Raw genomic sequence first — 43959 nt, 5'->3', positions numbered from 1 at the left:
AACCATCTAAACTAAAACCAAAACTAAACCTTCAATAAATCAAATGAAAAAATACTACCAGCAGCAGATGTACTTAGTACCTCTATTTTTGAATTATGAAGTTCGACTATTTTTTTTACTATAGCTAATCCCAATCCTGCTCCATTTTTATTATAGTCTTCTGTAGAGTGTTTAAATCGTTCAAATATTGTTTTCTGAGCCTCTGGGGAAATACCTGTGCCAGAATCATTGACACTAACTCTGCAAAAATGCTTTGTTTCTTCTAACCCCAGTATTATACTGCCAGAATCAGGAGTGAATTTTAATGCGTTATCAATTAGGTTCTGTAGTGCTCTTTCAATCAAGCTGATATCTGCATATACCAAAATATTCTTGTTTTCAAAGACATCTAGTGATAATGAAATGTTTTTATTTCTTGCTAATAACTGGTACTTAGAAACCAAATCTAAACAAAGGTCTGTAATAGAGAACTGTTCCATAATAGGCTCAATCTGTTTTGCTTCTAACTTACTGTATTCAAAAAGTTGTTCTACTAGCTTTGTAAGTTTATCGCTGTTAGAACTAATAACATTTAAATACCTTTCTATTTCTTCTTTACTTAACGACTCATTTTTTTCTTGTAAGGTCTCTGCATATCCTTTTAAAATAGCTAATGGTGTTCTTAAGTCATGTGATACGTTTGCTATCAATTGTCTTCTTAATACATCAACGTTTTTGATCTCCTCAAGATTATTATTAATTGTATTTGCCATCTCATTAAAGGTATTTGCAAAAACCGAAATATCTGTTTCTTCTGGATTCTCAATTCTAGCATTAAGGTCACCTTCCTTAAATCTTCTCGCAACTTCCGTTATCTTTCTCAAGTTCTTTGTCAAGAACCAGATCGAACCTAACCCTATAAGAATAGTAAAGATCGTAGTTAAACCAATAGCACCTAATCCAAAACTCTTTATATACTTATTAAATATATTAGCACTGGCAGTTTGATAGGCTTCTCCAGATAATATTATATATATGTAGCCGTTTTTAATTTCATTATTAAAAAAAGCTGCTGAAAAGATTTTTCTTTCTTCCGGATCCCTAGGATCGTCACCTAAACAAAAACCTTTTCCACCGGTTGACAATAAATCCTTTATAGGTTTCAAATCTACGTATTTCGAGGGTTCTTCAGAGTCATGTCTTAAAACAACAGAATATAGTACTTCACCATCTTCTCCTAACATATAAACCTCAATACTTCTGTTAACAGCCATCATATCGTGCATTAAATCTCCAAAAACTGTTTTATTTACACTACCGTCCTCCAGAAAAGGTGGTGTTTCATCAGAAAATTTCTCATCAATCAGATGTTGAGCAAGTGGTGCATTAATTTCCTGTTGAGTAGCGAGATGATGCTGATTTGAGTAATAATTGGTAATTAAAATGTAGCAAATAGCCATACCTACTATTAAAATACTAAGTGCTAACCACAATTTGAAGACCAACTTTGGTGTTAAGGTCGTTTCTTTTTTCATCTCAAATCTCTTCGTTAAACCTATAACCTATTCCCCATGTTGTTAATACATAAATAGGATGAGACATATCTGGTTCTATTTTAGCTCTCAATCTATTTACGTGTGAATTTACCGTGTGCTCATATCCAGAGAAATTATAGCCCCAAATAATATCCAACAATTCAGATCTACTATAGCTTCTGCCTGGATGATTAGCTAGTAAAACCAAAAGTTCAAATTCCTTAGGTGATAACTCTACCTTGTGGCCATTTAATGTCACACGACGCATTTCAATATTTAGTTTAAGCTCTCCAAAATCTAATTCAGCTTTCTCTGAAGTGGTGGATGCTGTCTTTTCACTTCTTCGCATCACCGCTTTTGCTCTTGCTTTCAGTTCTCTTATAGAAAAGGGTTTAGTAATATAATCATCTGCCCCTAATTCTAGACCGACAACTTTATCAATCTCTTCACTCTTTGCAGTGACCATTATTAAAGGTGTATTTTTAACCTTTCTCAATTCTCTACAAACTTCAACCCCATTCATTATAGGAATAGAAAGATCTAATAATATAAGGTCGTAATCGTTTGCTAATGCTTTATCAAGTGCAGAGCGCCCATCATGTAAACATTCTACAGTGGCGTTCAAGTCCTTCATGTTTATTTTCAGTAGATCAGCGATTTCTAAATCATCTTCTACTATAAGTATGCGATTTTCCATAATTCAAATCAATAAAAAGCGTATCACAAAACCCTCACGATATATTTTGAAAAGTTGATCTTACTGTTATAAGCCTGGGATAAGGTAAGAGTTAGTTTGTACAGTAAATTTAAAGCAATTAACATGAAAACTTACTTATCAATTGCAGCCCTATCGTTAGTACTCATAACAGGATGTTCTAACGACGACGATGCAGCAAACACCAGTCAAACAAGAAATCTTACTCTCAATCTTAATGGTCTAGAAAATTTAGGCACCAGATTTGCTTATGAAGGTTGGGTAATGGTCGACGGTTCACCAGTAACAACTGGAGTATTTACAGTAAATAATTCTGGCGATTTAAGTCAATCCTCTTTTCCTGTAGCTACCGAAACACTCGACAACGCTACCGCTTTTATCTTAACTATTGAACCTAGCCCAGACAATGATCCAGCTCCAGCAGATTCTAAATACCTAGCAGGTGAATTTAATGCTGACATTGCAACTATCTCAACTAATTTTGGGCCTGCACCAGGCGATTTCACAAACGCAAGCGGATCTTTTTTCCTGAGAACTCCTACTGATGAGACCGGAGTTAATAATGGTAACGATACTTATGGCGTATGGTTTGGTCTTCCTGGTATGCCACCTGTGGCAGACACTAACTTACCTACTTTACCTGCCGGATGGATTTATGAAGGTTGGGTAATAGGAGATGCAGGTCCCATTTCTACTGGTACATTTTTAGATTTTAATGGTAGAGACAGTTCTAATGGATTTTCTGGAACAGAGAACAATGCAGGACCACCAGTACCAGGAGAAGATTTTTTTCGCAATTTACCAGTTGGCGAGTCGTTACCATTTGATGTAACTGGTCGCAATGTTGTAATAACTGTAGAACCAGTGCCAGATAATTCTCCAGCGCCATTTACACTAAAACCATTGGCTAAAATTGCAACTGGAGATACCGCTCCTAATGAACAGTCATTTAATAATAACGTGACTGCAAGTTTTCCTACAGGAACAGTAAGTAGATAAAACATTTTGGTTGGTTAGTTGGAAAGCGCTCTGTGTTTAAAGGTCATGGAGCGTTTTCTTTTTACGTATTACTTATTCTCGAGGAACCTATCCTATTATATATATGTATGTTTATTCCGCTTTCGCGAAAGCGGAACAATAAAAATCCTGGTAAGAATTTATAAACTATATGTCAGATAATTGCTCATCTCTTTTCTTAGATTTATAAGGATGTTTCAAATAGGCTTTTGCAAAAGCATAACCTTGAGCATAATTCATTCTAAAATACTCTACAGCAATATGAGCTAGCAAAGCGCTTAAAGATAACATTGCAAATAGTGGAAACAGAGAAATGTTGACATATTTAGAAACATACCAGCTAGCTATAGAACCGAATATCATACTAACCGCACCTACAAAAGCACTAGCGCTACCAGCACGTTTTGTAAAAGGATTTAATGCTAGCGCGGTGACATTAGGGTTTTGAAAACCTATACAAGTCATCATAAAAAACAGTGTAGGATAAACGACCCAAAATACAGGAGTAAAATTCCAAACATAAATAAATCCGAATCCAGTGATCAAGACCAATAATAAACTGACTACATAAGTGATTTGGAAAGTAGTAAAACGTGTCAATGCTAAACGATTGAACTGGCTACCGGCAATCAATCCTGCAGCATTACTACCAAAAATGTAGGCAAAGTTCTCCTGACTCATTTCAAAAAAATCTAGAAAGATAAAAGGTGCAGCGGCCACATATCCTAGTAATAGACCTATCACAAAGCCTCTTGCTGTAGAAAAAACGAAGAAATCACGCTGCTTATAAATACCTATATATTCTCGCAAAACCGGTAATGGGTGCAAACTCGTTGCTCGATTGGGTTTAGAACTTTCTGGTAATATAAAAATTACATTAAACAACATTAATGCTGCAAAACCAGCTAATCCAAAGAAGATCATTTCCCAGTGGTAATGCTGGATAACAAAACCACCTATAGTAGGCGCTATAATAGGAGCAATTCCCATGATCAACATTAATGTAGAAAGTACATCAGCCACTTTATCTTCATCAAACAAATCTCTAACTATTGCTTTACTTGCCACCATTCCTGCGCAAGCACCTAACGAAGTAAAAAACCTCAAGGTTGCGAGAGAAGTTACATCCCAGGCATAAGCACTCATAATGCTAGTTAATATATATAAGACCAGTCCAAAAATAAGCGGCTTTCTTCTACCGTATCGATCCATTAAAGGTCCATAAGCGAGTTGACCAAGACCTATACCTATAAAATAAGTGGTTAATGTTAGACCTATGGCACTGGTATCTACTTTAAAATCTCCAGCAATTTGTTTAAAAGCAGGCAAGTAAGCATCAATTGAAAATGGCCCAACGGCAATTAAAGTACCTAAAACAAGTATAATACTTGTTTTACGACCTTTACTCATTTTATTTTTTTCTACCAGCTTCACTTTCATTTTGCAAAATTACGTTTTCGACTAATCTTTGTTTAGATTATTCACAAAGCTTTACCATTTCATAACGCTCTAGAATTTGTATTTTTAACGAACAAAAAATATCCATGAAAAATACCTTTTTAATAGTGTGTTTATTGATTGCAGCAACCAGTTGTAAAAACGATTCAAAACCTGATGCTCCTACAAAGGTTGAAGAGATTTCAACCCCACAACAACTTGCACAAACTGCCGGAATTAATAATTGGAACGATGTAGAAGAGATCAAATTTACTTTTAACGTAGATAAAAATGGAACTACTGTTATGAGTAGAAAGTGGAAATGGAATCCTAATACTGATGCTGTACAGTTAATCGCTCGAGAAGATACTGTCAACTATAATCGTAAAGCTGCACTTGACAGTATTCAAATCAGTACAGATCGTGGATTTATCAATGATGTGTATTGGTTACTACCAGAATATAAATTGATATGGGATCAAGGAACTAGCATTACTGAAGAGAAATCTCAAATTGCTCCTATTTCTAAAGAAACCCTAGATAAAGTGACTATATTATATACGGGCGATGGTGGTTATACTCCTGGCGATGCGTACGATTTGTATTATGACAAAGACCATAAAGTTAGAGAATGGGCCTACCGCCGTCAAAATGATACAGCAATAGGAATGGCTACTACATTTGAGGATTTTAAAACCCTTAAAGGTTTGACCTTTGCTACGACTCATAAAACAGCAGATGGATCCACTAACATTAATTTTACCGATATAGAAATTACTAAAAAGAAGTAATGAATTTTAAGACCGACCATAATTTTGCATTAGAATTAGATAAGAGTGATTCTTTATCTCGCTTTCGCGAAAGCTTCCATATTCCAAAACACACCGATGGGACAGACTCCATCTATTTATGTGGTAATTCCTTAGGCTTACAACCACGACAGACCAAAACCTTCTTGAATCAAGAACTAGATGATTGGGCACGATTAGGTGTGGAAGGTCATTTTCATGCAGCACATCCCTGGATGCCGTATCATGAGTTTCTCGCAGATACAACAGCAAAAATAGTTGGCGCAAAGCCTCATGAAGTGGTCATCATGAACACGTTGACTACTAATCTTCATTTAATGATGGTTAGTTTTTACCAACCTAAAGGCAAGCGCACTAAAATCATCATCGAGGCAGACGCTTTTCCTAGCGATCGATATGCTGTAGCATCACAAGTAAATTTTCATGGTCACGACGATAAAGAAAATGTTATCGAGTGGTCACCACGACCTGGAGAGCATACTCCAAGACTGGAAGATCTTGAAAACCTACTTATAGAACAAGGAGATGAAATCGCACTAATTATGGTAGGTGCCGTTAATTATTATACCGGTCAGTTTTTTGACTTAAAGAAAATTACAGAACTAGGACATGCTGCAGGAGCAATGGTAGGTTTTGACTGCGCACACGGCGCAGGAAATGTAGATTTACAATTGCATGATTCTGGAGCAGACTTTGCCGTATGGTGTACCTATAAGTATATGAATTCTGGACCTGGTAGTTTAGGTGGTTGTTTTGTTCATGAAAGACATGCAAACAATCCTGAGCTACCAAGATTCACAGGTTGGTGGGGACACAATAAAGACACACGCTTTAAAATGCGTGACGATTTTGAACCCATGCACGGTGCCGAAGGCTGGCAACTATCTAATCCACCTATATTAAGTATGGTGGCGATAAGAGCAAGTTTAGACTTATTTGCACAAGCAGGTTTTGATAATCTGAGAAAGAAGTCCATCCAGCTTACTAACTATTTAGAATACCTTTTAAAAAACCTAGAAGGCGACCGCATTTCTATTATCACACCTATTAACGCTAAAGATCGTGGTTGTCAATTATCCCTAGCCGTTAAAAATGCAGACAAATCTTTATTTGAAGCCATCACTGCAAAAGGCGTGATTGCCGACTGGCGTGAGCCAGATGTAATACGTATTGCTCCAGTACCGCTTTATAATAATTATGAAGATTGCTGGAGATTTGTGGATGTGTTGAAGAGTGAAATGTAGTTGAGGAATGAGGAATGAGGAAAATGTCAGTTCGAGCGCAGGTTCCAGTCCTCAAAACTTATGAAGAATCTAAATCAATAAAAGCTGACTTCAGTCGGCGTAATAAAAGAACGCCAAAGGCAATGGAGCCATTTCATGGCGGCAGACTTCAGTCTGACAGCAATAAAGAAAATATTTTAGTCTAAGTACTTTGTACTAGATACTAAATACTAAGAAAATGAAAACAAACAATAAAAAAACCAAAATCCTTATCACTGGCGCTGGACTTTGTGGTTCATTACTCGGACTGCGACTGGCACAAAAAGGATATCAAGTAGATATATTAGAAAGACGTCCAGATATGCGTAAGGCAATTGTAGATGGTGGACGTTCTATTAATCTGGCATTATCTGATCGCGGACTTGCAGCCTTAAAACTGGTAGGACTAGAAGAAAAAGTACGAGAGTTGTGTATTCCTATGAACGGTCGTTTGATTCACGATGTAGAAGGAAACACCTTTGCTTCTAACTACAGTGGTCGTGATGGAGAATATATCAATTCCATCTCTAGAGAAGAATTGAATAAGCTTTTACTCGATGAGGCCGATAAATACGAAGATGTTCAAATAGACTTTGATGATGCAGTGACTGCCGTAGATTTAAAAAACGCCTCAGTTACTTATCACGATTCTGAAACTGATACAGAAAAAGAATGGAAAGCAGATATCATTTTAGGAACCGATGGTGCAGGATCTGTGGTGCGCAAAGCAATGATGAAACAGCGAGACTTTTTGTTCTCGCATAGTATGAACTGGTTACCGCACGGTTATAAAGAGTTGAACATTCCACCTACAGAAGCTGGAAAATGGCGTATTGAGAAAAACTTCTTGCACATATGGCCACGTGGTGGTTTTATGTTGATTGCGTTACCTAATCTCGATGGTAGTTTCACGCTTACTTTGTTCATGCAGTACGATGGTGATGGACCAGCTTTCAATAAGATTAAAACAGACGACGAAATCACAGAATTCTTCACTACTTACTTTAAAGATGTAATGGAACACATACCAGATTTGATCGATCAGTACCATACTAATCCTACTCCACCGCTAGGCACGGTACGTTGTTCTCCATGGACGGCTTACGGCACCAGTCTGATAATGGGTGACGCTGCTCACGCCATTGTACCGTTTTATGGTCAAGGAATGAATGCCAGTTTTGAAGACGTTGTAGTTTTTGATCAGATGATTGATAAAAATCAAACTTGGGCTGATGCCTTCACCGCATTCTCCTCAGCAAGAAAACCAGATGCTGATGCAATCGCAAATTTGGCTTTGGACAACTTTGTAGAAATGAGAGATAGCGTTGCCAACCCAAACTTCCAGTTGAAACGACAGATTGAAATGCGACTAGAGTCCGCTTTCGCGAAAGCGGAATACCAATCTAAATACTCTTTAGTAACTTTCCCAGAAGAAGGAATAAGCTATGAGACAGCCATGCTACGTGGACGAGCGCAAGACAAAGCGATCTTATGGCTGCTAGAAAACGACAAAATTAAAATAGAAGACGATTTAAACGATTTATTAAAAGCGATCCAGCAAAAAACCGAAGAGGTGTTGTGGTTGCGTGGATAAATTAAAGAATCGAGATAGAAAAGACCCCAAAGGTTTGCGAAACCTTTGGGGTCTTTTCATTAAATTTACCAAGATGGAAAAATACGACCTTCTAGAACCAGAGCAACACTATCACATTTACAATCAGGGAAATGATAGTATTAACTTGTTTAAAAACGAAGGTAACTACCTGTTTTTCTTACAGCGTTTTGAAAAGTATATAACTCCGGTGGCTCACATTTATGCTTATGCCTTGATGCCAAATCACTTTCATTTCTTAGTTCAAATAAAGACTGATTCAAATGAGAAAACAGCATCTCAAGCTTTTGCTAATTTATTCAACAGTTATGCTAAGGCTTTTAATAAACAGCAAAATAGAAGTGGTAGCCTTTTCAGAAGAAAATTTAGAAGAAAGAAAATTGGAAGTCAGCGGTATTTAGAAAATACATTAATTTACATTCACAATAATCTAGTAAAACATGGTTATTCAAATAGTGCGATAGAATATCCATGGACATCCTATCATAATTATTTGACAATAGAAGAAACCTTTATTAATAAATATGCTGTTGAATGGTTTAAAGGGATTAAAAAATTTAAAATAGGGCACGAATAATTCAATACACTCCAAAGGTTTTGAAAACCTGTGGGGTATGATCGAGATAATATTAAACAACAACAACATGGCAGTATTAAAAGATAAAGCAAAACCTAGAGGAAAGTATCCACATATCAAACGAGTAGGCGATTTCTTATTTGTATCAGGAACGAGTAGTCGCAGAAAAGACAACACCTTTGCAGGTGTTGAAGTGGATGAGATGGGAACGACTAACCTGGACATCAAAGCACAGACAGCTGCAGTACTTGAGAACATAGATGCGATTCTTCAAACGGAAGGTGCTTCTATTAAAGATGTAGTAGATGTCACAACGTTTTTAGTAAACATGAATGATTTTGGCGGTTATAATGAAACCTACGGTGAGTTCTTTGATTATGAAGGACCTACTAGAACTACTGTTGCCGTGCATCAATTACCACATCCACATTTATTGATTGAGATTAAGGCGATGGCATATAAACCAATGTAATGTTCCGTATTAAATTGGTAAATTCAATTTTATGAACCGACGTAAATTCATCATCAAAAGTACACAGGCTGGTGTTGCCCTTTCATTAGGAACAACGTTACTGGCTTGCGTGGATAAAGAAAAACCTCCTATGATCGATAAAAAACAACCTGTAGCCATATGTACCTGGGCATTTACAAAAGCAAATCTTATTGCAGGAAAAGCACTTGATGAAGGTATGAATGCACTAGACGCAGCCATAAAAGGAGTTGCCGTGGAAGAAGAAAACCTTAAAAACACAACGGTAGGAAAAGGTGGCGCACCAGATCGTGAAGGAAATGTAACTCTTGACGCCTGTGTAATGGATTCTAACGGTGATTGTGGTGCGGTGGTTTGCGTAGAGCATATTACCAATGTTGCAGCACTAGCAAAGGTAGTCATGGAAGAAACTCCTCACGTGATGTTAGCAGCAGATGGCGCAGAAGAACTTGCTTATAAGTATGGTTTTAAAAAAGAAAACCTGCTAACAGATTCCTCTGAAAAAGCGTATCGAGAATGGTTAAAAGACAGCGAATACAAACCTATTATCAATATTGAGAACCACGACACCATAGGAATGCTGTGCATGGATCAAAATGGTGATATTGCTGGAGCATGTACCACATCTGGACTTTCTTATAAAATGAAAGGTCGTGTAGGTGACTCTCCTATAATAGGTGCTGGATTATTTATAGATAATGAGATAGGTGGCGCTGCCGCTACAGGAATGGGAGAAGAAATTATGAAAAATGTAGGTAGCTTTCTAATCGTTGAATTAATGCGACAGGGAAAATCACCACAACAAGCTTGTGAAGAGGCATTGCATAGAATTACTGCAAAAAATAAAAATACAGAAAACTTCCAAGTAGCTTATATTGCCATGAATAAGGCTGGAGAAACGGGAAGCTATTGTATCCATTCTGGATTTTCTAGAATGGAGTATAAAAACTCTGTAAATACTAGAATAGAATCTGCAGCATATTTGAAAGTTTAAAAAAACTATTATCTACCTATAAACAACCACCATTAATGGAAACCAAAAAGAATTACACTTCTGCATTTATAATAATAACCATTCTCTTTTTTCTATGGGGATTTATCACCGTGTTGGTTGATAGTCTCGTACCTAGATTACGGGAGGTTTTTGAATTAAGTTATGGAATGATCGCTTTTTTACAGTCGGCATTTTTTGTAGCGTACTTTGTATTTTCCATTCCAGCAGGTGTAATAATTTCAAAAGTTGGCTATCAAAGAGGTGTTGTCATAGGTTTAATCACGATGTCTGTAGGTTGTCTATTATTTTATCCAGCCTCAGAGTTTCGCCTTTTTGGTGTTTTTCTACTAGCCTTTTTTACTCTCGCTGGTGGAATTACCATTTTACAAGTAGCCGCAAATCCATATGTTGCTGTTCTTGGACCTGAAGAAAAAGCAAGTAGCCGTCTTAACTTGTCACAAGCATTTAATTCCTTTGGAGCTACTATTGCCCCTATGGTAGGTGCTGCTTACCTACTTAGTGATAAAATTTTAACTAGTGATGAAATAAAGTCTTTGTCAGTAGCAGAGAAAGATGCTTATTATATTCAAGAAGCATCTGCAGTTCAATCTCCTTTCTTATTATTCTCTTTTATCATATTTCTATTAGGAATAACATTCTTATTTATAAAGTTGCCTAAGATACTAGAAGGTGAAAACACTGGGACTTACAAAAAGGCATTAGGTAAAAAGTCTGTTTGGTTAGGGATTTTAGGAATCTTCTTTTACGTAGGTGCAGAGGTTACTATAGGTACTGCTGCTGTGACGTATTTTATGGAAATGAATCTTGATTCCATAATAAAAGAAACACCTGTACTTAAGAATCTTTCTTTTTCTATTATTGAAATATTCGGCGGTACAACCACAAATATAGATGGCAAAGGAATCGTAGGTGCTTTTCTCACATTCTACTGGTTAGGAGCAATGATAGGTCGTTTTATAGGTTCTTATCTAACTAAAATATTTAAGCCTACTATCATCTTAAGTGTTTTTGGTCTCACAGCTGTTTCCTTAATTTTAATGAGCGTTTCTACTACTGGATTAGTTTCCATGTGGTCGTTACTAGCCGTTGGACTTTTTAATTCTATCATGTTTCCAACTATTTTTACTATAACTTTAGAAGGTCAAGGCGATCTAAAGCCTAAAATATCTGGTTTGCTTTGTATGGCAATCGTAGGTGGTGGTGTGATCTTACCTATTTTCGGATTCATAGTAGATCATTCTGGATTTAAAGTAGCACTAACCGTGCTCACTCTTTGTTATGGATACATCGCTTATTTTGCTTACCGCAATTACTCTAAAGCATAGTTTTAAACGACAAAGGGTCTTCAGTTTGTTAGCCCAATAGCTGGCAATTAATGTCGTTATAAATTATTAGTTTCGCTTTCGCGAAAGCGAAACCCTATTTATAATTGAAGTACAGTTAAAACCAACAATTTGCTACTGGTCTTTGATAAATTTTCTAGAAAGAGCTTGTGTAAGCAATGGGTTATAAACGTTTTTATAATTAGTAACACTCTGTCCTAAAAACTTTTTAAAATCCTTTTCGAAATGTGAATGGTCAAAATAATTGTATCGGGCGACCAATGTACTAATCTGGATATCTTGATTGTGTTCTACTTCTCTGATCACATAATTAAACCGCACAAGACATATAAAACGATAAGGTGTAGATCCCACTTCTTTTTTGAACAATCGCTCTAATGTTCTTTCGGAAAAAGAAACCTGTTTTAGCAAATCAGCTAATCTGATCAAACCTTTTTTCTCATAGATAAAATCCACAATAGGCGTAGATGTCAAAGGTTTACCCCATGCACTATAGAATGAACCTAAATATCGATCTGTAATAAGCGCCAGTTCATGTACATCCTTTACATCTTTAAGTTCTTCATACAGCTCTTTACATACATCATTACATACATAATCACTAAGATCGTACAACTTATTACGGCTATCCATACCTGGAATACCAGTTATATTATAAAGAACGTGGTTGGGCAACTCAAATGTAATCCAAGTATTACCTTCATGGGCTGTGATATTAAAATAATCACCAGTTCCTTTGATTAAACACTTAGGTACGTCCACGTTATTGCATTGATGATCCAATGCTATAAAATCCCCATAACAAAACATTAGGTAACTGTAACCATAATCATTTATGAGCATAGGCATCGTATCGGTGTCGTAATCAATCCTAACTACATCTTTAAAAAATGAATGTTTAAATAACGGATCTGACAAAAACTGCATAGGACAAGGGTTTGATCAAAATTACCAATGTAATTTTATAAAACCTTGTAAAAATCCGACAGATTTAAAGATAAAAATATAATTTAATTACAAAATCAGACGATCTTACCTTCATACCTTAATGAATAGTAAGAAAACAAACTGAACCTATTAGAGTTCAAGATTACTTAGCATTTTGAGAAAATATTGATCAGAAAGGAATTAAAGAGTATTAATTAACGATAAGAGTTGAACCTGATTAAATGAAAAAAATAGAGCACAAAAAAACCCAACATTTTAATGTTGGGTTGTAACTAGTAAAAAATAATTATCCTCCAAAATCATCAAAACGAATGTTCTCAGGATCTACACCAAAATCTTCGGCCATTTTACCAACAGCGTTGTTCATTAATGGTGGACCACAGAAATACACTTCAAGGTCTTCTGGTGCATCGTGTTTATTTAAATATTGATCAATAACTACTTGATGTATGAAACCAACAAAACCATCTCCTTCACTATTGATATCTTCTTTTACTTTCCAATTATCTTCCTCCATAGGTTCAGATAAAGCTAGATAAAATTTAAAGTTAGGAAATTCACGTTCTAATGAACGGAAGTGCTCAATGTAAAACAATTCTCTTTTAGAACGACCACCATACCAATAAGTAACTTTACGATTAGTTTTCAAGGTTTTGAAAAGTTCATACAAGTGGGAACGCATTGGTGCCATTCCTGCTCCACCACCTACATAAAGCATTTCTGCTTCAGAGTGATTAATAAAGAATTCTCCATAAGGACCAGATACCACTACTTTATCTCCTTCTTTCTGGTTAAAGATGTAAGAACTTGCGATACCAGGATTAACATCCATCCATCCATTCTTTGCTCTATCCCATGGCGGCGTTGCTATACGTACATTCAGCATAATCTCACGACCTTCTGCAGGGAAAGAAGCCATTGAGTAAGCTCTTTCTACAGTTTCTCCATTTTTCATTACTAATGGCCATAAGTTGAACTTATCCCATTCCGCTTTGAATTTATCTGGTGAATCATGTTCTTCTGGGTGGGCAGTAATATCCATATCCTCAAAACGAACTTCACATTTAGGAATTTCGATTTGAATATATCCACCAGCTTCATAATGCATATCTTCTGGTAAGCGCACTACAAATTCCTTAATAAAAGAGGCTACATTGTAATTACGTACAACGGTTGCTTCCCATTTTTTGATACCAAAAACTTCCTCTGGAATCTCGATGGTCATGTCTTGTTTTACTTTAACCTGACAACCTAATCTCCATCCTTCAGCAATTTCTTTTCTTGTAAAATGAGGTACTTCAGTTGGTAAAATTGATCCACCACCTTCAGTTACTATACATTTACACTGTACACAGGTACCACCACCACCACAAGCAGATGGTAAAAATAATTTATTATCTCCTAAAGTACCTAGAAGCGTACTTCCAGAACCTGTCGTAATATCCTTTTCTCCATTTACGTTGATAGTAACTGGTCCGGATGGCAACAATTTAGATTTTGCTCCTAAAAGGAGAGAAACTAATAATAAAGTAAGCGTCAAGAATATGACAATACTCGCTAAAATTGTGATCATGTTAGAATCCATATCTATGTTTTCTTTTAAATTTCTATTCCCATAAAACTCATAAAGCCTAAAGCCATAAGTCCTGTGATTATAAATGTTATTCCTAATCCTCTAAGCGGTGCAGGTACGTTTGAATATGTTATTTTTTCACGTATTGCGGCAATAGCCAAAATAGCCAGGAAAAAACCAATACCACTTCCTATACCATAAGTCGCAGCTTCTGAAATACCTGAAAAATCTTTTTGTTGCATGAATAAAGAACCACCTAAAATCGCACAATTTACTGCAATTAAAGGAAGGAAAATACCCAAGGCACCGTATAAAGCAGGAGCAAATCGCTCTACTACCATTTCAACTAGCTGTACCATACTTGCAATAACCGCAATGAACATAATAAAACTGAGGAAAGATAAATCTACTGATGCATAGTCTGCACCTAACCACTCCAGAGCACCAGGCTTTAACAGATAGGTATCCAACAAAAAATTAATAGGTACCGTAATTCCTAATACAAACACAACCGCTGCTCCTAAACCAACAGCTGTCTTAACAGATTTAGAAACTGCTAGATAAGAACACATGCCCAAGAAATAGGCAAAAACCATATTCTCAATAAAGATACTTTTTACGAAAAGATTAATTAAATCCATTTGATTTTTTATTTCTTAAGTTAGTTTTGTTCTATTAATTGACGACTGCGACTACGCTGTACCCAGATGATTAAACCTACTGTAATCAAAGCCATAGGGGATAATAACATTAAACCATTGTTAGAATAACCAGCTTCATACCATGAGTCTGGTATTATCTGATAGCCTAAAAGTTTTCCAAAGCCTAAGAATTCTCTAAAAAATGCTACAAGAATAAGTATAAAAGCATATCCTGCTGCATTCCCTATTCCATCTAAAAAAGACTTATAAACACCATTTCCTAATGCAAAAGCTTCTAAACGTCCCATTACAATACAGTTGGTGATGATCAACCCTACGAAAACAGAAAGTTGTTTAGAAACATCATAAGCATATGCTTTTAATATTTGATCCACTAAAATTACAAGTGCCGCAACAACAACTAACTGCACAATAATTCTAATTCTTGAAGGAATTAGATTACGTAGTAAGGATATAATCATATTACTGAAAGCCATTACAGCCATTACAGCAAGTGACATCACGATAGCTGGCTCTAATTTTACAGTAATTGCAAGTGCACTACAAATACCTAATACTTGTACAGTAATTGGATTATTATCAGTTAACGGATCAGAAAGGAGCTTTCTGTTCTTCTTACCCAAAAGTCCTTCCCTTTCATCAGTATCTGATAGAAAAAGAATAAGATCTTCTTTTTTTGTTAAATTTTTATTTTCAGCCATTATGGTTGTTTTTATATCGCTTCCGCGAAAGCGTAACTAAAATTAGTTAAATGCTACTTTTACGTTAGTATTATTTTTGAAATAAGGAAGGTAGTTAATTAGACGCTCTGATATCATATCTGTAACACCATCACCAGTGATCGTTGCTCCAGATATTGCATCAACAGCATTATCGTCCTTATTATCGCCACCTTGATATCCCTTTACAACAGAAACACCTACAAAATTACCTGACTCATCAAGAATTTTCTCATCGTCAAAAGCTTTCTTAAACCACATTTGAGTGATTTCACCTCCTAAACCAGGAGTTTCTGCTTTATGATCAAAAACAGCACCTTTAATAGTATTTACATCATCTTTAAGAGCAACATAACCCCATATTGCATCCCAAAGACCTTTACCTCTTAATGGAACGATATAGTATTTTGACCCTTCAATGTCAGCAATATATAGAGGGAAAGCTTGTTCCTCAACGTTCTTCTTAAGTTCCTTCTTTAAGTCAACTTCAAAAGCATTTACATCCTTTTTTTCTTGGCCGTTATTATCTAAAGCAATTCTCTCTACAATATATTTATCAAAAGGAATTTGAGCGCTATCTCTTGCCACCTCAATACCAACTGTACCAAGGATATTTTGCATCTTTTCGTTCTTTACATTCTCCGCTTGTTCTGGTTGTAATGATGTAGCTGTTAAAGCTAAGGCACTAGCAACTACCGCAATAAGCAATACTACAAATAAGAATGTATAAGCATTTGAATTTCTATCCATTTCTAAGCTGTTTGAAGATTAGCCTTTGCTTTTGCAAGGCGTTTTTTACGTTTGTTCACATTTCCTTGAATCACATAATGATCAATGGTCGGAGCAAATACATTCATCAATAATATTGCTAACATAATACCTTCAGGATATGCTGGATTAAAGACACGTATCATAACACCAAAGAAACCACAAAGGAAACCATAAATCCATTTACCTTTCATGGTTTGAGCTGCACTTACTGGATCTGTTGCCATAAAAACTAATCCAAAAGCTAATCCACCAACAACAAGGTGCATGTACCAATCAAATTCCATTAGAGCATTAAGTCCAAAAGCGTTAAAAATCAATCCCATAACAGCAGCACCTGCAAAACCACTCACAATTATGCGCCAACTACCTACTTTAGTTAATATTAAAATGGCAGCACCAATTAAAACCGCTATAGTAGACGTTTCTGAAACCGACCCAGGAATAAACCCAGCTGCAGCATCAAAAAAGTTGTAAGCTACAGATTTACCTTGTGCAAGAGTTCCCAAAATAGTCTCTCCTGAAATACTATCTGTGGCACCTTGATGTACCCAAATAGCGTTACCAGACATGTATAATGGATAAGCAAAGAAAGCAAATGCACGAGCTGTAAGCGCTGGATTTAATATATTCATTCCTGTCCCACCAAAAGCCTCCTTACCTATTAATACAGCAAAAGCTACAGAAATAGCAAGCATCCACAAAGGAATGTCAACTGGGAAAATCATAGGTATCAATAAACCAGTTACTAAATAACCTTCATTTACCTCATGACCTCTATAAATTGCAAAAATAAATTCTATCGTTAATCCTACGATATAACTAACTAGAATTAGTGGTGTTACTAATATAGCACCTTCAATAAATGCATCCATAAACGGAACATCCGTTACGTTTGCAAGGCCCATCTCTTGATATAAATACTGCGCACCTGTATTCCACATTCCAAAAAGTAATGCTGGAATTAAAGCAAGAACTACTGTGATCATAGTTCTCTTTAAATCTACCACATCACGCACGTGTGCACCTTTCTTAGTGGTGTGATTAGGCGTGAATAAAAACGTATCAAAAGCATTGATCGCCGGAGCAAACTTTTCTAATTTTTGTCCTGGCTCAAAAGGCTTTCTAGCCTGGTCTAATTTGTTTCTAACCCATTTCATATGTTATCCTACTTCTGTTATCATTAAATCTAATCCTAGACGAATCACTTCTTGAGCCTCTAGTTTAGACGTATTTGTAAAATCAATAAGAGCAAAATCTTCAGGTGCTACTTCATAGATCCCTAGATTTTCCATTTTTTCAATATCACCTGCCATACAAGCCTTTATAAGCTGTAATGGATAAATATCCATAGGCATTACTTCTTCCATCTCACCAGTAACCACTAACGCACGATCTTCACCATTTAGGTTAGTGTTCACCTCTTTTTTCCCTCCGAAAAGTTTAGAAAAAGACGTACCTGCATTTGAAGGAACATCGTTACGTGTAAAAGGCAACCACCCTAGAAAAGCATATTGGTTTCCTTCTGGAATTAATGTTAAGGTATTGTGATAAAAGTTAATAAATTGATCATTGCTCAATTTATCTCCTGTAAGCACATCACCAGAAATAATACGTGTATTATCAGTATCTACTGTACCTACTAACGTTTTTACATTTGCACCAGCAATTGTCTTGTAATATTTACGATCTTCATCCTTAACTGCTGTCCCAACTAAAGCAACCGTTCTTTCTGGCTTATATTCACCAGTTAAGAAAAGGTTACCGATTGTAGCAACATCTTCTGCACCTACGGTCCAAACTCTTTCTCCCATGTTGATAGGATCAATTTTATGAATTTGCACACCAACGTTTCCTGCTGGATGCGTCCCTTTTACCGTATGCACATCTGCATCAGAAACATCTTTTAAACCTGATTTTTTACCTACAGAAAGATGCACTTTACCACTAGTCAATTTACTTAAAGCCGTAATACCAGCTTGAAAAGCTTCTTTCTTGTCAGCAAGAATAAACTCAGGATCACCAGCAAGTGGTGCTGTAGCGTATGCTGAAATAAAAATAGCCTTAGGAGTATCCTCAGAATTTGCAACAATACTGTAAGGTCTTTGAATAATGAAAGGCCAGCAACCGCTCTCAAGAAGGATAGATTTTACCTGTTCACCACTTGCATTAGAAAGATCTAATTTCCCATGATTTACAACTTCATTACTAGCATTTGCAGTAATTTTAACCTCTAAAATACGTCTTTTTGCACCACGTAAAATTTCAGTAATTGTACCACTCACAGGAGAGCAAAACTTTACTTTTTCATCATACTTGGAATAAAAAATAGGTTCACCAGCTTTTACAGCAGCTCCTTCCTTAAGAATTAACTTAGGAACAACTGCATGAAAATCCGCAGGTTTGATAGCATAAATTGAGGATTGAGAGGCATTAACAATTTTCTTGTCTGCCTCACCTTTGAGCTTTAAATCAAGCCCTTTTCTTACTCTAATGTCCTTTGACATAGGATGTTGTATTAATTCTTTTTTTAAAGTCTGCAAATTTACGACATAAAGATCTGAAAATTTCCTTAAAGTATTGTTTAGAACAAGTCTAAACAGATCTTTTTAGCAAGTTTGGCATCGCTTTCGCAAAAGCATAATTATTAATAGCTTTTCTTTATATTTATCAATTATTGCTATACCCATATGAAGTCGCACATTTCTCTCTTTATTACAGTTTTCTTTACATTTCTTTTTGGTTTATCACAGACTGAAGAGGAACTAGTAAACGACCCTGATTACATCAAATCAGTGACTTTTAATAAACCGCCAGAAAACATGTTACCTATTTTTGAATTGGGTGATACTTTTCAATTGAGCTTTGATGATGTTATAGGTGATGAGGCAGATTATTACTATCAATTTGAACATTATGATTATGACTGGAAACCTAGTCAACTATTTAAAAATGAATTTCTCAGAGGTATTGACGACATGCGCATATTTAACTATCGCAATTCATTTACCACTATTCAACCTTATTCTCATTATGACTTAAGAATACCTAATCAATTCACACAGGGATTTAAAGTAAGTGGAAATTATATGATCCATATTTATAATGACAGTCGTGAATTGATATTTTCTAGAAAATTTATGGTCTTAGATCAAAAATCTGTGGTAGGCGTAGAAGTGAAACGAGCTCGAGATTTAAATTATGTGTTAACACAACAACGTGTGGAATTTTTTATCGATTCACAAGAGATAAATTTCATAAACCCTAATGATCAATTAAAAACGGCAATTATTCAAAATAGTGATCTCAACACAACCATTACTGGTATCAAACCACAATTTAATTTAGGTAACAAACAAGTATATAGATATGATGAGGAAACTTCCTTTTGGGCTGGAAATGAATTCTTAAATTTTGAAAATAGAGATTTCAGGTCTCCTAATCAGAATATAGATTTTGTTCGTAAAAACGAGCTTTATGACGCCTATCTTTTTGTAGATGTACCACGTAAAAACCTTGAATATACTTTCAATCCAGATATTAATGGTAATTATCTAGTTACCACCATCACTAATGAGGATAACGACGTGCAGGCAGAATATGTCAATATTCATTTTGCGCTAGACACGCATGGTATTCAACTGCCACCTGATGCACGGATTTATATTATGGGAAATTATAATGCTTTTGAAACCCAACCAGAAAATGAGGCGATTTTTAATGAAAAATCTGGTAAATACGAGGCTATCATATTATTAAAGCAAGGTTTCTATAACTACAGATATACCGTTGTGTATGAGGACGGATCTCAAGATCCAGGTTTCATAAGTGGGAATAAATGGCAAACAGAAAATCAATATTCAGTTCTTGCCTATTATAGAGAATTAGGTGGTCGTTATGATCAATTGATAGGAATAGGAGAAGCAAATTCTAGAAATATTACGAATTAGTTATAGTTATTGACACCAACCATCCACCATGAAACCTACCACCAGATCACTTACAAAGTATAGAGGTGAAGAGTGCCTTAATTGCGGCACTCCTCTAGATGTAGAAGATAAGTATTGTCATCAATGTGGACAGCTCAATTCTAAAAAGCAGCTTGCGCTCAAGGATTTCTTTGGAGAGTTCTTTTCTAATATTTTTTCATATGATAGTCGCATTTGGCGCACCATCAAACATCTTTTATTCAAACCTGGCTTTGTAAGTAAGCGATTTATAAACGGCAAACGTTTTTCCTACGCAAATCCATTTAGGTTCTTTCTTAGCGTTTGTATTGTTTTCTTTTTAATGATTCAGACCATCGAATTTATTGAAAAATATACAGATCACGAAGTAGCCAAAGTCCTTAATAAAAATGGTGACCAAGGATCAAATATTGAAGTTGACAATGGCGTATTTTCCATATCAGTTAAGAATCAAAAGAAAAAAGAAAAGGAAACACCTAGTGATAAAGAGCTTAAAGAAATCGAAAATGAACCTTACATAGGCAAATATATTGCTGAAAAGATAAGAGAAGACCAGTTAAAGAAAATAAAAGAGGACAGTCTTAAAGCCATCAATCCAACTAAAGATTCTTCTGTTGTAGTAACTCAAAAATATCTGGATAGCCTAGGTTATATAAAAAGATTATATAAACAACTGGAATACTACGAATCATTTACTGCAAAAAACGAGATCACAGATCCAGAGACAGCACTTGCAAAAATGGACCACAATAACACTAGATGGAATCAAGCCGTTTTTGAAAAAACACTTCTTTTAAAAAGCATCAGCGATAACCCTTCTGTTCTTGTAGACATCATACTACCTAAACTGCCGTTGTTTTTATTTTTGTTTACACCTGTGCTTACCTTGTTCTTATGGCTTCTTTACGTACGTAGGGATTTTACATACATGGAACACCTCATTTTTGCTTTCAATGTTTTCACTTTTGTTTTCTTAAGCATGATTATCATCACTGTGGTAGAATTAATAAGTTTTGACTATGTGAATCTTGCATCCTTTTTCTTCCTGTTCATAGGACCTTTTTATTTATACAAGGCAATGCGCAATTTTTACAATCAAAAACGATTTAAGACTATACTAAAATTTCTTTTAGTAAGTTTTATATTTGTGATAGGACTTATTATCGGAATCAGTTTATTACTTTTGGTTGGTATCGCACTTTATTAGAATATGTTACAACAAATTACTAGAGGAATCAGGATAACTGTTAAAACCAGTTTTGAAGGTACATTTTATAAAAATTATAAGATGCACTACGCCTTTGGCTATTTAATTACCATAGAAAATCAAAGTAAAGATTCTGTACAACTTAACACGCGTCATTGGAGAATAAAGGACAGCCTAAGCCGCACAGAACACGTAGATGGTGAAGGCGTTATAGGTAAAAAGCCAGTATTAAAGCCTGGTCAGTCGCATACCTATCAAAGTGGTTGTTTACTTAGCTCTCCTTTTGGAAACATGAGCGGTTTTTACAACATGGTTAACTTCACTACTTCTAACCAATTTAGTGTTATCATTCCTGCATTTAAACTCAGTGCTCCTTTTGCATTGAATTAGGTAAATAAAATTCTCGCTTTCGCGAAAGCGCAATTAACAACCAAAACTGTCTTACGTTTAAGATTACTTTACCAACATACGATTACTAGAAACGGTAGATTATTTGTAATTTCACGCACAAATTAAAAATACAAATTACATCATGGGAAAAGGATTTTTCAAAGTACCAGTTGCTGTAAATGAGCCTATTAAGACATATGCTCCAGGAACTGTAGAAAGAGATCAAGTGCTAGCGGCTTACAAAGAGTTGTGGAATGCAAACACAGAAGTTCCTCTATACATTAATGGTAAAGAAGTAAAAACTGGAGATACTGCTCCTATAAGACCACCACACGACCACCAAAATGTAGTTGGTAATTATCACAGAGGCGGAAAAAAAGAAGTTCAAGAAGCTATTGAAACTGCACTAGAAGCTCGTAAAAAATGGTCACAGATGCCATGGGAACAAAGAGCTGGAATCTTCTTGAAAGCTGCAGAACTTGTTGCTGGACCTTATCGCGCTCGCATCAACGCTGCAACCATGATTAACCAGTCTAAGACTATCTTTCAAGCAGAGATAGATGCTGCCTGTGAATTAGTAGATTTCTTAAGATTCAATGTGCAGTACATGACAGAGATCTATGCAGAACAACCAGAGTCTACTTCTGGAGCATGGAACAGGTTAGAATATAGACCGCTTGAAGGATTTGTGTATTGTATATCACCATTTAACTTTACCGCTATTGCTGGTAACCTACCATCTAGTGCCGCTTTAATGGGTAACGTTTGTGTTTGGAAGCCTAGTGATCACCAAATGTTAAGTGCTCAAGTGATCGTTGAAGTGTTTGAAGAAGCAGGTGTACCACCAGGTGTAATAAACATGGTAAATGCAGATCCTGTAATGATGACAGATCAAGTGATGTCTCATGCAGATTTTGCTGGTGTTCATTTTACAGGTTCTACCGCGGTATTCAAAAGTTTATGGACCAAAGTAGGAGAAAATATAAACACCTATAAAACGTATCCAAAAATCGTTGGAGAAACTGGAGGGAAAGACTTTATCGTTGCTCACAAAAGCGCAGTACCTGCTCAAGTAGCAACTGCTATTGTACGTGGAGCTTTTGAATTCCAAGGACAAAAGTGTAGCGCCGCTTCACGTGCATATATACCTGAAAGTATGTGGCCAGAGGTTGAGAAAATGATACGCAGAGATGTGGATAGTTTTAAAATGGGATCTCCAGAGGACATGAGTAATTTTATTACTGCAGTTATTCACGAAGGTTCTTTTGATAAACTAGCAAAATATATAGATGGCGCAAAAAGCGACTCAAATGCAGAAGTAGTTATAGGAGGAAATTATGATAAATCAAAAGGATGGTTCGTCGATCCAACTGTAATTGTTACTACAGATCCTAAGTATGTAACTATGGAGACTGAATTGTTCGGTCCTGTAATTACTATTTATGTGTATGAAGATGATCACTATGAAGAAATGCTGCACCTGGTAGATACCACTAGTGAATATGCACTTACTGGAGCTATTTTAGGACAGGATCGTTATGCAGTAACACAGGCAACACAAGCTCTTGAAAATTGTGCTGGAAACTTCTACATTAATGATAAATGTACTGGAGCTGTTGTAGGACAGCAACCATTTGGTGGTGCTCGTGCTTCTGGAACTAACGATAAGGCTGGTTCTAAATTGAACTTGTTGAGATGGGTTTCTCCACGTATGATTAAAGAAACATTTGTAACACCTACAGATTATCGGTATCCTTTTTTAGGAGAGTAATTGAGATTTTAGATAAAAGTAAAAAGCCACATCGATTGATATGGCTTTTTTTATGTTATAAAGGCAAATGAACTACCTTTTTTGTTTCAAAAAAAGGATCGTCAAAAACATCTTCAAGTTCATAAATAGTTGCTTTTGGGAAAGGCTTTAATTCTTCTGTTAGATCACCACCTTTAAGATAAAGAATTCCGTTTTTAAGGTTGTGAAAACTATCTTTTCTAACCTTGTTCTTTACCCAATTCACAAAATCAGGCATATTTGTTACTGCTCTAGAAACCACAAAATCATAACGGCCTTTCACAGATTCTGCTCTACCGTGCTCTGTTGTGACATTTTCTAGACCTAAAGCTTCTACAACTGCATTGACTACCTTAATCTTTTTACCTATTGCGTCTATCAAATGAAAACTAGTTTTAGGAAACATGATTGCCAGCGGTATTCCAGGAAATCCACCACCAGTTCCAACATCAAGAACTCTTGTTCCTCCTGCTTTATTAGGTGCGCTTTCGCGAAAGCGTAACACAGACACAATCCCTAAGGAATGTAAAACATGTCGCGTGTATAACTGATCGATGTCTTTTCTAGAGATCACATTGATCTGAGCATTCCATTCTGTATACAAATCTCCCAGCTTAGAGAACTGTTCTAGTTGATGATCTGTAATATGCGGAAAGTGTTTTTTTATGATTTGATGCACTATTTTATAATTTTTACAAAAATAAAATATTAATTCTCGTTAAATGCGCTAGATAATTCAAGTGTTATGATATTTTTGTAATTCAATTATACTTTTATGAATTCTCAACTATCCGATCGCATTAATAACCTACCTACAAGTGCTACTCTCGCAATGGCCGCAAAAGCACGCGAACTTAAAGAGCAAGGAAAAGATATTATAGGTTTAAGTCTAGGAGAGCCTGATTTCAACACACCAGACTTTGTCAAGGATGCAGCCATAAAAGCTATTAATGAAAATTATAATAGTTATACACCAGTAGATGGCTATGCCGAATTAAAAGATGCAGTAATTCTAAAGTTCAAAAGAGATAATAATCTTACCTATGATCGCAGTCAGATTGTAGTTTCTACAGGTGCAAAACAATCTATAGCAAATGTAGCTATGGTATTGCTTAATAAAGGCGATGAATGTATTCTTCCTGCTCCATACTGGGTAAGTTATGCTGCTATAGTTGAGCTTGCAGAAGGAACTCCAGTTGAAGTTAGAGCAGGCGTAGAACAAAACTTTAAAATTACACCAGAGCAATTAAGAGCTGCCATTACACCTAGAACAAAAATGATGTTGTTTTCTTCTCCTAACAATCCTAGTGGTAGTTTATACAGTCAGGAAGAGTTGCAAGGTTTTGCAGATGTACTTGCAGATTATCCTGATATCATAGTAGTTAGTGATGAAATATATGAACATATCAATTACGTAGGAAAACATGCAAGCATGGCTTCTATTCCATCTATGTATGATCGCACGGTAACTATTAATGGGGTAAGTAAAGCATTTGCCATGACGGGCTGGCGTGTAGGCTATATAGGCGCTCCAACATGGATCGCAAGAGCCTGTAATAAAATGCAAGGACAAGTTACTAGTGGAACAAACTGTATCGCGCAACGTGCTGTTATAACCGCATTAGAAGCGCCAGTTTCTAAAATAAAATACATGATCGATGCTTTTGCTGTGCGTCGTGACCTGATTCTTAATTTGCTTTCTGAAATTGAAGGTTTTAAAACCGATTCTCCAGAAGGTGCTTTTTATGTTTTTCCAGATGTTTCAGCATTTTTTGGAAAAACCATCAAAGGTCAAAAAATTGAAAATGCCACAGATTTTTCTTTATTCTTATTAGAAGAGGCACTTGTAGCAACGGTTACTGGTGAAGCTTTTGGAGCACCTAACTGCATTCGTATTTCTTACGCTGCCAGTAATGATCAAATTATTGAAGCAATGAAGAGAATTAAAGAAGTACTTTCTTAAGAAAGCAGCTTCATATATATCATTAAAAAGGGAAGCTTTTAAAAGTTTCCCTTTTTTTGCTTCTTAATTTGCTGATGAAGCAGTAAGTACTTGCTGTACATACTCAATTAAACCAATCATAGGAAATAGAGATCAACTGGTATTTATTTTATCAAAACACCTCTTGATTACCGTTTATATAGTGGTAAATTGGAAAAGTTTAAGTGAATAAAACTTTACCTATTCCTCCAAAAGAAAGGTGTCAGCAATATTAATACAGTAAATAACTCTAGTCTACCAATTAACATTAAGAAACTACACCACCATTTTCCTAAAGCTGGTAATCCAGCAAAATTATCTACTGGTGAAAGATCGCCAAAGGCAGGACCGACATTCCCTAAACTACTTAATGCGCCACCTATAGCTGTTTCAAAATCTAATCCTAGAGCAGCAAGAACGACCGCACCAACAATAAAAGAAAGCATATAAAGAATAAAGAACCCTAATACATTAAATACAATACCACTTTGTAGAGCACGACCATTATATCTTACTGGTAAAATAGCGTTGGGATGCAGTGTTCTTTTAAACTCCATAATTCCATTACGAATAAGAATGATGTGTCTCATTACCTTAACTCCACCAGAGGTGGATCCAGCGCTACCACCCAAAAAGAACAATCCAAAAAACATAATGGTAAGAAAGGGCGTCCACATCGTATAATCAGCAGATACAAATCCTGTGGTCGTGATAACAGCAAGTACTTGAAATGTACTATGCCTAAAAGCACTTTCTAACTCTCCATAAACCATAGGATGATCAATAGAAGAAATAGAAGGATCTGCATTAAAATATATTAAAATACCTCCTATAATAGAGAAACCAAGTACAAAACTAGCGTACCATTTGAACTCGGTATCCTTTAAAATTTTACTGAATTTACCTTTAAAAGCAAAGTAACTCAAAACAAAATTCATTCCTGCTATAAACATAAAAAACACAATAATCCATTGAACAGCTGGATTATCATTCCAGTAAGCTGCACTGGCATTTTTAGTAGAAAAACCTCCAGTAGAAAGCGTACTCAATGCATGATTTACCGCGTCAAACCAACCCATACCAGCGATTTTTAACAATACTGTTTCTAAACCGGTAAAACCTACGTAAATCAACCACAATCTTTTGGCCGTATCTGTAATACGTGGGTGTAATTTATCAGCACTAGGCCCAGGAGCTTCGGCAGCAAAAAGTTGCATTCCTCCTATTCCAAGAAGAGGAAGAATAGCTACCGCAAGAACAATAATTCCCATTCCTCCTATCCAATGCGTAAGACTACGCCAGAAGAGAATTCCTTTAGGCATGATCTCAATATCATTCATGATACTGGCACCAGTGGTAGTAAAACCACTCATTGTTTCAAAAAAGGCATCCGTATAATTTGAAATTGCTCCAGTAAACATGTAAGGCATTGTTCCTGCAAACGCCATGATCAACCAGCCTAAAGTTACAATAAGATACCCTTCTTTCTTACGTAATTCTTTTATATGATCACGTGTTAAGTACATCACTAATGAACCTAAAAAAACAGCCACGCCAGCCGCTGCAAGAATTTCTAAAGTTTCATTTTCTCCATAAATCGCACTCACTAATGCAGATACTGACATAAATCCACCATTAAAGACTAGAAGAAGTCCCATGATGTAAATAATGATCTTATAATTAAGCTTTGTCATTATAGGAATAGTTTTTCCACTTTTGCTATGGATCTAGGTAAACAACACACTACTACTCGATCGCCCGCTTGAATAGTAAAGCTACCCAAAACTATATTACCTATTCCATCTCTTATCACACCACCGATAATGGCACTTCTGGGCACACCAGCATTTGCTATGGTTTTACCACATACAGCACTCTCAGGTTGCACGATAAATTCTAACAACTCTGCATTCATGTTGTTCAGTTTTGTCATTGCAACTACTTCACCTTTGCGTACATATCTAAAAATATTATTTGCGGCTAGTAATTTTTTATTGATCAATGTGTCGATTCCTATGCTGTGAGATAATTGAAAATAGTCCATATTTTCCACTAGAGAAATGGTTTTCTTAACACTCTTACTTTTTGCCATAAGGCAAGAAATAATATTGGTCTCACTATTACCTGTAACTGCTATAAAAGCATCCATTTCATGAATGTTTTCTTCTTCTAGCAATTCTACATTTCTACCATCACCGTTAAGTACTAGAACTTGTGGCAAGCAATCTGCAAGGTCAAATGCTTTTTTAGCGTCTTTTTCTATCAATTTTACATTAACACCAGCCTTAGAAAGTTGCATGGCACTTTGCCTACCTATATTACTTCCTCCTAAAATCATGACATTGCGCATGGCATGACGTGTTTTACCAGTTAGTTTATACAGTTCTTCTACTCCACCAGTCGTGGTAATAAAGTAAACTTGATCTCCTTCTTTAAATTGAGTATCACCACGTGGTATTAATGTGTATTGAGTACCAAATCTTTGGATCGCAATAGGCATAAAATGAATTTCTGGAAAGATCTCTCCAGCTTGCTGCACTGTTTTACCTACAAATTGGGCAGTGCGTTGCAAGTTCACACCTACCATGGTCAGAGCGCCATCTTCAAACTCATAACTATCGTTAAAAGCACTTTGATTGAGCAACAACTCAATCTCCTTGCTGGCTAGCGCCTCTGGAGAAATTAACTCGTCTATACCGAATCCGGAAAAACCAATCGCATCTTGATGTTCTAAAAACTCTGTATTTGTAATTCTTGCTACCGTACGTTTTGCACCTAGTTGTTTTGCCAGTACACAAATTGTTATATTAGTGGTTTCACTACTGGTAACTGCTATAACAAGATCTGCTTGATCAATTCTTGCATCTTGTAGAATTTTAATCGAGGTAGAATCACCACGCATTACCCTAATATCAAGATGGGTATCTGCATAATGTAAGTTTTCCTGTACCGGATCAATAAGAGTAATATCTTGTGACTCGTAAGACAGCAGTTTGGCTAGATGAAACCCTACTTCTCCAGCACCTGCAATAATGATTTTCATAGAATCGTTTCTGTAGTAGTTCAAAGATACTGGAATGCAATGTATTTTATAAAAAAAGCTTGATTTTTAACGGTTATAGATGTGTTTATCTCGCTTTCGCGAAAGCGGAACAAACATCAAAACTCTAGAGACTTAAAGTACTCATAATGTTTTGTTCCTTAAAAGGTAATTTGAAGGTATAGTAAGTATTACCTCATTGGTCTTCATTATATTTGCTTTTTAAATTAATAATCGTGTCAGAAGAAGTAAAGCCTTACAGAGAAGAAAAGTCTGGAAAAAAAGAACAAGTCACAAAAATGTTTGACACTATTAGTGGCGAGTACGATGGACTGAATAGGATGATTTCTTTAGGTCTAGATCAAAAATGGCGTGATAATGTTGTAAAATTAGTAGCTGCACAAAATCCTGATGTGATTATGGATATCGCTACAGGAACTGGTGATCTGGTTATTAAAATGGCGCAGCAAACTAACGCTTCAAGACTTATAGGACTAGATATTTCTAGCGGTATGTTAGAAGTAGGAAAGGTAAAAGTAAAAGAAGAAGATTTAGATAGTCGCATTGAGATGGTTCTAGGAGATTCTGAAAACTTACAATTTGACGATAATTCTATTGATGTTGTTACTGTTTCTTACGGCGTGCGTAATTTTGAAGATCTAGAAAAAGGATTGGGAGAAATTCTCAGGGTTTTGAAACCTGGTGGCGTGTTAGTCATTTTAGAAACAAGTGTACCTACTAAGTTTCCTTTTAAACAAGGTTATTATTTATATTCTGGTGTCATTGTTCCTACTTTAGGAAAATTATTCTCAAAGGATAAGATTGCTTATGGTTACCTGTCAAAAAGTGCATCAAAATTTCCATATGGAGAAAAATTCAACAATATTTTAAAGAAAGTTGGGTTTAAAGAAGTACAAAACGAATTACAATTTCATGGTGCATCGACCATTTATAAAGCTGTAAAAGCATAATATGAGACATATTATCCTTATTATCATTGTAGCAATGGGTTTTCAAACCTCTAGTGCTCAATTATTTTCAAAAGAAAAAATAAGAAATTTAGAAAATTTTGATCAAAAAAGATTGACGTGGGGTTATTACCTTGGGTTTAACTCTTATGATTATAAATTTGATTATAACGAGGTTACTGAAGACATCATTACAGAAACTAGTGCTGGATTTAACGTAGGTCTAGTAGGTGATTTGAGATTAAATAATTATTTCAATTTAAGATTAGAACCAGGAATTGTTTTTGCTACTAGAAACCTAACTTTTCCAGATCCACGTTTAACTACTGTTGCAGAAATGGAACGAGAAGTAACTTCTACTTACGTTCATGTGCCATTGTTAGTAAAGTTCTCTACCAAAAGAAAGAACAACTGGAAACCTTTTATTGTTGCAGGAGCATCCTGGTCTCACAATTTATCTAGTAATGAAGACAATCCAGATGACAACAGTGCTGGACAATTTAGACAAACGACAAATGTTATTAATTATGAACTAGGAATAGGTGTAGATTTATATTTATTCTACTTTAAATTTTCTCCATCTATAAGAGGTGTATTTGCTACAGGCGATGAACTAGTAAGAGATGCTGATCCAAACAGTGCATGGACCAGTAACATTACAAGCATGCAGTCTAGAGGTATATTTATCAACTTTACATTTCAATAAATCTTACTTAGGACGCATCCATTCTGCTAGAATGACAGAGGTTGCCATGGCTACATTAAGACTTTCTGTATTCTTATTAGTGCCATACTGAGGTATGCTTATGTTAGTTCCTCGGTCTAATAAATCTTTTCTAATTCCTTGAGATTCATTTCCTAGAATAATTATTCCTTCTTGAGGAAGCGCATTTTCATATATACTTGTTCCATTCATAGCTGTAGGATAAACTTGTAACCTAGTATGCTGTATATAACTTGCTAAATCTAGATAATGAACTTGGACACGTGCTAATGAAGCCATACTTGCCTGCACACATTTTGAATTATATACATCGACGGTTTCTTCACTACAAATGATATGTACTATACCGAACCAGTCTGCTAACCTAATAATCGTACCTAAATTCCCTGGGTCTTTTACATCGTCAAGAGCAATAATTTTTCCAGTTTGTGGTATCGCATTCTTAGGTTTCATTTTAAAAACCGCCAGATATCCTGGCGCTGTTTTAAGGTTAGAAACAGCATTCATATCTTTGGCACTTATGATTTCTGGATCTAAATCATCTAACTGGTGATTTCCTGAAGTAATCAAAATATCTTCAACAATAAGTTCAGAATGAACCAGTTCTCTAATAGATTTATAACCTTCTACAACAAAAAGTTGGTGCTCTTCTCGGTATTTTTTTCTACTTAGAGATTTGATAAGCTTTAACTTGCTTTTTGTAATCATTTATAATCGTATTTTTGAATATTATACTATGAGAAAAACAGGACTTCATGCAAAAATAGGCTTATTTATATTGCTTATTATTATACTGGTATCGTGCGATGCAGTAAAACGTGTTCCTGAAGGTCGTAAACTTCTTGTTAAGAGTAAAATCCTCATAGACAGTGCTGCTCCATCCGACCCAAGAGTAAAAACCTTACCAACCATACAACCTAACACAAAGGTTTTAAACATCCCAATAGGCTTACATATATATAATCTTGCAAGACCACACAGAGATTCTATTTATTTAAAATGGATGAAAGAAAATCCAAAAGGATTAAAGAGACGAAACGCTATTCTTTCTGAAAAACAAACTATCGCTTTTGGACAAGGTATGGTCAACTTTAATCATTGGCTTAAAAGAACAGGACAAGCTCCTTCTTTGATAGATAAAGAGGCGATAGAAAAATCTAAAGATAGACTTAAAGCCTGGTACTGGAATCAAGGTTGGTTCAATACTGAAGTAACTCATAGAATCATAGATAGCAAAAAGGAGAAAAGAGCTGAAATAGAATATTATGTTACTAAACATGATCCTTATAAAATTGATAGCATTACTACCCAAATTGCAACGCCTGTCATAGACTCTTTGTACCAATTAGTAAAGTCTGAAAGTATTCTTCAAAAAGGAGAGCAATACTTTACTCCAGACATCAATGCCGAAAGAGATCGACTCAATTCTTATTTCCGAAATCACGGAGCATTTCACATGGAAAAAGAAAATATCAGATTTGAAGGAGATACCGTTAATACTAATCAAAAGGCAAACATTTCTTTAATTATTAAAGATCGTAAAGTTCAGGAAGGAGATTCTTCTTACACAGTCCCTTATAAAGTTCACAAAATAAGTGAAGTAAATATCATTCCAGATTATCAAGAGGCACTCATCAATAAAAAACCTGATACGTTATCGTATGGTGATTTCAATATTTTACTTTTTGGAAAACGTAAATATAGAAAGTCAATGCTAGCAAATGCTGTTTTCTTCTATCCAGGTGATATCTATAGAGATATTGATAGGGACCGCACCTACAGAAGTATTACAGAATTACAAAGTTTTCAATACCCTACTATTAGATATGATCAAGACCCTAGAGACACAACTGGGACAGATTTAATTGCAAACATCTTATTGACCTCTAAAAAGAAATTTGAATTTACTTATGGAGTAGAAACCACGCACAGTAATATACAAGCCATAGGTGTAGGTTTAAACACATCTTTATTGATAAGAAATCTCTTTAAAGGAAGTGAGTTGTTGGACATCTCATTTAGAGGTAATGTGGGCGCAAGTACCAACGCGGCAAACGGTGATACTCGATTTTTTGACCTTCAAGAATTAGGAGCAGATGCACGATTAAGCTTTCCCAGATTATTTTTACCCTTTGACGTTAGTAATTTGATCCCTAAATACATGTCACCTTCCACTAATTTCTCTGTAGGTTACTTCAGTCAGACCAATATTGGATTAGACAAACAAAGTCTTAATGGCGCTCTTACATACAACTGGAGACAATCAGATATTAAGAGTACTAGATTAGATCTGATTAATGCACAATATGTGCGCAATCTAGATCCTGGAAACTTTTTTAACGTTTATCAAAGTAGTTATGGTGGCATCAATGATATAGCAAATGATCTGAATATAAATGATCCTACTTATGTAAATGATTCCGGCAACCTTAGTATTCCTAATGGGACCAATTCATTTATCAACGATGCAATAGCAGGAAATCTAGGTGCTAACGATGAGCAGATACAAACCATAAGAAATATCAGAGAGCGTAGAAATAGGCTTTCACAAAATAATTTGATTATATCATCTAGTTACAGCTGGACTAGAAATAATCGAGAAGGTATTTATGATGATGATTTCTCAAGATTCAATTTTAGAGTAGAAGCTGCAGGAAATGTGCTTTCGGGAATCTCGAGTCTAGCTGGAATTAATAAGAATAGTGATGACAGGCGCAGTGTTTTTGGTGTAGAATATAGTCAGTATGTCAAAACTGAAGTAGATTACATAAAACACTGGCAGTATGTAAACAAACATGTGCTAGCCATAAGAGCTTATGGCGGTGTGGCAATACCTTATGGGAACTCGGACAACATTCCTTTTATAAGATCGTTTTTTGCTGGTGGTCCTAACGATAATCGAGCCTGGCAAGCCTATGAATTAGGACCTGGAAAAACTGGTGGACTTAATGACTTTAACGAGGCAAACATGAAGCTTGCGTTTAATATAGAATATAGATTCCCTATATCTGGCGCTTTTAAAGGTGCTGTGTTTGCAGACTTAGGTAATATCTATAACGTACTAGATAGTGAGGATGATCCCGACGCAATTTTTGATGGCATCAATGACTTAGAGTTTCTTGCTCTAGGAACTGGTGCAGGATTAAGATATGACTTTGGGTTTTTTGTTTTGAGATTTGATATGGGTTTCAAAACATATAATCCAGCTCTAGAAGAAAATAGAAGATGGTTTAAAGAATTAAAATTATCTCGATCTGTACTTAATGTAGGGATCAACTATCCTTTTTAACAACTTATAATTAGGCGTTAATTTTTCCTTATTTTTGCTTAACAAGAATTAAATTTATGAGTCATAATATCAAATCAGGAGTTGCCACTGGCGACCAAGTTCAAGAAATCTTTAACCATGCAAAAGCTAATGGTTACGCGCTTCCAGCTGTAAACGTCGTTGGTTCTAACACCGTAAACGCTGTAATGGAAACCGCAGCAGAGTTAAATTCTCCAGTAATCATTCAGTACTCAAATGGAGGATCTGTTTTTAACGCAGGAAAAGGTTTAAATAATGAAAATCAAAGAGCTGCAATTTTAGGCGGTATTGCTGGTGCAGAACATGTTCATAGACTTGCTGAAGCTTATGGTGCTAGTGTAATATTACATACAGACCACTGTGCAAAGAAATTACTTCCTTGGATTGATGGTTTATTAGATGCTAGTGAGGCACGCTTTCGCGAAAGCGGAAAAAGTTTATACTCTTCCCACATGATCGACCTGAGTGAAGAGCCATTAGAAGAAAACATTGAAATTTGTAAAAGATATCTAGAAAGAATGTCTAAAATGGACATGACTCTAGAAATTGAACTTGGAATTACTGGTGGTGAAGAAGATGGTGTTGACAATAGCGATGTAGATGAGTCTAAATTATACACGCAGCCAGAAGAGGTAGCCTATGCTTATGAAGAACTTAAAAAAGTAAGTGACAAATTTACCATTGCCGCAGCATTTGGTAATGTTCATGGTGTTTACAAACCTGGAAACGTAAAATTGACCCCTAAAATATTAAAGAACTCGCAAGAATATATTTCTAAGAAATATAATGTAGAACACAATCACATAGACTTTGTATTTCACGGCGGTTCTGGATCTACTCTTGAAGAAATTAGAGAAGCGATAGGTTACGGTGTTATTAAAATGAATATTGATACTGATCTACAATGGGCATTTGCAAATGGAATCAAAACCTATATGGATGATAATAATGATTTCTTACTTTCTCAAATAGGAAATCCATCTGGAGCAGACTCACCTAACAAGAAATATTATGATCCACGTAAATGGTTACGTGTAGGAGAAGAATCTTTTAAAGCAAGATTAAAACAAGCTTTTGAAGACCTGAATAATATCAACACATTATAAATTAACTGTAGCATTCATTTCAGTGATGATTAAAATGCTTTTTTTATGGAAAACAATATGGCTTGGTTTAAAAGAGATAAGAAAGGGATTACCACTCCTACAGAGGCAAAAAAGGATACTCCTAAAGGATTGTGGTACAAATCACCTACTGGTAAAATCGTAGACTCAGAGCAGCTCAAAAATAATTTTTATGTGAGTCCAGAAGATGGCTACCATGTAAGAGTAGGAAGCAATGAGTATTTTGAGATTTTATTTGATAACAATGAGTACAAAGAATTAAATGCTAATATCATTTCTAAAGATCCTCTGAAATTTGAAGATACTAAGAAATACACAGATCGCGTAGAAGCTGCGCAACAAAAGACTGGCCTTAAGGATGCCGTTAGAACTGCTGTAGGTAAATCTGAAGGTAACGATCTAGTTGTTGCTTGTATGGACTTTGCGTTTATCGGTGGTTCCATGGGTAGTGTTGTAGGAGAGAAAATTGCTCGTGCAGCAGACTATTCTTTGAAGCATAATATTCCATTTATGATCATTTCAAAATCTGGTGGAGCGCGTATGATGGAAGCAGCACTTTCATTAATGCAATTGGCAAAAACCAGTGCAAAATTGGCTCAATTAAGTGATGCAGGAATTCCTTATGTTTCTTTATGTACAGATCCTACTACTGGTGGTACAACTGCTTCATTTGCAATGTTAGGAGATATCAACATAGGAGAACCAGGAGCATTAATCGCGTTTGCTGGACCACGTGTTGTAAGAGATACTACAGGAAAGGAACTTCCAGAAGGTTTTCAAACAGCCGAGTTTCTTCTTGAAAAAGGATTTTTAGACTTTATTTGTCCTAGACATGAGTTAAAGAAAAAAGTAAACCTTTACCTCAACTTAATATTGAATAGAAAAGTAGAAGTTGTCGCTTAAAACGTTGATTAGTATAAAGATAAATCGTCTTACGAGCTTTTGCTTTTAAGGCGTTTTTTTTGTTTAAAAAATTAACCATAAAGCTCTCCTAACTAACCTGTATTAAGTTTTTAATGGATCTCATTACTATTTCCTAAATTGAAATATGAAAACAATTCTAGTTGTATTACTACTTCATATTCCTATTATGTCCTTCTCGCAAGATTTAAAAAAACATCAATGGAAAAATAGAATCCTATTAATCATAAGTCAAGAAAGTTGCACCGATGCTGCTTTTCCAGAACTTATGGTAAAGCAACATAACATGATCAAAGACTCTTTACAAGGCTATGCAGATCGTAAACTCGTTGTATATAAGATATTCCCGTTAAAATATAAATTTATGAGACCTGAGGTAAGAAAAGAATCTAAATGGTTAGAGAACTCCTCACTTTATAAAATCTATAATCCAGAAAACAAACCCTTTAAAATAGTTCTCATAGGACTAGATGGCGGCATAAAAGAGGAAAGAGATACATGGATCAACTCGCTAGAACTGTTTACAATTATTGATGGAATGTCCATGAGAAAAGCAGAAATGCGCAACAAAAAATAGCCTTTTCTTAAGATCCTTTTAGAGATCAAAAATTACCTTTGGTTTATTATGAAAAATGGTAAATTATTAGATGTCTTAATCATAGGTGCTGGACCTATAGGCATTAATTGTGCTTTGGAGGCAAAAAAGAAAAACCTATCCTACCTGATCATTGAGAAAGGACCATTAGTAAACTCACTGTACAATTACCCTTCTAACATGCAATTCTTTTCTACTAGTGAAAATTTAGAACTGGATCGTATACCGTTTATTTCTAAAGAAGCAAAACCTAGTAAACAAGAAGCTTTAGAATATTATCGCCGTATTGCTACATCAAATGAATTAAATATCAAATTATTTGAAAAAGTAGAATCTGTAGAGAAAGTTAAAAACTTTAAAGTTACCACAGATAAGTTAGTTTACCATTCTAAAAACATCATCGTTGCAACAGGCTTTTACGACCTACCTAATAAGATGAATGTTAAAGGAGAAGAACTAAAAAAAGTAACTCATTACTACGATGATCCTCATCTATATGCTTTTCAAAATGTTGCAGTAATCGGAGCTAGTAATAGTGCTGTAGACGCTGCCTTAGAGATCTATCGCAAAGGTGGTAATGTGACTATGATAATAAGAGGAAATAGCATAGGAGAAAGAGTAAAATATTGGGTGAAACCAGATATAGAAAACCGAATTAAAGAAGGCTCTATCAAAGCTTATTTTGAAAGCGAAGTAAAAGAAATATTAGAAGATAAGATCGTCATCAACCATGATGGTAAAATCATAAAAATAGCAAATGACTTTGTGGTTGCTTTGACAGGTTATCGTCCTAATTTTAGGTTTTTAACATCTATGGGAATAGATCTCGTTGGAGAAAAACAAATTCCGTCATACGATGAACAATCGATGGAAACTAACATTAAAGGTATCTTTCTTGCTGGTGTTATATGCGGTGGTGAAGAAACACATAAATGGTTTATAGAAAATAGTCGTGTACATGCTTCAAAAATCATCAATACTCTTTTAACAAAATACAAAACGCAATTTTAATTTAAAAACACCTTATCCATCTCTGAAAATAGATAAGTTACGGATTAAGGAAAAAATATTTTAGAAAATTCCGCTTTCGCGAAAGCGGAACACTTATCCTACTTATTCTTATTTAATAATTCCATCAAATCAACATCGTTTCCTAGAAGTACTTCGGTAGGATTGATACGTCCTTCTTCTGGAGCATTTTCAAGTTTTAAAACTCCGCGTGGGCAAACCGCGCTACAAATACCACAACCTACACAACTAGAGCGCACGATGTTTTCTCCTTTTTGAGCATAAGCTCTAACATCGATTCCCATCTCACAATACGTAGAACAATTACCACAAGAAATACACTGACCACCATTAGTCGTAATTCTAAAACGTGATTTAAATCGTTGCACAAACCCTAAGTAGGCAGCTAGTGGACAACCGAAACGACACCACACACGATTACCAAAAATAGGATAGAATCCAGTACCTATGACACCTGCAAAAACCGCACCTATCAAAAAACTATACACGTTCATTATGCTTTGGACCTCAATACCTAACACAGTACTTGCCTCAGTGAAAAAACCGTATAATGTGCATCCTGTCATGACTATGGCAAATAAAAGCACTCCATGTACTAACCAGCGTTCAATCTTCCACGCAAAAAGAGATTTGCTAGAATGCTGCCTGTAGGGATCGCCTAAAGTTTCAGCCAGTCCACCGCAACCACAAACCCAGCTACAATACCATCTTTTACCGAAGAAATAAACCATTACAGGAACAATTATTACCGTTAAGACGATTCCCCAAACAAGGATAAAAAGACCTAGTCCGCCACTGGAAATCAATTCTTTTAAATTCCAACTAAAGAAGAAGTCATAATCTAAAGGAAATGCATTTTTAAAATCATATCCCTTATTGTAAGACAGTTGTAAACGCACCATAATTTCTGGAATCAAAAACGCAAATACAATTTGAAAAAATAACACAGAAGTAGTTCTTAATACTTGATATTTATTATGGCGGTATTTAATGTACATTCTTACTGCCATGACTACCATAACTACACAATACATAAAACCGTAAACAAACCACTGGCCTGCAGGATTACCACTTAACCATGTACTAATAGGGTCTACTAGATACGTCCAGTTTACTGCATACTCTGACTGGAAATAAAGCACTAAATAAAAACTCACTAAAAAGATGAAAACCAGCCAAGCTATCCAGCCGCGGTTAGTAGAACTTTGATGGTAAATATGATTATTTTTAATTCCTTTTCTTCCCAAAGTAATCACTTGCGGAACAATGAACATCAATGCTCCTAAGATGCCCAAACCAAAGGTAAGCCACCACATAAGACCTTTGTTCTCCACAATAAAACCATATCCAGATGCTTTCTTTATAGCAGTAGCAAAATCATCATCACTTGCATATACTTTCTTGCTCCATTCTTTATTTTTAGTATGAACAGCATTTGCTTTCTCAATACTTTCGGCCACAACAGTTGACAGTGGTTTATAACCAGCAAAGTCTTTACCTACTATTTTAGACTGAAGATCTTCTACAAAAATCTCACTGTTGATACCTTGTTGTTCTATAAGTTGATCAAATCCTTGTTGATCCAATTTAAAGTTACCTAAAAATGGCAAACTCACAAAGATTCCAAAACCTATTAAGAAAATAACAATACCTATATGTTGAATGGCTTTCATAAAGCGACAATTAATTTTTATAATGATTGATTAAGCAAAAATGCGCTTCCAGCTTTTCTTTACTAGTTGAATATTTTTTCCGCGTTGCTTATTGTAATGGGTTATGATAGCATTTTCATGTAATTTGTAAAATTCGGGATCAAAATTAGCATCCTTTAAATAGGTCATCACCTCATCTACTTTACGACCTTCTGTAAGCCAGCGATCAAATATTTCATGACGCATACGTATTCCAAAAGTGTTGATCCCCAAAAACAAATCAGTGTCTTTGTGGTAAGCAATGGTCACACAAATCAGTTCTGTTTCATGTCGCCAGTGAAAATGTTCTTCAAAATCTGGCTTATTTCTACCACTTACCCAACCATAGGTTTGATACTCTACGTCCATAAATTTGGCACTATTGAACCAGTGACCAGGATTATACTCCATAGGATTACTACAAATAGTTTGCGCAAGCGCTTCTCCCATCATTCGTCCTGTGTACCATACTGCTTCAATAGGTCTTCTTCTACCTATCGCCTCACGTTGTTCTGCACAATCGCCTATGGCATAGATATCTTTAATACTTGTTTCAAGCAATCTGTTAACCTTGACACCTTTTCCTAATTCAATGTCAGAATCTTTTAAGAAATTAATATTAGGAGTTACTCCTGCCGTAAGACCTACCACGTCGCACTCTATGATTTCTCCAGTTTCTTTGATTTTAACAGCTTTGCATCTTCCGTTTCCATCGTCTATAATTTCCTCAAGATTAGTGCTTAATCTTAGGTCTATTCCATTTGCTAGAATCTCTTCATTAACCAGCTCGCTTTCTCCAGCAGGTAAAACACCATTCCAAAAGCTATCTTCTCTAACGAGAAACGTTACTGGTATGTGTCGTGAATGCAGCATTTCTGCCATCTCAATTCCTATCAATCCACCACCAACTATTACTGCTCGTTTACAAACTTCCTTATTTGGCGCATTTTTCTCAAGATTATCTAGATCTTGTTTGTGATATAATCCTTGAACACCATCCAGGTCTTGTCCTGGCCAGCCAAATTTATTGGGAACACTGCCTGTAGCTATAATCAATTTATCAAAATCCATCGTTTCTCCATTAGAAAAATGAAGCTGCTTTTCTTTTCCAGCTACCTTTTCTACCCAAGCTTTCTTTAACTCGATACGATTTTTCTCCCAAAACCAATTTTCATAAGGCTGCGTGTGCTCAAATTTCATGTGTCCCATATACACATACATCAGCGCTGTACGAGAAAAAAAATAATCGGTCTCGCCAGAAACTATGGTAATACGCTTATCCGAGTTTTTTCTAATGTGTCTCGCTGCAGTAACACCAGCGATACCATTACCTATAATGACTATATGTTCCATGGATTTAGGATTGATTAATTATCGATTTACAAATCAACTACTTTGCTTTAGTGAATCAATAGTGAATTGTACATTGCTTATGATATATTATTCCCTTTGTTTATATGATTCCTTGACCAGCTAGCGCAAGTATAAACATTATGTATCACATTAGTATCAGGAGAGCGTTGTTAAGTGTTCCGCTTTCGCGAAAGCGAGAACTATAAAAACATCATTATCAAAAATAAACTGGCAATACAATTGCAAGGTTTTATTCAAAGCGTTAAAATCAATATCAAGTTCAACTAATTTCATTAATTTTATAAGTCAAATGGTTACATCCATAAATTATCATTCTCCACTTATATTCATGAAGAACCTCCTATTTATAATTCTTACCATCATACTGAGTTCTTGTAACTCAGGAAACAAAGGTCTTGTTGAGAATACATCGATAATTCTAGCACCTGAAGATGCAAAAATCAATGGTATATCACTAGTTGCTACAAACCATCCTATTACAGCAGCTCAAATAAAACCTCTTGCAGATTTTAATGCAAATTATACAGCCATCATTCCTTACGCATGGATGAGAGCGCTAGATCAACCAGAAATTTTTTACAGTGAGGATCGAGGCGATTGGGGCGAGAAACCTAACGGTGTAACAATCACTAATCAGCTTTTAAATGATCAAGGAATTAGTGCTATGATAAAACCTCAAATATGGATACGACGTGGCGATTATACAGGCCATATAAAACTTACTAAAGAGGAAGACTGGCAACTATTAGAAAAAACATATTCTAGTTACATCATGCGTTTTGTAAAAATAGCCGAAGAGAAAAATATACCACTTTTTTGTATAGGTACTGAGCTAGATTCTTTTGTGGACGCTAGACCAGAATACTGGAACAATCTTATTAAAGAAATTAGATCTATTTATAAAGGTCAGCTTACCTATGCTGCAAATTGGGATAGTTACAAACGAGTACATTTTTGGAATGAACTAGACTTTATAGGTGTTGACGCTTATTTTCCTATGTGCGATCTAAAAACTCCAGACCCTGAAAACATAAATGCTAGTTGGGGAAAATGGAAAGCAGAGCTGGTTTCTGTTTCACAAAAGCACCATAACAAAAAAATTCTATTTACTGAATATGGTTACATAAGCGCAGATTTTGCTGGACGCGAACCCTGGAAAAATGCTCCAGAAGAATATGGTGTTAATCAGGAAGCTCAACAAATTCTTTATGAGGGACTTTTCAAAAATGTCTGGAATGAAAAATGGATGGCAGGTGGCTTTTTCTGGAAATACCATGCTGAAGATAGCCGATGGCATGGTTTTGAAAAACGTTTTACACCTCAAAATAAGAAAGCAGCACAAACAATTACCGATGCTTACAGAAAGTCGAGTTAGAGTAAAATCGCAATTCTCGATTTAAGTAACAAGAAAGAAGCAGAATTTATTCGGTTAAGTAAAAAGTACGCCTAAGGCGACAAAACAGATTCTTAGCGGCGTACTTCAGACCACTGGTGAGAATGATAAAGAGAAAAACAAATAGAATGAAAAGATATAAAATTTTACTAGTTGCCTTTGCCTTTCTAGGCACAAGCCATCTGGCAATTTCTCAACTTCTTCAAAATAAAAACCAATTTACAAGACAAGATACTCTAAGAGGTTCCATCACTCCAGAGCGTGCTTGGTGGGATTTAGTTCGCTACGATCTGGATGTAAAAGTGGAGCCAGAAAAAAAGTTTATCTCAGGTTCTAATACGGTAACTTATAAAGTGCTGGAGTCTCAGCAAGTCATGCAAATCGACCTTCAAGAACCTATGAAGATCACTAGAGTTTTGGGCAATAACAAAGAGCTGTCAGTAATAAAAGAAGGAAATGCTCACTTTATAACTCTAGAAAAAGAACAAAATGCAGGCGCAAAAAACAGCATCCAGATATTCTTTGAGGGAAATCCACGACAAGCAAAGAATGCACCATGGGATGGTGGTTTTTCTTGGAAGAAAGATCGTAACGGCAATCATTTTATAGCTACTTCTAATCAAGGATTAGGTGCTAGCGTGTGGTGGCCATGTAAAGATCATATGTACGACGAACCAGAAACTGGAATGACCATTGCTATAACTATACCGCAAGGATTGACAGCTGTTGCAAATGGTCGTCTTACAGATGAATCTTCTAAAGACGACGGGACTAAAACTTTTGTATGGCTGGTAGAAAATCCTATTAACAATTACGGAGTCAATATCAATATAGGTGATTATGCAAATTTCTCTGAGGTTTATGAAGGAGAAAAAGGTGTTCTAGATATGAATTATTATGTTCTTAAAGACAACCTAGAAAAAGCCAAGGAACATTTTAAAGATGCGCCTAAAATGATGAAAGCTTTTGAACATTGGTTTGGTCCTTATCCTTTTTATGAAGACAGTTTTAAACTCGTAGAAGTTCCATATTTAGGAATGGAGCACCAAAGCTCTGTCACTTATGGAAATCAGTATATGAATGGTTATTTAGGCAGCGATCTTTCTGGTAGTGGTTGGGGAATGAAATTTGACTTTATTATTATCCATGAATCTGGTCATGAGTGGTTTGCAAATAACATTACCAATAAAGATATTGCCGACATGTGGATTCATGAAAGTTTTACCGCTTATAGCGAAAGCTTATTTCTAGACTATCATTACGGCAAAAACGCAGCATCTGAATATGTAATAGGAACACGTCGCAGCATTAGAAATGATAGACCTCTTATAGGAGATTATGATGTTAATCATGAAGGTTCTGGCGATATGTATTACAAAGGAGCTAATCTGTTGCACACTTTAAGAACCATAACTAATGATGATAAGAAATGGAGAGAGATTTTACGTGGCCTCAATTCAGAGTTTTATCATCAAACAGTAACTACCGCACAAATAGAAAATTATATTGCTGATAAAATGGGATTGGATTTAAAACCTGTTTTTGATCAATACCTGAGAAATGTACGTATTCCTGTTTTAGAGTATGCCATGGTAAAAAAGAAAATGCACTACCGGTGGACTAATGTGATAGATGGTTTTGAAATGCCAATTCAAATATTAATTGATGGAAAAAGCAAATGGATAACACCTTCAACTAAAATTCAAAAGCTCAGATTACCTTCTAAAGAATCCGAATTTGATACTGTAGAAGATTTTTATGTGGAATATAAGAAGAGTGGAAAATTAAATTAGTCCGATCAAACACTCCTCAACTGTGTCATATTCAAACTCAAAACCAGCATCCATTAATCGCTGCGGATATACATACCTGCTTTTAAGAAGCAATTCGGTTTCTGTTTTTATGATGCTGCTAGCTAGTTCTAGTAACCATACTGGCTGAGAGATACCAAAAGGCATAGACAACTGTTTCCGTAAATCACTCATAAAATCTTTATT

The 43959-nt window shown here is 35.6% G+C and carries 40 protein-coding genes; 22 read left to right on the top strand and 18 right to left on the bottom strand.

Going from position 1 to position 43959, the window contains the following annotated elements; all coding sequences use genetic code 11:
• Window positions 1–23: 23 nt before the first annotated feature.
• Window positions 24–1514: a HAMP domain-containing sensor histidine kinase gene (locus tag ACTF54_RS13045; protein ID WP_347197390.1), complete on the bottom strand. Its 1491-nt coding sequence runs from the start codon at window positions 1512–1514 to the stop codon at window positions 24–26.
• Between the two features lies 1 nt (window position 1515).
• The gene (locus ACTF54_RS13040) at window positions 1516–2211 is read right to left on the bottom strand and encodes a response regulator transcription factor (RefSeq protein ID WP_347197391.1); all 696 of its coding nucleotides are present in this window, start codon (window positions 2209–2211) and stop codon (window positions 1516–1518) included.
• A 123-nt stretch (window positions 2212–2334) separates the two neighbouring features.
• On the opposite strand from ACTF54_RS13040, the gene ACTF54_RS13035 reads away from it, so the two are divergent.
• Entirely contained in the window at window positions 2335–3228 is an 894-nt protein-coding gene (locus tag ACTF54_RS13035; RefSeq protein WP_438969542.1) for a hypothetical protein, read from the top strand.
• A 165-nt stretch (window positions 3229–3393) separates the two neighbouring features.
• Here the strand turns inward: ACTF54_RS13035 and ACTF54_RS13030 are convergent, their stop codons facing one another.
• Window positions 3394–4686: a multidrug effflux MFS transporter gene (locus tag ACTF54_RS13030; RefSeq protein ID WP_347197393.1), complete on the bottom strand. Its 1293-nt coding sequence runs from the start codon at window positions 4684–4686 to the stop codon at window positions 3394–3396.
• A 104-nt stretch (window positions 4687–4790) separates the two neighbouring features.
• On the opposite strand from ACTF54_RS13030, the gene ACTF54_RS13025 reads away from it, so the two are divergent.
• The 7 genes from ACTF54_RS13025 to ACTF54_RS12995 all read left to right on the top strand — a co-directional run bounded on the left by ACTF54_RS13025 (window position 4791) and on the right by ACTF54_RS12995 (window position 11773).
• Complete coding sequence (locus ACTF54_RS13025; RefSeq protein WP_438969541.1) at window positions 4791–5474, top strand: selenophosphate synthetase; 684 nt, start codon at window positions 4791–4793, stop codon at window positions 5472–5474.
• Entirely contained in the window at window positions 5474–6736 is a 1263-nt protein-coding gene (kynU, locus tag ACTF54_RS13020; RefSeq protein ID WP_438969540.1) for a kynureninase, read from the top strand. Before ACTF54_RS13025 ends, kynU begins: the two co-directional genes overlap by 1 nt.
• A 217-nt stretch (window positions 6737–6953) precedes the next feature.
• Window positions 6954–8348: an FAD-dependent oxidoreductase gene (locus ACTF54_RS13015; protein WP_347197396.1), complete on the top strand. Its 1395-nt coding sequence runs from the start codon at window positions 6954–6956 to the stop codon at window positions 8346–8348.
• Window positions 8341–8943 (top strand): transposase, encoded by a 603-nt coding sequence (locus ACTF54_RS13010; protein ID WP_347197397.1) that lies wholly within the window; start codon window positions 8341–8343, stop codon window positions 8941–8943. Before ACTF54_RS13015 ends, ACTF54_RS13010 begins: the two co-directional genes overlap by 8 nt.
• Before the next feature lie 67 nt (window positions 8944–9010).
• Window positions 9011–9415 carry a RidA family protein gene (locus tag ACTF54_RS13005; protein ID WP_347197398.1) on the top strand — a complete coding sequence of 135 codons (405 nt, stop codon included), beginning with the start codon at window positions 9011–9013 and terminating at the stop codon, window positions 9413–9415.
• A 31-nt stretch (window positions 9416–9446) separates the two neighbouring features.
• Window positions 9447–10427: an isoaspartyl peptidase/L-asparaginase family protein gene (locus tag ACTF54_RS13000; protein WP_347197399.1), complete on the top strand. Its 981-nt coding sequence runs from the start codon at window positions 9447–9449 to the stop codon at window positions 10425–10427.
• A gap of 35 nt (window positions 10428–10462) precedes the next feature.
• Window positions 10463–11773: a sugar MFS transporter gene (locus ACTF54_RS12995; protein ID WP_347197400.1), complete on the top strand. Its 1311-nt coding sequence runs from the start codon at window positions 10463–10465 to the stop codon at window positions 11771–11773.
• 132 nt (window positions 11774–11905) lie between these two features.
• On the opposite strand, the gene ACTF54_RS12990 is transcribed toward ACTF54_RS12995, so the two are convergent.
• The 7 genes from ACTF54_RS12990 to ACTF54_RS12960 all read right to left on the bottom strand — a co-directional run bounded on the left by ACTF54_RS12990 (window position 11906) and on the right by ACTF54_RS12960 (window position 18968).
• A complete protein-coding gene (locus tag ACTF54_RS12990) occupies window positions 11906–12718 on the bottom strand; it encodes a helix-turn-helix domain-containing protein (RefSeq protein WP_347202127.1) in 813 nt (270 codons plus the stop codon).
• A 307-nt stretch (window positions 12719–13025) separates the two neighbouring features.
• Window positions 13026–14312: an NADH:ubiquinone reductase (Na(+)-transporting) subunit F gene (nqrF, locus tag ACTF54_RS12985; RefSeq protein ID WP_347195271.1), complete on the bottom strand. Its 1287-nt coding sequence runs from the start codon at window positions 14310–14312 to the stop codon at window positions 13026–13028.
• A 26-nt stretch (window positions 14313–14338) separates the two neighbouring features.
• The gene (gene nqrE, locus ACTF54_RS12980) at window positions 14339–14953 is read right to left on the bottom strand and encodes an NADH:ubiquinone reductase (Na(+)-transporting) subunit E (RefSeq protein WP_347195270.1); all 615 of its coding nucleotides are present in this window, start codon (window positions 14951–14953) and stop codon (window positions 14339–14341) included.
• A 20-nt stretch (window positions 14954–14973) separates the two neighbouring features.
• Window positions 14974–15675 carry an NADH:ubiquinone reductase (Na(+)-transporting) subunit D gene (locus ACTF54_RS12975; RefSeq protein ID WP_347195269.1) on the bottom strand — a complete coding sequence of 234 codons (702 nt, stop codon included), beginning with the start codon at window positions 15673–15675 and terminating at the stop codon, window positions 14974–14976.
• A gap of 42 nt (window positions 15676–15717) precedes the next feature.
• Window positions 15718–16443: an NADH:ubiquinone reductase (Na(+)-transporting) subunit C gene (nqrC, locus tag ACTF54_RS12970; protein WP_347195268.1), complete on the bottom strand. Its 726-nt coding sequence runs from the start codon at window positions 16441–16443 to the stop codon at window positions 15718–15720.
• Window positions 16444–16445: 2 nt separating this feature from the next.
• The gene (locus ACTF54_RS12965; protein WP_347195267.1) at window positions 16446–17621 is read right to left on the bottom strand and encodes an NADH:ubiquinone reductase (Na(+)-transporting) subunit B; all 1176 of its coding nucleotides are present in this window, start codon (window positions 17619–17621) and stop codon (window positions 16446–16448) included.
• Between the two features lie 3 nt (window positions 17622–17624).
• Complete coding sequence (locus tag ACTF54_RS12960) at window positions 17625–18968, bottom strand: Na(+)-translocating NADH-quinone reductase subunit A (protein WP_438969539.1); 1344 nt, start codon at window positions 18966–18968, stop codon at window positions 17625–17627.
• A gap of 183 nt (window positions 18969–19151) precedes the next feature.
• Between ACTF54_RS12960 and ACTF54_RS12955 the strand changes: the two genes are divergently transcribed.
• The 4 genes from ACTF54_RS12955 (at window position 19152) to pruA (ending at window position 23797) form a co-directional block, all read left to right on the top strand.
• On the top strand, window positions 19152–20411 hold the full coding sequence (locus tag ACTF54_RS12955) for a DUF5103 domain-containing protein (RefSeq protein ID WP_347195265.1): 1260 nt from the start codon (window positions 19152–19154) through the stop codon (window positions 20409–20411).
• A gap of 28 nt (window positions 20412–20439) precedes the next feature.
• Window positions 20440–21636 (top strand): DUF3667 domain-containing protein, encoded by a 1197-nt coding sequence (locus ACTF54_RS12950; protein ID WP_347195264.1) that lies wholly within the window; start codon window positions 20440–20442, stop codon window positions 21634–21636.
• A gap of 3 nt (window positions 21637–21639) precedes the next feature.
• Complete coding sequence (gene apaG, locus ACTF54_RS12945) at window positions 21640–22026, top strand: Co2+/Mg2+ efflux protein ApaG (protein WP_347195263.1); 387 nt, start codon at window positions 21640–21642, stop codon at window positions 22024–22026.
• Window positions 22027–22168: 142 nt separating this feature from the next.
• Window positions 22169–23797: an L-glutamate gamma-semialdehyde dehydrogenase gene (gene pruA / locus ACTF54_RS12940; protein ID WP_438969538.1), complete on the top strand. Its 1629-nt coding sequence runs from the start codon at window positions 22169–22171 to the stop codon at window positions 23795–23797.
• 55 nt (window positions 23798–23852) lie between these two features.
• Here the strand turns inward: pruA and rsmG are convergent, their stop codons facing one another.
• Window positions 23853–24494 (bottom strand): 16S rRNA (guanine(527)-N(7))-methyltransferase RsmG, encoded by a 642-nt coding sequence (gene rsmG / locus ACTF54_RS12935; RefSeq protein ID WP_438969537.1) that lies wholly within the window; start codon window positions 24492–24494, stop codon window positions 23853–23855.
• A 96-nt stretch (window positions 24495–24590) separates the two neighbouring features.
• On the opposite strand from rsmG, the gene ACTF54_RS12930 reads away from it, so the two are divergent.
• Window positions 24591–25778, top strand: coding sequence for a pyridoxal phosphate-dependent aminotransferase (locus tag ACTF54_RS12930; RefSeq protein WP_347195260.1), 1188 nt, complete (start codon window positions 24591–24593; stop codon window positions 25776–25778).
• Window positions 25779–25993: 215 nt separating this feature from the next.
• Here the strand turns inward: ACTF54_RS12930 and ACTF54_RS12925 are convergent, their stop codons facing one another.
• Window positions 25994–27490: a TrkH family potassium uptake protein gene (locus ACTF54_RS12925; RefSeq protein ID WP_438969536.1), complete on the bottom strand. Its 1497-nt coding sequence runs from the start codon at window positions 27488–27490 to the stop codon at window positions 25994–25996.
• Window positions 27490–28839, bottom strand: a complete 1350-nt coding sequence (gene trkA / locus ACTF54_RS12920) for a Trk system potassium transporter TrkA (protein ID WP_347195258.1) — start codon at window positions 28837–28839, stop codon at window positions 27490–27492. Before trkA ends, ACTF54_RS12925 begins: the two co-directional genes overlap by 1 nt.
• A 233-nt stretch (window positions 28840–29072) precedes the next feature.
• On the opposite strand from trkA, the gene ubiE reads away from it, so the two are divergent.
• Window positions 29073–29807, top strand: a complete 735-nt coding sequence (gene ubiE / locus ACTF54_RS12915; RefSeq protein WP_347195257.1) for a bifunctional demethylmenaquinone methyltransferase/2-methoxy-6-polyprenyl-1,4-benzoquinol methylase UbiE — start codon at window positions 29073–29075, stop codon at window positions 29805–29807.
• Between the two features lies 1 nt (window position 29808).
• Window positions 29809–30510: a porin family protein gene (locus ACTF54_RS12910; protein WP_347195256.1), complete on the top strand. Its 702-nt coding sequence runs from the start codon at window positions 29809–29811 to the stop codon at window positions 30508–30510.
• A 3-nt stretch (window positions 30511–30513) separates the two neighbouring features.
• Here the strand turns inward: ACTF54_RS12910 and ACTF54_RS12905 are convergent, their stop codons facing one another.
• Entirely contained in the window at window positions 30514–31236 is a 723-nt protein-coding gene (locus ACTF54_RS12905; protein ID WP_347195255.1) for a TrmH family RNA methyltransferase, read from the bottom strand.
• Between the two features lie 28 nt (window positions 31237–31264).
• Between ACTF54_RS12905 and ACTF54_RS12900 the strand changes: the two genes are divergently transcribed.
• The 5 genes from ACTF54_RS12900 (at window position 31265) to ACTF54_RS12880 (ending at window position 37486) form a co-directional block, all read left to right on the top strand.
• A complete protein-coding gene (locus tag ACTF54_RS12900; protein WP_347195254.1) occupies window positions 31265–33817 on the top strand; it encodes a translocation and assembly module lipoprotein TamL in 2553 nt (850 codons plus the stop codon).
• A gap of 56 nt (window positions 33818–33873) precedes the next feature.
• Window positions 33874–34941, top strand: a complete 1068-nt coding sequence (gene fbaA / locus ACTF54_RS12895) for a class II fructose-bisphosphate aldolase (RefSeq protein WP_347195253.1) — start codon at window positions 33874–33876, stop codon at window positions 34939–34941.
• A gap of 57 nt (window positions 34942–34998) precedes the next feature.
• Window positions 34999–35862, top strand: coding sequence for an acetyl-CoA carboxylase, carboxyltransferase subunit beta (gene accD / locus ACTF54_RS12890; protein ID WP_347195272.1), 864 nt, complete (start codon window positions 34999–35001; stop codon window positions 35860–35862).
• A 145-nt stretch (window positions 35863–36007) separates the two neighbouring features.
• The gene (locus tag ACTF54_RS12885) at window positions 36008–36457 is read left to right on the top strand and encodes a DUF4174 domain-containing protein (RefSeq protein WP_347195252.1); all 450 of its coding nucleotides are present in this window, start codon (window positions 36008–36010) and stop codon (window positions 36455–36457) included.
• A 48-nt stretch (window positions 36458–36505) separates the two neighbouring features.
• Window positions 36506–37486 carry a YpdA family putative bacillithiol disulfide reductase gene (locus ACTF54_RS12880; RefSeq protein WP_347195251.1) on the top strand — a complete coding sequence of 327 codons (981 nt, stop codon included), beginning with the start codon at window positions 36506–36508 and terminating at the stop codon, window positions 37484–37486.
• A gap of 98 nt (window positions 37487–37584) precedes the next feature.
• Here the strand turns inward: ACTF54_RS12880 and ACTF54_RS12875 are convergent, their stop codons facing one another.
• The 3 genes from ACTF54_RS12875 to ACTF54_RS12865 all read right to left on the bottom strand — a co-directional run bounded on the left by ACTF54_RS12875 (window position 37585) and on the right by ACTF54_RS12865 (window position 40842).
• Window positions 37585–39177, bottom strand: coding sequence for a 4Fe-4S binding protein (locus ACTF54_RS12875; RefSeq protein WP_438969535.1), 1593 nt, complete (start codon window positions 39175–39177; stop codon window positions 37585–37587).
• 30 nt (window positions 39178–39207) lie between these two features.
• Window positions 39208–40548, bottom strand: a complete 1341-nt coding sequence (locus ACTF54_RS12870; RefSeq protein WP_438969534.1) for an NAD(P)/FAD-dependent oxidoreductase — start codon at window positions 40546–40548, stop codon at window positions 39208–39210.
• Between the two features lie 156 nt (window positions 40549–40704).
• A complete protein-coding gene (locus ACTF54_RS12865; protein WP_347195248.1) occupies window positions 40705–40842 on the bottom strand; it encodes a hypothetical protein in 138 nt (45 codons plus the stop codon).
• Between the two features lie 55 nt (window positions 40843–40897).
• Here ACTF54_RS12865 and ACTF54_RS12860 point away from each other — a divergent pair, with 55 nt between their 5' ends.
• A complete protein-coding gene (locus tag ACTF54_RS12860; protein WP_438969533.1) occupies window positions 40898–41944 on the top strand; it encodes a glycoside hydrolase family 113 in 1047 nt (348 codons plus the stop codon).
• Between the two features lie 146 nt (window positions 41945–42090).
• Complete coding sequence (locus tag ACTF54_RS12855) at window positions 42091–43755, top strand: M1 family metallopeptidase (RefSeq protein ID WP_438969532.1); 1665 nt, start codon at window positions 42091–42093, stop codon at window positions 43753–43755.
• Here ACTF54_RS12855 and ACTF54_RS12850 read toward each other — a convergent pair.
• Window positions 43747–43959, bottom strand: a 213-nt coding sequence (locus tag ACTF54_RS12850) for a DUF1731 domain-containing protein (protein ID WP_438969531.1), incomplete at its 5' end; no start/stop codon positions are given. The two genes, ACTF54_RS12855 and ACTF54_RS12850, sit on opposite strands and share 9 nt — an antisense overlap.

This window comes from Nonlabens sp., assembly GCF_965657255.1.
In the GTDB taxonomy this organism is placed as follows: Bacteria; Bacteroidota; Bacteroidia; order Flavobacteriales; family Flavobacteriaceae; genus Nonlabens.
Note: the sequence above shows the minus strand (reverse complement) of the source record. Positions and strands in the feature narration are given on the sequence as shown.

Bases quoted from the DNA above. Each gene is read 5' to 3' on its own strand.
- ACTF54_RS13045 (WP_347197390.1), bottom strand. From the start codon at position 1,514: ATGAAAAAAGAAACGACCTTAACACCAAAGTTGGTCTTCAAATTGTGG.
- ACTF54_RS13040 (WP_347197391.1), bottom strand. From the start codon at position 2,211: ATGGAAAATCGCATACTTATAGTAGAAGATGATTTAGAAATCGCTGAT.
- ACTF54_RS13035 (WP_438969542.1), top strand. From the start codon at position 2,335: ATGAAAACTTACTTATCAATTGCAGCCCTATCGTTAGTACTCATAACA.
- ACTF54_RS13030 (WP_347197393.1), bottom strand. From the start codon at position 4,686: ATGAAAGTGAAGCTGGTAGAAAAAAATAAAATGAGTAAAGGTCGTAAA.
- ACTF54_RS13025 (WP_438969541.1), top strand. From the start codon at position 4,791: ATGAAAAATACCTTTTTAATAGTGTGTTTATTGATTGCAGCAACCAGT.
- kynU (WP_438969540.1), top strand. From the start codon at position 5,474: ATGAATTTTAAGACCGACCATAATTTTGCATTAGAATTAGATAAGAGT.
- ACTF54_RS13015 (WP_347197396.1), top strand. From the start codon at position 6,954: ATGAAAACAAACAATAAAAAAACCAAAATCCTTATCACTGGCGCTGGA.
- ACTF54_RS13005 (WP_347197398.1), top strand. From the start codon at position 9,011: ATGGCAGTATTAAAAGATAAAGCAAAACCTAGAGGAAAGTATCCACAT.
- ACTF54_RS13000 (WP_347197399.1), top strand. From the start codon at position 9,447: ATGAACCGACGTAAATTCATCATCAAAAGTACACAGGCTGGTGTTGCC.
- ACTF54_RS12995 (WP_347197400.1), top strand. From the start codon at position 10,463: ATGGAAACCAAAAAGAATTACACTTCTGCATTTATAATAATAACCATT.
- ACTF54_RS12990 (WP_347202127.1), bottom strand. From the start codon at position 12,718: ATGCAGTTTTTGTCAGATCCGTTATTTAAACATTCATTTTTTAAAGAT.
- nqrF (WP_347195271.1), bottom strand. From the start codon at position 14,312: ATGATCACAATTTTAGCGAGTATTGTCATATTCTTGACGCTTACTTTA.
- nqrE (WP_347195270.1), bottom strand. From the start codon at position 14,953: ATGGATTTAATTAATCTTTTCGTAAAAAGTATCTTTATTGAGAATATG.
- ACTF54_RS12975 (WP_347195269.1), bottom strand. From the start codon at position 15,675: ATGGCTGAAAATAAAAATTTAACAAAAAAAGAAGATCTTATTCTTTTT.
- nqrC (WP_347195268.1), bottom strand. From the start codon at position 16,443: ATGGATAGAAATTCAAATGCTTATACATTCTTATTTGTAGTATTGCTT.
- ACTF54_RS12965 (WP_347195267.1), bottom strand. From the start codon at position 17,621: ATGAAATGGGTTAGAAACAAATTAGACCAGGCTAGAAAGCCTTTTGAG.
- ACTF54_RS12960 (WP_438969539.1), bottom strand. From the start codon at position 18,968: ATGTCAAAGGACATTAGAGTAAGAAAAGGGCTTGATTTAAAGCTCAAA.
- ACTF54_RS12955 (WP_347195265.1), top strand. From the start codon at position 19,152: ATGAAGTCGCACATTTCTCTCTTTATTACAGTTTTCTTTACATTTCTT.
- ACTF54_RS12950 (WP_347195264.1), top strand. From the start codon at position 20,440: ATGAAACCTACCACCAGATCACTTACAAAGTATAGAGGTGAAGAGTGC.
- apaG (WP_347195263.1), top strand. From the start codon at position 21,640: ATGTTACAACAAATTACTAGAGGAATCAGGATAACTGTTAAAACCAGT.
- pruA (WP_438969538.1), top strand. From the start codon at position 22,169: ATGGGAAAAGGATTTTTCAAAGTACCAGTTGCTGTAAATGAGCCTATT.
- ACTF54_RS12930 (WP_347195260.1), top strand. From the start codon at position 24,591: ATGAATTCTCAACTATCCGATCGCATTAATAACCTACCTACAAGTGCT.
- ACTF54_RS12925 (WP_438969536.1), bottom strand. From the start codon at position 27,490: ATGACAAAGCTTAATTATAAGATCATTATTTACATCATGGGACTTCTT.
- trkA (WP_347195258.1), bottom strand. From the start codon at position 28,839: ATGAAAATCATTATTGCAGGTGCTGGAGAAGTAGGGTTTCATCTAGCC.
- ACTF54_RS12910 (WP_347195256.1), top strand. From the start codon at position 29,809: ATGAGACATATTATCCTTATTATCATTGTAGCAATGGGTTTTCAAACC.
- ACTF54_RS12905 (WP_347195255.1), bottom strand. From the start codon at position 31,236: ATGATTACAAAAAGCAAGTTAAAGCTTATCAAATCTCTAAGTAGAAAA.
- ACTF54_RS12900 (WP_347195254.1), top strand. From the start codon at position 31,265: ATGAGAAAAACAGGACTTCATGCAAAAATAGGCTTATTTATATTGCTT.
- fbaA (WP_347195253.1), top strand. From the start codon at position 33,874: ATGAGTCATAATATCAAATCAGGAGTTGCCACTGGCGACCAAGTTCAA.
- accD (WP_347195272.1), top strand. From the start codon at position 34,999: ATGGCTTGGTTTAAAAGAGATAAGAAAGGGATTACCACTCCTACAGAG.
- ACTF54_RS12885 (WP_347195252.1), top strand. From the start codon at position 36,008: ATGAAAACAATTCTAGTTGTATTACTACTTCATATTCCTATTATGTCC.
- ACTF54_RS12880 (WP_347195251.1), top strand. From the start codon at position 36,506: ATGAAAAATGGTAAATTATTAGATGTCTTAATCATAGGTGCTGGACCT.
- ACTF54_RS12875 (WP_438969535.1), bottom strand. From the start codon at position 39,177: ATGAAAGCCATTCAACATATAGGTATTGTTATTTTCTTAATAGGTTTT.
- ACTF54_RS12870 (WP_438969534.1), bottom strand. From the start codon at position 40,548: ATGGAACATATAGTCATTATAGGTAATGGTATCGCTGGTGTTACTGCA.
- ACTF54_RS12865 (WP_347195248.1), bottom strand. From the start codon at position 40,842: ATGAAATTAGTTGAACTTGATATTGATTTTAACGCTTTGAATAAAACC.
- ACTF54_RS12860 (WP_438969533.1), top strand. From the start codon at position 40,898: ATGAAGAACCTCCTATTTATAATTCTTACCATCATACTGAGTTCTTGT.
- ACTF54_RS12855 (WP_438969532.1), top strand. From the start codon at position 42,091: ATGAAAAGATATAAAATTTTACTAGTTGCCTTTGCCTTTCTAGGCACA.